The following is a 57,671-nucleotide window of genomic DNA, read 5'->3' as shown; positions in this document are numbered from 1 at the left end:
GCTGGCTGAACGCCGTGCCGCGACCACCTCGGCGAATTAACGTTCGCCTGCCTATGATGGCCGGCCCTTTCCTGCCAACGCTGCCTGCATGCAACGTCGCGACTTCATCCGCAATGCTTCCCTGGCCCTGGCCGCGATCGGCTTCCCGGCGTTGCCGGCGTGTGCCGCGCAAGGCAACCAGCTTGGGCTGCGCCGGCTCGGCCAGCCGCAGCCGTTCGATTTCGCCACCCTCAAGGGCCAGGCGCGCGCACTGTCGCAGGCCGCCTACCAGAGCCACAAGCGCACCCTGCCCGGTCCGCTGGAGGCGCTGGACTGGGATCAGTACCAGTCCATCAGCTACCGCCAGGACCACGCCCTGTGGGCGGACAAGCCCGGCAAGTACCAGGCCAAGTTCTTCCACCTGGGCCTGTACTTCCATTCGCCGGTGCGCATGTACGACGTGGTCGATGGCACCGCGCAGGAACTGGCCTACGACCCGGCCGCGTTCAATTACGGCAAGAGCGGCCTGAAGGGCAGCCACCTGCCGGCCGACCTCGGCTTTGCCGGCTTCCGCCTCAACACCCGCCAGGACACCGACCGCGACTTCGCCGCGTTCCTCGGCGCCAGCTACTTCCGTGCGGTCGGCAAGGAAGGCCAGTACGGACAGTCCGCGCGTGGCCTGGCGATCGACACCGGCATGGGCAAGCCGGAGGAATTCCCGGATTTCATCGCCTACTACCTGGAACAACCGGCGGCCGACTCCAACACGCTGGTGGTCTATGCGCTGCTGGATTCACCGAGCGTGGCCGGCGCGTACCGTTTCGCGATCACCAATGGCGATGTGCTGCTGATGGACATCGACTGCGCCCTGTACCCGCGCAAGGCGATCGAGCGCCTCGGCATCGCCCCGTGCACGAGCATGTACCAGGTCGGCGAGAACGACCGCCGCATGGACTGGGACTGGCGCCCGGAAATCCACGACACCGACGGCCTGTCGATGTGGACCGGCAGCGGCGAGTGGATCTGGCGCCCGCTGTGCAACCCGCACAACCTGCGCTTCAACATGTTCGTGGACAACAACCCGCGCGGCTTCGGCCTGCTGCAGCGCGACCGCAACTTCGACCACTACCAGGACGACGGCGTCTTCTACGAGAAGCGCCCGTGCCTGTGGGTGGAACCGAAGGGACAGTGGGGCAAGGGCTCGGTGCAGCTGGTCGAGATCCCCACCGTCGATGAAACCTTCGACAACATCGTGGCGTTCTGGAACCCCGAGGCCAAGCCGCAGCCCGGCCAGGAGCTGCTGCTCGGCTACCGGCTGTACTGGGGCGCCGAGCCACCGGCGCGCCCGCCGCTGGCGCACTGCGTGGCCAGCCGTACCGGCCTGGGCGGTGTGATCGGCAAGAAGCGCGCGTACTTCTCGTGGCGCTTCGCGGTCGATTTCGAGGGCGGCGAACTGGCCGCGCTGATCGACAAGGGCGAGGTCGAAGCAGTGGTCCAGGCCAGCCGTGGCCGCGTGGAGATCGTCTCCGCGCGTCCGCTGCGCGAGATCAAGGGCTACCGCGCCATGTTCGACCTGGTCCCGCCGGACGATTCCACCGACCAGATCGACATCCGCCTGTACCTGCGCAGCGCCGGCAAGACCCTGACCGAAACCTGGCTGTACCAGTACAGCCCACCGCCAAAGGGCGCGCCGGAACGCACGTTGTACTGACCGGCCCCAGGCAGCGCGCCGATCCCCAGGTAGAGCCGAGCCACGCTCGGCTGCTCTAGGCGCACAGATCACCGCCACCCTGATCAGCCCCAGGCAGCGCGCCGATTCCGGGTAGAGCCGAGCCACGCTCGGCTGCTCCTGGCGCACAGATCACCGCCACCCTGATCAGCCCAAGGCAGCGCACCGATCCCCAGGTAGAGCCGAGCCATGCTCGGCTGCTCTTGGCGCACAGATCACCGCCACCCTGATCAGCCCAAGGCAGCGCGCCGATCCCCGGGTAGAGCCGAGCCACGCTCGGCTGCTCTAGGCGCACAGATCACCGCCACCCTGATCAGCCCCAGGCAGCGCGCGCCGCTCCCCGGGTAGAGCCGAGCCACGCTCGGCTGCTCCTGGCGCACAGATCGCCGCCACCCTGATCAGCCGCAGGCAACGCGCACCGATCCCCAGGTAGAGCCGAGCCACGCTCGGCTGCTCTTGGCGCACAGATCACCGCCACCCTGATCAGCCCAAGGCAGCGCACCGATCCCCAGGTAGAGCCGAGCCACGCTCGGCTGCTCTTGGCGCACAGATCACCGCCACCCTGATCAGCCAAGGCAGCGCACCGATCCCCAGGTAGAGCCGAGCCACGCTCGGCTGCTCTAGGCGCACAGATCGCCGCCACCCTGATCAGCCAAGGCAGCGCACCGATCCCCAGGTAGAGCCGAGCCATGCTCGGCTGCTCCTGCCGCCGCAATCACCGCCACGCGCCACCGCCGGGTGGCAATCACCGTCACGCTGCCTGGCACGCCGAGCATCGCTCGGCGCCACCGCCAGTAGGCGATCAGATCGGCAGCTTGGCCTGCGCCGGGTCGATCTTGGCTTCGCCGCGCGTGATCTTCTTGAACTCCGCCCGGCTCACCGACACATAGCGCTCGTTGCCGCCGATCTCCACCTGTGGGCCGTCCTGCACCGCGTGGCCGTGTTCGTCCACGCGTACGGTCATGGTGGCCTTCTTGCCGCTGTGGCAGATGGTCTTGATCTCCTGCATCTCGTCGGCCCAGGCCAGCAGGTACTGGCTACCCTCGAACAACTCGCCGCGGAAATCGGTGCGCAGCCCGTAGCAGAGCACCGGGATGCGCAGCTGGTCCACCACCTCGCTGAGCTGCCAGACCTGGCTGCGGCTGAGGAACTGGGCCTCATCCACCAGCACGCAGCCGAGCTTGCCGTGGACTTCCAGGTCCTCCGCGATCAGCTGCTGCAGGTCGGTGTCGCGGTCGAAGGCCACGCCGTCGGCCTTCAGCCCGATCCGCGAGGCGACCACGCCGCGCCCGGCCCGGTCGTCCAGGCGGGGGGTCAGGATGGCCACGCGCATGCCGCGCTCGTGGTAGTTGTGCGCCGACTGCAGCAGGGTGGTGGTCTTGCCGGCGTTCATCGCCGAATAATAGAAATAGAGCTTGGCCATCGGCCAATTCTAGACGCCTGGCCGGCCGGCGTCGCCGCCCGCCCACGCCGGCGGACGCTTTCGTCCGCCCGCGGTGACGGTCCCGCCCAGGGCGGGCGGCCCGGTACAATGCCCCTCCCCCGGAGATGGCATGCACGGTCTCAATCCCCCCCAACGCGCGGCAGTCATGCACTGCGAAGGTCCTCTGCTGGTGCTCGCGGGCGCCGGCAGCGGCAAGACGCGCGTCATCGTGGAAAAGATCGCCCAGCTGATCGCCAGCAAGCGCTACCCGGCGCGGCGGATCGCGGCGATCACCTTCACCAACAAGTCGGCCAAGGAAATGCGCGAGCGCGTGGCCAAGCGCCTGCACGGCGGGGATGCCGAGGACGTCACCATCTGCACCTTCCATGCGCTGGGGCTCAAGTTCCTGCAGATCGAGCACGCGGCGGTGGGGCTCAAGCGCGGCTTCTCGATCTTCGATGCGGACGATGCCACCTCGCAGGTCAAGGACCTGATGTACGGGGCCAAGCCGGACGATATCGAGGACGTGAAGAACCTGATCTCGCGCGCCAAGAACGCCGGCCTCTCGCCCGAGCAGGCGATGGCGGCGGCGCGCAGCAACCGCGAGAAGGAAGCTGCCAGCGTCTACGAGCGCTACCAGCTGCGCCTGACCGCGTTCAACGCGGTCGACTTCGACGACCTGATCCGCCTGCCGGTGCAGGTGCTGGAAGAAAACCCGGAGATCGCGCTGGCCTGGCGCGAGCGCATCGGCTACCTGCTGGTGGACGAATGCCAGGACACCAACGATGCGCAGTACCGGCTGCTCAAGCAGCTGGCCGGCAGCAAGGGCAACTTCACCTGCGTGGGCGACGATGACCAGTCGATCTATGCCTGGCGCGGTGCCAACCCGGAAAACCTGCAGCAGATGGCGCGCGATTACCCCGCGCTGGAAATCATCAAGCTGGAGCAGAACTACCGCTGCTCCAACCGCGTGCTGCGCGCGGCCAATGCGCTGATCGCCAACAACCCGCACGAGCACCTGAAGAAGCTGTGGAGCGACCAGGCCGACGGCGAGCGCATCCGCGTGTGGGAGTGCCGCAACAGCGAACACGAGGCGGAGAAGGTCGCGGCGGAGATCGCGTTCCTGGCCACGTCCAAGAAGATCCCGTGGAGCGATTTCTGCATCCTGTTCCGCGGCAACTTCCAGTCGCGACCGCTGGAAAAAGCGTTGCAGCTGGTGCGCGTGCCGTACCACATCACCGGCGGCACCGCGTTCCTTGAACGCCAGGAGGTCAAGGACACGCTGTCCTGGCTGCGCCTGCTGGTGAACCCCGATGACGATACGGCGTTCATGCGCGCGGTGCAGTCGCCCAAGCGCGAAGTCGGTGCCGGCACGCTGGCCAAGCTGGCCGAGCTGGCTTCGGAAAAGGACCTGCCGATGGCGCACGCCGCCGAGGCGATCGGTGCGCTGTCGCAGCTCCCTCCACGCGCGGCCAATGGCCTGAGCCGCTTCACCGACATCCTGCGCGACCTGCGCGCGGAGATGCCCAAGCTCAGTTCCGGCGACCTGGTGCGCAAGCTGGTGAAGGAGTCCGGCCTGGTCTCGGACCTGCGCAGTGCATGCAAGGAAGAATCGGTCTACCAGCGCCGCCTCGGCAACCTGGAGGAGTTGGCGCAGTGGTTCGAGGGCGGCCCGCGCGGTGCCACCACCGCCGACCTGGCCGCGCAGCTGGCGCTGCTCTCGCGCAACGACAAGGACGATGGCGGCAACCAGGTCCGCATGATGACCATGCATGCCTCCAAGGGCCTGGAATTCCCGTATGTGTTCATCATCGGCTGCGAAGACGGCGTGCTGCCGCACCAGGTCAGCCTGGACGAAGGCAACCTGCAGGAAGAGCGCCGCCTGCTGTACGTGGGCATCACCCGCGCCAAGGTGCAGCTGTGGATGAGTTACAGCAAGCTCACCCGCAAGTTCGGCGAGCACGTACGGCTCAAGCCGAGCCGCTTCTTCGATGAGATCCCGGCCGAGGAAATGCAGCGCGACGGCGCCGACCCCGTCGCCGATGCGGCGCGCAAGAAAGAGCGCGCCAGCGCCGGATTGGCGGCGATCCAGGCATTGTTCGACTGACCCAACGCCCGGTAGAGCCGACCGTTGGTCGGCTGCCGTTCCCGAGACACGTCGGCTGCCGTGTGCCCGCTCCAAGAGCAGCCGACCAGCGGTCGGCTCTACCGCGTTCGCGGCGCGCACTGCACAATCGGGGCATCGCCCCTTGCAGTGACCCGCATGTCCGCTGTTATCCAGACCGACCGCCTGCACCTGCGCCTGATCGATCCCGACCACGATGCGGCCGACATGCTGGCCCTGCTCAACGAGCCGGGGTTCATCCGCAACATTGCCGACCGCGGCGTGCGTACGCTGGCGCAGGCCCGCGACTACACCGCCGAGCGCGTGCTTGGCAGCTACACGCTCAACGGCTTTGGCATGTACGCCATCATCCGCCGCAGCGACGGCGCGTGGCTGGGCAATGCCGGGCTGGTGCGCCGCGATGGCCTGCCGGCGCCGGATATCGGCTATGCATTGCTGTCGGAGTACGAAGGCAACGGCTACGCGTTCGAAGCCGCGCGCGGAGTGATGCACTACGCCCGCGATGTGCTCGGTTACACCGACCTGTACGGCATCGTTTCCCCGGACAACCTGCGCTCGGCCGCGTTGCTGCGCAAGCTGGGCATGGAAGACCGCGGCGACCTGCTGCTGCCGCCGCCGCACGGCGGGGATGTCGTGCTGCTGTTCGCCACGCCGGGCGCGCCGGCTCCCTGACGCCGCGCAGCCGAGCATGGCTCGGCTCTACCACGGCGAGCGATGGGTAGAGCCGAGCCATGCTCGGCTGCCTCTCAACCGCCCAACTGCTGCGCAAGCGGGGCACGGAGGATCGTGGCGACCTGCTGTTGCCGCCGCCGCATGGCGAGGATGTCGTGCTGCTGTTCGCTACGCCGGGCGCGCCGGCTTCCTGACGCCGCGTAGCCGAGCATGGCTCGGCTCTACCGCCGGTTGGCCATGGGTAACACCGGGCCGCGTAGCCGAGCATGGCTCGGCTCTACCGCCGGTTGGTCATGGGGAACGCCGGGCCGCGTAGCCGAGCATGGCTCGGCTCTACCGGCGGTTGGTCATGGGTAACGCCGGGCCGCGCAGCCGAGCATGGCTCGGCTCTGCCGGCGGTTGGTCATGGGTAACGCCGGGCCGCGTAGCCGAGCATGGCTCGGCTCTACCGGCGGTTGGTCATGGGTAACACCGGGCCGCGTAGCCGAGCATGGCTCGGCTCTACCGGCGGTTGGTCATGGGTAGAGCCGAGCCATGCTCGGCTGCCTTTCAACCGCCCAACTGCGCGCGCAGCTCGGCCAGTTGTTCCTGCAGCTCGGCCACGGTGGCTTCCAGCTGCTGCACGCGCGCCTCCAGTGCCGGGTTGCCGGCGCCGCTACCGCCACCGCTGGACGATGCCGCCTTGTACTGCTCGGCCAGCGCCTGTCCATCCACCGGGCCACCCAGCAGATGCATGTAACGGTCTTCGCGCTGGCCGCTGGCCCGCGGCAGCTGCACCGCCAGGCCGCGCTGGATCATGCGCTCGATGTGGTGGCGCAGCTCCTCGGCGTCCTGGAACTGGAACAGGCGCTCGCTGCGGGTCAGCAGCTCGTTCACCGTCTGCGGGCCGCGCAGCAGCAGCAGGCCCACGATCGCCAGCTGCTGGCGGGTGAGGTCCAGCGCGCTGCCGGCGCGGTGCTCGTAGCGCTCGGCGCGCGAGGAGAACTGCTGGCGGGCCAGTCCCATCGACTCCAACTGGCGCAGCGCGTGGTGAACATCGCCCGCGGACAGGGCCATCACCGGCTCGCGTGCGGTCTTCTGGTTGGCGGCCACCTGCGCGGCGTTCACCGTGAGCGGGTAGGCGTCCGGGGTGGTCGCCTCCTTCTCGATCAGGCAGCCCAGGGCGCGGGCCTGGGCCGGGCTCAGCACGGGCAGGGCGGGGGTCTGGGTGTCGTCGGTCATGGCGCGCTCCGGGGTGTTTCAGGGGCGTGCAGCATAGCCGAGGCCCGCACCGCACATGATTGCCGCCGGACAAGCCGGTAAACTGGCGCGACTCTGTTGCTGGTGACCCCGATGCGTCGTACTGCTGCTGTTTCCCTGTCCGTGCTTGCCTGCGCCGTGATGGCGCTCAGTGCCTGCAAGCGCACCGAAGCCCCCGCCGAGGCCGCCCCGGCAGCGGTTGCCGCTGCTGCCGCGCCCGCCGCCACCGGTGACGCCGCGGTGTCCGCCAACGACAACCTCAACGCGGTGCTGTGGATGCAGCGCGCGCAGGAGTACAAGGCGATCACCGAGCAGACCTACCGCGCCGCCGCCGACCACCTGGACAAGGCGCTGAAGGAAGCCAACTGGGACGCGCTGGTACCGGAGGAACGCGGCAACGCCGCCAAGGGCCTGAAGCCGGCGGTGGTGCTGGACGTGGACGAGACCGTGCTGGACAACTCGCCCTACCAGGCGCGCCTGGTGCGCGACGGCAAGGAATACGACGAACTCAGCTGGGACCAGTGGGTGGCCGAGAAGAAGGCCAAGGCGATCCCGGGCGTGGTCGATTTCGCCAAGGCCGCCAACGCCAAGGGCGTGACCCTGCTGTACATCTCCAACCGCGCCGTGCACCTCAAGGAGGCCACCCTGGCCAACCTGCGTGCCGAAGGCCTGCCGGTCGCCGATGACAGCGTGTTCCTGGGCCTGGGCACGGTGGTGAAGGACTGCGAACAGGCCGGCAGCGAGAAGAACTGCCGCCGCCGCCTGGCCGGCCAGCAGTACCGCGTGCTGATGCAGTTCGGCGACCAGCTCGGCGACTTCGTGGAAGTCACCGCCAACACCAACGACGGCCGCGACGCGCTGCTGCAGCAGTACCACGACTGGTTCGGCGAGCGCTGGTGGATGCTGCCCAACCCGACTTACGGCGGCTTCGAGCCGGCCCAGTTCAACAATGACTACAGCCAGTCGCGCCAGGCCCGCCATGATGCCAAGCGCGCCGCGCTGGACTACGCGCCGTGAGCCGCGCCGCGCTGCCGCTGCGTGACGATCAGCGCCTGATCTTCGCGCTCGACGTGCCGGGCCGCGACGAGGCGCTGGCGTGGGTGGACCGGCTCGGCGACGCGGTCTCGTTTTACAAGATCGGCATGGAGCTGCTCGCCTCCGGCGAGTACTTCGACGTGCTCGAGGCCCTGGCCGCGCGCGACAAGCGCGTGTTCGTCGATCTCAAGTTCTTCGACATCCCGGCCACCGCCGCGGCGGTGATCAAGCGGCTGTCGCAGTGGCCGGTCAGCTACGCCACCATCCACGGCTGGCACCCGGCCATGATGGAGGCCTGCGCGGCCGCCAACGGCAGCGACATGCGCCTGCTGGCGGTGACCGTGCTGACCTCGATGGGCCGCAGCGACCTGGCCGGGATGGGCATCGACCGCGAACCGGTGGACGTGGTGGTCGAACGCGCGCTGGCCGCCCAGGCTGCCGGCATCGACGGGGTGATCGCCTCGGGCCAGGAAGCCGGCCCGATCCGCGCGGCCACCGGCGCGGGCTTCTCGATCGTGTGCCCGGGCATCCGCCCCGGCGGCCCGGTCGGCGATGACCAGAAGCGCACCGTTGGCGTGGCCCAGGCGTTCGCCGACGGTGCCGATGCGATCGTGGTCGGGCGGCCGATCCGGCTGGCCAACGATCCGCGTGCGGCCGCCGAGGCGATCCAGCAGGAAATCGCCAGCGCCTGGCGCACCCGCCAGGGCTGAGGCAGCCCCGGCCGCATTCCGGATCGGCGTGCGGCCTGCCCCGGCAGCCGCATCGGCCGTCCAGCGATGAACGTCATTGCCTGGTAGGGCGCTCCCCGCCGATGGCCGGCACTGGTCCGGCGCTCGACACGGGCGCGACCTGCACAGGTCAGGCGCGCCCCTCGCAATCGCCGCGCGTCTACCTCGGGAAACCCCGCGTCGCCCGCCAACAGCGCAGCGCGCCGCAGTTCGCCGCGCCCCTCCTGCGATGGAATGAATCCTGCCGGCACGACGTTGCCTGGCGATCCCATCATTGCAATGGAGGTGCTGCATGCATGTGTTTACCCGACTGGCCCTGGCCACCGGCGTCCTCGGTCTTTCCCTCGCCGCACAGGCGGCTCCCGCACCGCCCGAGGGCGCGCCCCTGCGGCCATTGATCATCGGCGGGGTGGATGCGTCGCCTGGCCAGTATCCCTTCATGGTCAGCCTGCAACGGCTGGACTTCGGCGATTCGGACCATACCCGCCACTGGTGCGGCGCCACGCTGATCTCGCCGTCCTGGGTACTCACCGCCGCCCACTGCGTGCAGGGGGCCAAGCCTGCCGGCTACGCGGCGCTGGCAGGGGCCACCGCGTTGGACACCACCGCGCGCAAACGCACGTCCAACATCCGTGCGATCCACGTCCATCCGGCCTTCAACAGCACCACGCTGGCCAATGACGTGGCGTTGATCCAGCTGCGCAAGCCGGTCGAGGGCCTCGCCCCGGCCCTGATGCTGGAGGGCAGCGACAGCGGCTATCTGCGGACCGGCCGCATGTTCGACGTGATCGGTTGGGGCGATACCGGGCTGGAGGGCGCGGCCGGCTCGCCCACGGTGCTGCAGACAGTGAAGACCCCGTTCGTGCCTTTCAAGACGTGCCAGCAGGCGTACCCGAGCCTGCAGGCCGGCACGTCGATCTGCGCCGGCACCGAGGGCATCGACAGTTGCCAGGGCGATTCCGGTGGCCCGCTGCTGGTGCAGCGGCGCGGCGCCTGGACGGTGCTGGGCGTGGTCAGCTGGGGCCAGGGCTGCGCCCAGGCGGGCTATCCGGGCGTGTATGCCCGGCTGGCCGATGGCTACGTGCGCGACTTCATCACGGCCACCTGGACCGGTGACTGACGGCCGGTAAAGCCCGCCCGTTGGACGCGGCGGACGACCCTGCGGGTGCACCGCCGCTGGCGGCGCAGGGACGTTCGCCGTCACGCGCACGCCGGGCGTCGTGCGCAGACTTCACCGGCTCGGGCCAGGCTGGGGGCGCCCTGCCAGCGACGGCGTCCCCCCACGCCCGGCCACGTTGCCCACACGAGAATGAAATAACGATAGGGTTCAATAACTTGGAACCGCCGGCCCGCATCCCGGCGGGGTCCGGCTTGCCGCTGCGGGGGCGCAGGCCGCAAGATGCGGACCGGTCCGGGGAGTCCGAATTCATGTCCATGTCGTGGAAGTCGTGGCAGTACCGGGGGCATGCGTTGGCGCTGGCCCTGTGCGGGGTGGTGCTGCTCAGTGCCTGCAAGGGCGATCGGATCGATCCGGACACACCCGCGGCCGAGCCGGTCGCGGCCCTGCAACAGCTGGCCCGGCAGGTGGCCGACAACGACCTGCTCGGCTACGCGCGCGCCTCGGTGCCGCCCGCCGACTACGCCCGCCTGCAGGTGGCCTGGGCACAGGGGCACAGCCGTTGGCCACTGACCGAACTGCCGCTGGATGGGCAACTGCTGCCGATGCTGGCCGCGCTGTCGGCGCCGGACGCCCCGCAGCGCCTGCAGCGCTCGTTCGACGCACAGATTGCCGGCCAGGCCACCGGGGTGCGCCAGGCGGCGCATTCCATGGGCCTGTTCGGGGTGGAGTACCTGCGCAACCAGACCGACTACACCGATGCCCAGCGCGCCCACTACAGCCAGGTGGTGAACGCGTTGAGCAAATGGGCCGCCGCTGCGCCGCTGACCGACAAGCAGCGCGCCAAAACCACCATCACGCTGTTGACTGCCACCGCGCGGACCACCGGGCTGTCCACCGACGAACAGTTGCAGGCCGCCGGCATGGAGGGATCGCTGCGCCGCCTGGGCCCGTTCTTCAAAGCCTTCAAGACCGCGCTGGCCAGCTATGGGTTGTCGCTGGACGGGGCGCTTACCGGCCTGCGCGGCGAGGTGGTGTCGGAGCTGGGCGATGATGCGGTGGTCCGCGTGCAGTACCCGCTGGCCGGCGAACAGATCGAAGCGCAGGTGCGGATGACCCGCCGCGATGGCCACTGGTATGTGAGCCGCACCCTGGAGGACGCGCAGGCGCTGCTGCAGGCCGCACAGGCCGCACAGGCCGCACAGGCCGCACAGGCCCAACAAGCTGAACATGATGACCCGCAGGCGGCCGAAGCAGAGGCCGCCGCGCAGGTCAAGGACGGTGCTTCTGCACCGGCTAAGCCATAATGAAGCCGATGCCGAACCAGAATCCCCTGCCTTTCCCCGGCGAAGAGCCGCCCAAGACGCCGGACGCTTCGTCCGCGTCGCCCGACAGCGTGGCCGCCACCGGCGCCCCGGCCGACCCCGGCCAGACGAGCGCCGCTGCCGCCGCCGTGCCTGCCGAGGCCGAGCCCGGCGCGGTCGCGCTGGCCGCCATCGTGCCCGGTACCCGTGCCCCGGTGGGCCGCCGCCCGTGGTGGGCACGCCTGCTCGGCCGGCTGGTCGAGCCGTGGCTGTCGCTGAAGATCGAACCGGAACAGCCCGGCCAGTACAACGACGGCCGCCCGGTGGTCTACGTGCTGGAAGACTACGGCCTGTCCAATGCGCTGATCCTGGACAAGGCCTGCCGTGAGGCCGGCCTGCCCTCGCCGCTGGTGCCCATCGCCGGTGATCCGACCGGGCGCAAGCGCGCCTACGTGGCGTTGTCGCGCCGGAGCAGCAGCAACTCGCTGATCCCCGAGCAGCGCGGCGCCAAGACCCACTCCGATTCGCTGGCCAAGGTGCTCCAGGCCCATCGCGCACGCGATGAGCTGGACGTGCACCTGGTCCCGGTATCCATCTTCGTCGGCCGCGCGCCGGACAAGCAGAGCGGCTGGTTCGCCGTGCTGTTCTCGGAAAACTGGGCGTTGGTGGGCCGTTTCCGTCGCCTGCTGGCGGTGCTGCTCAATGGCCGCAGCACCATCGTGCGGTTTGCCCCGCCGATCTCGCTGCGCAGCACGATCAACGAGGGGCTGGACCCCGAGCGCACCGTGCGCAAGCTCCAGCGCGTGCTGCGCACCCACTTCCGCCGCATCCGTGAGTCGGTGATCGGGCCGGACCTGTCCACCCGCCGCCTGCTGGTGGACAAGGTGCTGGACGCGGACACCGTGCGCGAGGCGATCGCCTCGCAGGCCAAGCGCGACAACTCCAAGCCGGCCGATGCCTGGAAGAAGGCCCACGCCTACGCCTGGGAGATCGCCGCGGACTACTCCAGCCCGGCGGTGCGGTCGGCCAGCTTCATGCTCAGCCATGTCTGGAACCGCATCTACGCCGGCGTACTGGTCCACCACCTGGACAAGTTCAAGGCGGCCGCGCCCGGGCACGAAGTGGTTTACGTGCCCAGCCACCGCAGCCACATGGACTACCTGCTGCTGTCCTACCTGCTGTACGACCGGGGCATCGTGCCGCCGCACATCGTGGCCGGCATCAACCTCAACCTGCCGGTGGTCGGCACCCTGCTGCGCAAGGGCGGGGCGTTCTTCATCCGGCGCTCCATCCGCGGCAACGCGCTGTACTCGGCGGTGCTCAGCGAATACGTGGCGCAGCTGGTGGCCGGTGGTTACTCGATCGAGTACTTCGTCGAAGGCGGCCGCTCGCGTACCGGGCGCCTGCTGCAGCCCAAGGGCGGCATGATCTCGATGACGCTGCGCGCGTTCCTGCGCCAGCCGCGCAAGCCGGTGCTGTTCCAGCCGGTCTACATCGGCTATGAAAAGCTGATGGAAGGCGGCAGCTACCTGGACGAACTGTCCGGTCGGCCCAAGGAAAAGGAATCGATCTGGTCGCTGCTGTGGTCCATCCCCAAGGTGCTCAAGCAGAACTACGGGCAGGTGGTGGTGAACTTCGGCGAGCCGATCGCGCTCAACGACGTGCTGGCCCGGCAGGCGCCGGAGTGGAACGGGCAGCCGGTGGGCGAGGACGAGAAGCCGTCCTGGCTGTCGGGCACGGTCGACCACCTGGCCGAGCGCATCCAGGTGCACATCAACGGCGCCGCCGACGTCAACCCGATCAACCTGCTGGCGCTGGCGCTGCTGTCCACGCCCAAGCACGCGATGGGCGAGGCCGACCTGATCGCGCAGATCGAACTGTGCAAGACGCTGCTGGTGGAGATGCCGTATTCGGACCGGGTGACGGTGACCCCGCACTCGCCGGAGCGGATCATCGCCCACGCCGAAGAAATCAACGTGCTCACCCGCATCAAGCACCCGCTCGGCGACGTGCTCAGTGTCAGTGGCGACACCGCGGTGCTGCTCAGCTACTTCCGCAACAACGTCATCCACCTGTTCACGGCGTCGTCGTGGGTGGCCTGCTGCTTCCAGAACAACCGCCGCATGAGCCGCACCGGCCTGGTCCAGTTGGGCCGCACGGTGTATCCGTTCCTGCAGGCCGAGCTGTTCCTGCCGTGGACCGAGGACGAGTTTGCCCAGCGTATCGAGCAGACCATCAACGTGTTCGTGCGCGAAGGGCTGCTGCAGAACATCAACGACGACGACGGCGGCATCCTGGCCCGCAACACCGGGCAGACCGACGAGGTGTTCCGCCTGCGCGCGATCGGCCACTCGTTGCAGCAGGCCTTCGAGCGGTATTACATCGCCATTTCGGTGCTGGTGAAGAACGGCCCTGGCACGCTGGGCGCGGCGGAACTGGAAAGCCTGTGCCAGCAGGCCGCGCAGCGCCTGAGCCTGCTCTACGCACCGGCCGCGCCGGAATTCTTCGACCGCACCCTGTTCCGCGGCTTCATCCAGAAGCTGCGTGAGCTGCGCCTGGTGTGGCCGGACGAGAACAGCAAGCTGCTGTTCGACGCGCGCCTGGATGCCTGGGCCAAGGATGCCAAGTTCATCCTGGGCCGCGAACTGCGCCACACCATCGAACGGGTGAGCCCGGAAGCGGCCAAGCCGGAAGAACCGGTCAGCACGGATTGACGGACGCGGATGCGCCGAAGCGTATCCGGACGTATCCGGATCTTGAGGTATGCGGATCTCGACGTATCCGGATCTCGACGTATCCGGGTCTTATTGCGTTCGCCAGCAATTCGTAGGTACCGACCGTTGGTCGGTACCCGCGCGCAAGCGCGGCACACGCGCCCGGAGACCAGGCAACGCGGCGTGCACCGTCTGACCGACGCTGACCACCGTCCGAAGCTGCATGCCAAGGTTCATGCCGCCGGGGCTGACGGCAGCCGACCAACGGTCGGCTCTACGCTTCGGAACATCGGTGGGGATCGGGGCTGACGGCAGCCGACCAACGGTCGGCTCTACGCTTCGGAACATCGGTGGGGAGCGGGGCTGACGGCAGCCGACCAACGGTCGGCTCTACGCTTCGGAACATCGGCGGGGATCGGGGCTGACGGCAGCCGACCAACGGTCGGCTCTACGCGGGTTCGTCGGGGATCAACATGTCCGCCAGCCGGGCGATGCAGTCCTTCAACTGCAGTTTGCGCCGTTTCAGGCGCTTCGCCTCCAGCTCGTCATCGCCGTTGGCGGCCATGCGCTGGATCTGTTCGTCCAGCATGCGGTGCTCCTGCCGGAGCTCGGCAAGGCGGGCGCTGATCTGCTCGGGTGTCAGGGTATCCACGGTCTCGAGCATACACATCCGCGATGATGCCCGGGAGTGAACGCAGTCACTTCCTGGCGGCCGTGGCGGTCGGCGCGAGCCGGTAGAATGAAGGCCATGAGTGTCGTCCTTGCCCTGCCCGATCCCGTCCCGCGCGCCCGCGATCCGCGCGCGGCCGACGCCATGCAGGACAAACTGGCGCGGCGCCTGCGCCGCCAGGTCGGCCAGGCCATCGCCGATTTCGGCATGATCGAGGACGGCGACAAGGTGATGGTGTGCCTGTCCGGCGGCAAGGACAGTTACACCCTGCTGGACGTGCTGCTGCAGCTGCAGAAAAAGGCGCCCGTGCGCTTCGAGCTGGTCGCGGTGAACCTGGACCAGAAGCAGCCGGACTTCCCCGCGCACGTGCTGCCCGCGTACCTGGCGTCGATCGGTGTGGCGTACCAGATCATCGAGCAGGACACCTATTCGGTGGTCAGCCGGGTGATCCCCGAAGGCCGCACGATGTGTTCGCTGTGCTCGCGCCTGCGCCGCGGCGCGCTGTACCGCCATGCGGCGGAAAACGGCTTCAGCAAGATCGCCCTCGGCCACCACCGCGATGACAGCGTGGCCACGTTCTTCCTCAACCTGTTCCACCACGCCAAGCTGTCGGCGATGCCGCCCAAGCTGCGCAGCGACGACGGCCGCCACGTGGTGATCCGCCCGCTGGCCTACGTGGCCGAAGACGATATCCGCGCGTATGCGCAGGCGCGCGCGTTCCCGATCATCCCGTGCAATCTGTGTGGCAGCCAGGACACGCTGCAACGCCGCCAGGTCGGGCAGATGCTGCAGCAGTGGGAGCAGCAGCACCCCGGCCGCATCGACCAGATCGCCCGCGCGCTGGGCACCGTGGAGCCTTCGCAGCTGGCCGATCCCACGCTGTTCGATTTCATGGCGCTGGGGCGTGTCGACGCCGCAACGCCGCCTGTGCCGTCGGCCTGGACCGACGGTGCGCCCGCCGACAACGGCGGCGCGTCCGGGCTGTCCTGAGCCGGCCAACACCCCGCCTTCCCTTCACCTCTATTCCGGACTTCCATGTTCTTTCGCAACCTGACGCTGTTCCGCTTCCCGACCGCCACCGATTTCTCCGAGGTAGATACGCTGCTGCCGCAGGTGCTGCTCAAGCCGGTCGGCCCGCTCGAAATGAACTCCCGTGGTTTCATCTCCCCGTTCGGCCGCGAGGAAAAGACCGTTTTCTCGCACCGCATCGGCGATGCGCTGTGGCTGACCGTGGGCGGTGAGGACAAGATCCTGCCGGGCGCGGTGGTCAACGACCTGCTGGCGCGCAAGCTCGAGGAAATCGAGGAGAAGGAAGGGCGCAAGCCCGGCGGTCGCGAGCGCAAGCGGCTCAAGGACGACCTGCTGCACGAACTGATGCCGCGTGCGTTCGTGAAGAGCTCGCGCACCGACGCGCTGATCGACCTGACCCACGGCTACGTGGCGGTGGACAGTTCCAGCCGCAAGACCGGCGAGAACGTCATGTCCGACATCCGCGGCCTGCTCGGCAGCTTCCCGGCGATGCCGCTCAACGCCGAAGTGGCGCCGCGCTCGATCCTGACCGGCTGGATCGCCGGTGAAGCGCTGCCGACCGGGCTGAGCCTGGGCGAAGAGTGCGAGATGAAGGACCCGGCCGAGGGCGGGGCGGTGGTCAAGTGCCAGCACCAGGAACTGCGCTGCGACGAGATCGACAAGCACCTGGACGCCGGCAAGCAGGTGACCAAGCTGGCGCTGGTGTTCGAGGACAACCTGTCCTTCGTGCTGGGCGATGACCTGATCGTGCGCAAGCTGAAGTTCCTGGACGGTGCGCTGGACCAGCTCGAACACGCCGACGACGATGGCCGCCGCGCCGAACTGGACGCCCGTTTCGCCCTGCAGAGCGGCGAAGTGCGGCGCCTGTTCCTGTTGCTGGAAGAGGCCTTCAAGCTGAGCAAGGCCGACTGACGCACGGGCGCCGCCCCCCGGGCGGCGCCTGAACAGCGCGCAGTCATGCGCCGGCCACCACCGGCGCTATGCTGTACCCATGTCCGGATTCCTCCGCCGCCTTATTTCGCCGGCTGCCCCCACCCTGCAGCGCGACACGGTACGACTGCGCCTGGAAGACGCCGAGATCGATGTGCTGCGCGTGCGCGACCCGCGTGCGCGCCGGATCAAGCTCAGCGTGGACGAGCGCGGCGTGCGCCTGACCTTGCCGCCACGGGCGAGCCTGGTGATGGGCGAGCGGTTCCTGGAACAACACCGCGACTGGCTCTCAACCCAGCTGCGCAGCTACCAGGCGCAGAACCTGCCGGCACCGCTGGTGATCGGTGAACCCGGGCAGCTGCCGTTGCGCGGCGAGCTGCTGCCCCTGCGCTGGGAAAGCGGCCGCTACGCGCACCTGCAGGTGGACGCCGATGGCGCGTGCCTGCACTGGCCGGCACGTGGCACCGATGCCACGCTGCGCCGCACCCTGCGCGAATTCTATGAGGCACAGACCCGCGCCGACGTGGGCCGGTGGCTGCCGCGCTACCTGCCCGGCCTGCCGCGCGCACCGGCGCGCCTGCGGCTGAAGGTGATGTCCTCGCAGTGGGGCTCGCTGGCCCCGGACGGCAGCATGGCGCTGGACCTGGCGCTGGTGCTGGGGCGGCCGTCGGCGTTCGAGTACGTGCTGGTGCATGAGCTCTGCCACCTGATCCAGGCCAACCACTCGCCGGCGTTCTGGGCCGAGGTGAGCCAGCGCTTTCCGGACTGGCATGCCGAGCGGGATTACTTCCAGCTCGAAGGCCGGCGCCTGAAAGCGATGCTGCGGCAGCTGCTGACCCCGGCAGCGTAGCGCCACGCCATGCGTGGCGCCTGTTGGCGGCGGTGCATGCGCCCCCGCGGTCGGCGTAGGTGGGTGTTTGCGGTGATGCATGCACATCCGCGGCCGCCGTCGGCGGCCGTCATCGTGGGTGCGTCGGCAGGTCACGCGATACGGTGGCTTCGGATGCGCGGCCGCGCTGGCGCGCGGTCTCCACGCATGGCGTGGAGCTACGGGGTGGCGATCGGCTTCGGTGGGGCTGGGGGAGTTGGCGAGGGCGGGCGTGGCGGCTTTTTGCGGTGATGCATGCACATCCGAGGTCGGCGTTCGCGGGTGTCATTGCGGGTGCGTCGGCGGGCGACGGGATAGGGTGGCTGCGGATGCGCGGCGCGCGCTGGCGCGCGGTCTCCACGCATGGCGTGGAGCTACGGGTGGCGATCGGCTTCGGTGGAGCTGGGCGGCGTTGGCGAGGGCCGGCGTGGCGGCTCTTTGCGGTGATGCATGCACAACCGCGGTCGGCGTCCGCGGGTGTCATTGCGGGTGCGTCGGCGGGCGACGGGATGGGGTGGCTGCGGATGCGCGGCCGCGCTGGCGCGCGGTCTCCACGCATGGCGTGGAGCTACGGGGGCGATCGGCTTCGGTGGGGCTGTGCGGCGTTGGCCAGGGCCGGCGCCGTTTCTTGCGCTCCCTAGCGCTGTGCGCGGGTGGTGGCCGCCTGCGCCCAGCGCTCGGCCACGCGGGGGGCGGTGATGCACACGGCCTGGTCGGTGACGGTGGTGACCGCGCGCTCCAGCAGCTGGATGTCGGCTTCGTGCTGGCGCGCCACGTGCGGGTCCTCGAAGAAGATCGCGCGCTGGCAGTCGCCTTCCAGCACCCGGTCGGCGATCTGCGCATCACCGCCCATCGGGCCGCTCTGGTAACGCTGCACCCACGCCTGGTCCTGGGGCCAGCCGCGGCTCCAGGCCAGTTCGTTGAGGCGTTGGCCGGTGGTGCCGGTGCCCACCCGGTGGCGGAACCGCGACAGCAGGTCGAAGTGCGTGTCGGCGAAGGCCAGGATCGCCGGCTTCATCGCATCGTGCGCGATCAGGGCCAAGGTCTGGTGCTCGAACGCGTGCAGATCGTCCGCGCCGGGATCGGCCGCCAGCCCGGCATGCACGCGCTCCACCTCCACCCAGTCGCGGGCGGTGGCCACGGTGGAAATGAAGGGCTTGCCGTGGATCACGCACTGGCGCTTGAGTGCGGTGGCTTCGGGGAAGATCGAGGATGGGTCGACTGGGTCCATCAGGTAGATCGCCCCGTCCAGGGTGCGTTCCGGGGAGCCCATCCCGACCACTTCGGCGACCAGCTTCATCAGGCCGCCCTGGCGGCCGTTGGGGTAGCGCTGCAGCGGGGCGAACTCCGGCAGGAAGCCCAGGCGCTGGATCGCATCGAAGGTGCGTCCGACGGCGTGCAGTTCCACGCCCAGTTCGCGCAGTCCGCCGTCGCAGGCGCGCAACCAGCGGAACAGGGCGGCGTGCTTGTCGTGGTGGTGCAGGCGGTTGGCGGCCAGGCCGATGCGCATGGGACGGGATCCGGTACGGGGAAACGGCATTCTATGTCGCTTCCAGTCGGCCGAAAGGGGGATGACCATCACGGGCCTTCACGCGTTTTCGTATTAGTTGCATGGTTCGAAGGCGGGCCATAACCGACAGTGACGGTCGTCAGTCAATCAGAAAGTCCTGTCATGACCCCCGTCAAAGCCAACTACTCCGTATCGGTCAATCCCTCGGTCACCGACCGCAGCGCCCGCATCCGCGCCTTGGGCCGCTTGCTGCGGCACGCATCCAGCGGCGACGCGGACGTGCTGCTGGCCGGCTTGGCGCGCATGCTGGACGCCCATATCGGCAATGAACGCGCCGATGGTGCCAGCAACGAACGCATCCGCGACCAGCTCGATGAGATCGAGCTGCTGCTGGCGCTGGAGATCGAGCGTGCCGGCGTGCGCGCGGCCGCGCCGCTGTCGAAGGCGGCCTGAGGAGCAGCCGGGCATGGCCCGGCTCTACCCCCGCGCCGGTAGTGCCGGGCCATGCCCGGCAACCACGACCCACCGCAACGAGGCCCGTAGTGCCGGGCCATGCCCGGCAACCGCGCACAGCGCGCCCCGGTCACACCCGCCGCGCTATACCGACAGCAGCTGCGCGATGCTGGCTGCCGCGTCACGGCCCTCGGCCACGGCGGTCACCACCAGGTCGGCACCGCGCACCGCGTCGCCACCGGCGAACAGGCGCGGGTGGGCGGTCTGGAACGGCAACCGGTCGCGGCCGCCGGCGATGATGCGGCCGTTGTTGCCGGCCTCCACGCCCAAGGCGGTCAGCCAGCCCGGTGCGGTCGGCGAAAAACCGAACGCGATGATCACCACGTCCGCTTCGAGCAGCGATTCGCTGCCTTCGATCGGCACTGCGTTGCGGCGACCCTGTGCATCGGGTTCACCGAGCTGGGTCTCCACCACCATCACCCCGATCACCTCGTCATCGGCGCCGGCTTCGATCGACAGCGGCTGGCGGTTGAACAGGAAGCGCACGCCTTCCTCGCGGGCGTTGGCTACTTCGCGCGCCGAGCCGGGCATGTTGGCCTCGTCGCGGCGGTATGCGCAGGTGACCTTGGCCGCGCCCAGGCGGATCGCGCTGCGCACGCAGTCCATGCCGGTGTCGCCACCGCCCAGCACCACCACGCGCTTGCCCTCCAGGTCCGGCAGCGCGATCTGGTCTTCCCAGCCGGCGATCGGCCGGCCGTGGGCGTCGCTACCACTGACGATGCGGCTGTTCTGGACCAGGAACGGCAGGGCCGGCAGCACGCCCTTGAGGTCCTGGCCGAGCAGGCCGCCATCGGTGTAGCGGTAGGCGCCGGTGCCGACGAACACGGCGTCGTACTCGGCCAGCAGCTCGTCCATGCCGACGTCGCGCCCGATCTCCACCCCGAGCCGGAACTGCACGCCCATGCCTTCGAGCACGTTGCGGCGGCGGCTGATCACCGCCTTGTCCAGCTTGAAGCTGGGGATGCCGAACTGCAGCAGCCCGCCGATCTGTTCATAGCGGTCGTACACCACCGCCTGGATGCCGGCGTGGGCCAGCTTGTCGGCGCAGGCCAGCCCGGCCGGACCGGCACCGATCACCGCCACGCGCTTGCCGGTGGGCTCCACGGCGGTCATGTCCGGGCGCCAGCCGGTGGCCAGCGCGGTGTCCACGATGTACTTCTCGACCGCCCCGATGGTGACCGCGCCGAATTCCTCCAGCGTGCAGCTGCCCTCGCACAGGCGGTCCTGCGGGCACACCCGGCCGCACACTTCCGGCAGCGGGTTGGTCGAATGGCACAGCGTGGCCGCTTCATGGATGCGGTTTTCCTGCACCAGCTGCAGCCACTGCGGGATCGCGTTGTGCACCGGGCACTTCCAGCTGCAGTACGGGTTGCCGCAATCCAGGCAGCGCCCGGCCTGGAACTGCGCGTCTTCCTTGCCGAACTTGCCGTACAGCTCGCCCCAGTCGCCGGAGGTGCGCAGTTCGACCGGGATGCGCTGCGGCATCGTCCGGGGCAGATCGAGGAACTGGAAAGCTTGCTTGCGGCTCATGGCTTGCTCTGTGTTGGGTGGCGTCGCCGGCCAGCGGCCGGCATTGCAGCGGTGGGATGTGCGGCGCCGGCGTGGTGGCCGGCGCCTCGACCCCGGTCAGGCAGCGCGGCGCAGCGAGTCGGTGAGCGACTCGATGCTGGCGGCCTTGGGTTTGACCAGCCAGAACTTGCCGACGTAATCGCGGAATTCATCGAGGATCTGCTGCGCCCAGATGCTGCCGGTCAGTTCGCGGTGGCGGCTGATCAGCGTATGCAGGTGCTGGCGATGGTTCTCGAAGCCCTCGGCCGAGATGCGGTGGATGTCGATCAGTTCGTGGTTGTAGCGGTCCACGAAGTCACGGTCGATATCCAGCACGTAGGCCAGGCCGCCGGTGAAGCCGGCGCCGAAGTTCAGCCCGACCTTGCCCAGCACCAGCACGATGCCGTCGGTCATGTACTCGCAGCAGTGGTCGCCGGCGCCTTCGATCACCGCCAGCGCGCCCGAGTTGCGCACGCCGAAGCGCTCGCCGGCCCGGCCCGCGGCGAACAGCTCGCCACCGGTGGCGCCGTACAGGCAGGTGTTGCCGATGATCGCGGTGTTGCGCGCCTCGAAGCGTGCGCCGCGCGGCGGGCGTACCACCAGGCGGCCGCCGGCCATGCCCTTGCCGACGTAATCGTTGGCTTCGCCTTCGACCTCCAGCTGCAGGCCGCCGACGTTGAACGCGCCGAAGCTCTGCCCGGCGGTACCGCGGAAGCGCAGCGTGAGCGGGGCATCGCTCATGCCCTGGTTGCCGTGCGTGCGCGCGATCTCGCCGGACAGACGGGTGCCGATCGAGCGGTCGGTGTTGTGGATCAGGAAGCGGTGTTCGCCGCCTAGCTTGCCGGCGATGGCCGGCGCGAGCAGGCCGTCCATCTGCGTGGCCAGGCTGTCCGGCGATTCGTACAGGCGCTGCGCGGCGCAGTGGCTGCCGGCGTATTCGGCCGGGTTGAGCAGGCGCGACAGGTCCACCTTGACCCCCGGGCGCGGCGAGACCTCCAGCTGCTGCAGCAGGTCGGTGCGGCCGACGATCTCGTCCAGCGAGCGCACGCCCAGGTAGGACAGCCAGCCACGCACTTCCTCGGCCAGCAGGCGGAAGAAGTTCTCCACGCGCTCGGGCAGGCCGGTGAAGTACTGCGCGCGCAGGCGCTCGTCCTGGGTGGCCACGCCGGTGGCGCAGTTGTTGAGGTGGCAGATGCGCAGGTACTTGCAGCCCAGCACGATCATCGGCGCGGTGCCGAAGCCGAAGCTGTCCGCGCCCAGCAGCGCGGCCTTGATCACGTCCAGCCCGGTCTTCAGGCCGCCGTCGGTCTGCAGCAGGGTGCGCCCGCGCAGGTCGTTGGCCACCAGCGCCTGGTGCGACTCGGCCACGCCCAGTTCCCACGGCACGCCCGCATAGCGGATCGAGCTGACCGGGCTGGCGCCGGTGCCGCCGTCATGGCCGGACACGGTGATCAGGTCGGCGCCGGCCTTGACCACGCCGGCGGCGATCGTGCCCACGCCGGCATGGCTGACCAGCTTCACCGAGACCAGCGCGGTCGGGTTGACCTGCTTGAGGTCGTAGATGAGCTGGGCCAGGTCCTCGATGGAGTAGATGTCGTGGTGCGGCGGCGGCGAGATCAGGCCGATACCCGGCTTGGCATAGCGCAGCCGTGCGATCAGTTCATTGACCTTGTGCCCGGGCAACTGGCCGCCTTCGCCGGGCTTGGCACCCTGGGCGACCTTGATCTGCAGCACTTCGGCGTTGACCAGGTACTCGGCGGTGACGCCGAAGCGGCCCGATGCCACCTGCTTGATCTTGCTGCGCTTCTCGGTGCCGTAGCGCACCGGGTCTTCGCCGCCTTCGCCGGAGTTGCTGCGCCCGCCAAGGCGATTCATCGCGATGGCCAGCGCTTCATGCGCCTCGGGCGACAGCGCGCCCAGGCTGATGGCGGCGGTGTCGAAGCGGCGGAAAAGGTCTTCGGCCGGGGCCACCTCGTCCAGCGGGGTGGGCGTGGGCGCGGCCTTGAGCTGCAGCAGGTCGCGCAGCGCCGACACCGGCCGGCCATGCACGGCCTCGCAGTAACGCTGCCAGTCCGCGGCCTCGCCGCTGCGCGCGGCGCGCTGCAGGGTCATGACCACGTCCGGGTTGTACATGTGGTATTCGCCGCCGTGCACGTACTTGAGCACGCCGCCCACGTCGGGGCGCAGCAGGTCGTTCCAGGCACGCACGGTGAGTTCGCGGGCTTCGTCGTCCAGGCGGGCGAAGCCGACGCCGGCCACGCGCGAGGCGGTGTCCGGGAAGCACAGGTCGACGACCTCGTCATCCAGCCCGACGATCTCGAACAGCTGCGCCCCGCGGTAACTGGCCACGGTACAGATGCCCATCTTGGAGATGATCTTGGACAGGCCCTTGTAGATGCCCTTGCGGTAGCGGCGACCGATCTGCGACTGCTCGCCGCCCTTGCTCAGCTGCAGGATGCCGCGCCGGCCCAGGTCGAACAGGGTCTGGTAGGCCAGGTACGGGTACACCGCGGTGGCACCGAAGCCGAGCAGGCAGGCCATGTGGTGCGCATCGCGGGCGGTGCCGGTTTCCAGGATCAGGTTGACGTCGCAGCGCAGCCCGGCGTTGGACAGGTGGTGGTGCACCGCGCTGGTGGCCAGCAGGGCATGCACCATCGGGCGGTCGGCGACCGGGTAGCGGTCGCTCAGCAGCAGCATCACGATGCCCTCGCGCGCGGCCGCCTCGGCCTCGGCGCAGATCCGCTCGATGCCGGCCTTGAGGCCTTCCTCCAGGCTGTAGGACAGGTCGATCAGCCGGTTCTTCTCGACGTACTGCTCCATCTTGATCAGCTGGCGCAGCTTGCGCTGGCTGAGCACGGGCGAATTGAGGATGACGTGGTTCACCGTCTCCGCGCCGGCGTGGAAGATGTTGGTCTCCTTGCCGAGCTGGGTGGACAGCGACATGACGCAGTCTTCGCGCAGCGGATCGATCGGCGGGTTGGTGACCTGCGCGAACGCCTGGCGGAAGTAGTCATACAGCGGGCGGCTGTGCTGGCTGAGCACCGCCATGGGCGTGTCATCGCCCATCGAGCCGGTGGCCTCCTGCTCGGTCTCGGCCAGCGGGCGCAGGATCTGCTCCACTTCCTCGCTGCTGAGCTGGAACAGCTTGTGGTAGCTGCGCAGGGTGCGCTCGTCGAAGGGTTCCTCGACCAGCGACGGATCGATCAGCTCGGTCTGCAGGTAGGTCACGCCCTGCTGCAGCCACTGCTTGTAAGGGGCGCGGCCGCGGTTGATGCGGTCGATGGCGTCCGAGTCGAGCAGGTCGCCGCGCTTGAGGTCGATGGCCATCATCTCGCCCGGGCCCAGCTTGCCCTTGCGCACCACGCGCTCGGCCGGCACTTCCCACACGCCCGCCTCGGAGGCGACCAGGAAGTGGCGGTCGGAGGTCAGCATCCAACGCGCCGGGCGCAGCCCGTTGCGGTCCAGCGTGCAGGCGGCATAGCGGCCGTCGCAGGCGACGATGCCGGCCGGGCCGTCCCACGGCTCGCTGTTGAGGCCGTAGAACTCGTAGAACGCGGCCAGGTCGGGGTCCTTGAACTCCAGCGACTGGGTGGCCGGCGGCACCAGGATGCGCAGCGCCTGGATCAGCTCCATGCCGGCGCTGACCATCAGCTCGAGCATGTTGTCCAGGCTCTGCGAATCCGAGCCGTGCATGGAGATGACCGGGTTGAACTCGCCGATGTCGAAGCGCGGCGTCTGCCACACCTTGCTGCGCGCCTGCGCCCAGCGGCGGTTGCCTTCGATGGTGTTGATCTCGCCGTTGTGGGCGAGCATCCGGAACGGGTGCGCCAGCGGCCAGCGCGGCAGGGTATTGGTGGAGAAGCGCTGGTGGAACACGATGGCGCTGGAGGCCAGGTCGTTGCGCTGCAGGTCCACGTAGAAGCGGCTCAGCTTGTCCGGCAGCACCATGCCCTTGTAGCTGATCGCATTGGGGCTGAGCGTGGTGACGTAGTAGTCGGCGTGGTCGCGCAGCTGTTGCTCGCTGCGGCGGCGGGCCAGGAACAGGGCCAGGGTGAAGGCGGCCTCGTCCTGCGCGGCACCGGCATCGACGAAGACCTGCTCGATCCGCGGCAGGGTGTCACGCGCCAGTTGGCCGCAGACGCTGGGGTCGGTCGGCACCAGGCGCCAGCCGACGGGCTGGCAGCCGGCAGCGCGCAGCTGCTGTTCCAGGGTGTCGCGACAGGCCTGTGCGGCGGCGTCGTCGTGCGGCAGGAACACCACGCCGGCGGCGAATCGCACCCCCAGGCTGAGCCCGGCCTCGGCGGCGAGCGCCTTGAGGAACACGTCCGGGCGGCGCAGCAGCAGGCCGCAGCCGTCGCCGGTGACACCATCGGCGGCCACACCGCCGCGGTGGGTCATGCGCGACAGCGCGGCAATGGCGGTATCCACCAGCAGTCGGGACGGCTGGTCATCGAGCTGGGCGACCATGCCGAAACCACAGGCATCGCGCTCATCTTGCGGGTCGTAAAGCCCTTGGCGGTTGCGGGGGGCCATCTCTGCCTCAAAGTCGGGTGAGCGGCGACACTCGTCCCCGCTCACTCCGTTGAGCGCATCTGGAGGCACCGGATGACTCGACTAGATCACAGTTGCTGCAACGCCGCAATACACGGTTGCAGGCGCAACCAAACCCCTTTAATTACCGCCTGGAATCACCTTCCAGGCGGCCCTGTTCAGCCACAGCGCAGGCCGCTGATCGCGCCCTTCTCATCGACTTCGATGTTCAGCCGCTCACCGACGAATTCCATCGTGGTGGCATCGGTGGGCTTGAGCACGCGCAGCTGCTTGGCGCTGGCGTCCTGCTGGGCCTGGTTGCCCACGGCGTCGGAATAGGCCTGGCCGACCAGGCTCTGCACCTGGGTGGCGTCGCACTCGCCGACCGGGGGCGCTTCCAGCGCCTTGCCTGCTTCATCGGTGGGCGCGGCGGCGGCTTCGGCAGCCTTCTGCGCATGGGTGGCGACGGCTTCCTGCTCGTCCATGGGCGGTGCCTGGCAGGCGGCCAGGGCCAGCAGGGTGGGGAACACGGCGACAAGGCCGATGGAACGCCGCAGGCGGCGGAACGACAAGGACGGCATCGAGACTCCGGACATCGAACCAGGGAAACCTTGGAGGATATCGCCAAGCGGGGCGTGAGGTGTTCGTGTTGCGTTATTGACGCCGCCTCGCACCGATAACCGGTATCACTGCCTGCCCTGTCCGTTGCCGCCGCCGATGAGCCCGAGCCGTTCCCCTGCCACCCCCGAAGCCGCCGCCGCCCGCGAGGCCGGCCTGCGTTACGTCAGCGACGAGATGCCGGGCCTGCAGCGCCGCCGCGCCGGCAAGGGCTTCAGCTACCGCGATGCCGACGGCGCGGCGGTGCGGGACGCGACCACGCTGGCGCGGATCCGCGCGCTGGCGATCCCGCCGGCCTACACCGACGTGTGGATCTGCGCGCTGCCCAACGGCCACCTGCAGGCCACCGGTCGCGACGCGCGTGGGCGCAAGCAGTACCGCTACCACGCCGACTGGGCGCGGGTACGCGGCGATGGCAAGTTCGACCGGATCATCGCCTTCGGCACGGCACTGCCCGCGCTGCGCCGGCGGCTGCGCCGCGACCTCAAGCTGCCCGGCTTCCCGCGCGACAAGGTCCTGGCCATCGTGGTCGCCCTGCTGGCGCAGACGCTGGTGCGCGTGGGCAATGAGGTATACGCCCGCGACAACCGGTCCTACGGGTTGACCACGCTGCGCAACCGGCACCTGGCGCTGGTCAAGGGCGGGCGTGCGCAGATGCGCTTCCGCGGCAAGTCCGGCCAGGTGCATGAGGTGGACGTGGATGATCGCCGCCTGGTGGCGCTGATCCGCGGTTGCCAGCAGCTGCCCGGGCAGGCGCTGTTCCAGTATCGCGATGATGAGGGTACGGTGCAGCCGGTGGATTCGAGCATGGTCAACGACTACCTGCACGACGCGATGGGCGAGGATTTCAGTGCCAAGGACTTCCGCACCTGGGGCGGGACGCTGGAAGCCATCCGCCAGCTGGCCGTCACCGAGCTGCCCGAACCCTCCAGCGAACGTGCGCTGGCGGCGTTGCAGAAGCAGGTGGTGTGCGAGGTGGCGACCCTGCTGGGCAATACGCCGTCGGTGTGCAGGAAGTCCTACATCGACCCGTGCGTGTTCGATGGCTGGCGCGCCGGCTCGCTGAAGGCGCTGGCAGGGCTGCGCGGCGAGCGCCAATGGGAGCAGGCGACCTTGAAGGTGCTCAAGGCCGCACGGCGCACGGTCAAGCGCGCGCGGGCGGCCTGAACGGGGCGATCAGCCGCAGTAGAGCGCGGTGATGTTGTTGGTGCCGCCGGTTTCGATGGTGAGGCGCTCCCCGCCCGTCTCCGCGCCCGGGGTGGCGTTGGCCGCGCCGCTGGCGGTGGGGCCGCTCTCGCCGCGCTGGCCGCGCACCACGTTGACCTGCAGGCTGTCGCTGTCCACGCGGGCGCGTTCGACGGTGGCCGCCGAGGCCGCCAGGCCGACGGCACCGCGCACCTTGTCGACATGGCACTGGCCGGAAATGACGCCGTCGATCGGCTGCACCTGCGCGATCGGGGTACTGCTGCAGGCGGACAGGGTGGCGAGGGCGGCGAAGGCGATCAGGGTGCGGTACATGGGGGACTCCAGCAGGTTTTCAGGTCTGCAGCGTGCCGCTGCACGCGTATGCGGCGGATGAAGCCTGCACGGCATGCCCACATCGCGCTCACTTTGCGTGATCGCCGGGGTGGCCACACTGCCTGTGCACTTGAATGCTTTCGCAAAGGAGCCCCCGATGGCCACCCGCACGACCCGCAAACGCCCCGTCCCCGCCGCCGCCGAACAGGCCGCAACGCCGCAGGCCGAACGCACGCCGGTAGTGAAGACAGCCACCCGCAAGGCCGCCGCGAAGGATCCACGCGCCGCCCGCGTGGCCGCGCGCCAGCGTCGCCTGCAGGATCAGGAGAAGGCCAAGGACGCCCGCGTGGCCAAGCAGGCGGCGAAGAAGGTCGCGGCTAAAAAGGCCACGAAAAAGGCCACCCAGGCCGGCGCCCGCAAGCAGCCGGAGAGCATGCCGGCGCAGCAGTTGCCCAAGCCCGGCAACGAGCACGAACTGCAGCTGGCGCCGCGCTTCCTCGCCCCGGACTATCGCGGCAGTGGCAAGCTGAAAGGCAAGCGCGCGATCATCACCGGTGCCGATTCCGGCATCGGCCGCGCGGTGGCGGTGCTGTTTGCCCGCGAAGGCGCCGACGTGGCCGTGCTGCACCTGGACGAGGCGGCCGATGCGAAGGTGACCCGCCAGCATGTGGAGGCCGAAGGCGGCCGCTGCGTGGTGATCGCCGGCGACGTGCGCGACCCGGCGTTCTGCAACAAGGCGGTCAAGCAGGTCGCCAAGGCATTCGGCGGGATCGACATCCTGGTCAACAACGCCGCGTTCCAGCTGCATTGCGAGCGCCTGGAAGACCTGGAGGACGCGCACCTGCAGGAAACCCTGCAGACCAACATCGGCGGCTACATCCAGATGGCGCGTGCGGTGTTGCCGCACCTGCAGGAAGGCGACTGCATCATCAACAGCGGGTCGGAAACCGGCCTGTTCGGCAGCAAGGCGCTGATCGATTACTCGGCTACCAAGGGTGCCATCCATGCCTTCACCAAGGCGCTGGCCAGCCAGCTGCTGCCACGCGGCATCCGCGTCAACGCGGTGGCGCCGGGGCCGGTCTGGACGCCGTTGAACCCGGCCGACAAGCAGGCCGCCGACGTGGCCGAGTTTGGCAAGGACAGCGACATGGGCCGCCCGGCGCAGCCGGAAGAACTGTCCCCGGCGTACGTCTTCCTGGCCTCGCCGATTACCGCCAGCTACATCAGCGGGGTGATCCTGCCGGTGATGGGCGGGCCGCGCGGTTGAGCATTGCCGGCGCGGTGTAGAACGCGGCGATCGGGGCGATGAAGTCCTGCGGGTTGGCGCCGACCAGATTGGTCAGCACGATCACCGCCAGCTTGCGGTCGGGATACACGATGAAGGCCGCGCGCGCACCGCCCATGCCGCCGACCTGCAGGTCCGGCGTGGTGCCCATGACCGGCCAGCCGGCCGACCAGGCGCCGGGGGTCCCGTCGTTCAGGACCTCCGGTGCCCACATGCGGCGCACGCCGTCATGGCTGAGCAGCTGGCCCTTGGACAACGCGATCATCCAACGACCCACTTCGTCGGCGGTGGTGAGCATGCCGGCGCCGGCCCACAGCTCCGGTGAGAGGTCGTAGAACCAGTGCGACAGCCGCGCCGGCGCATCGGGTGCGTCGGTCTTGCGCGGGAACCAGCTGTAGATGGTGGCGGCAGTGGCGACCAGATCGTAGCTGTCGCCGAAGGTGGTGCGCGGCATGCCCACCACGTCGAACTGATGGGTGGCCATGTACTGCGCGTACGGCATGCCCGATTGTCTGGCGATGATCCGCGCCAGCAGCACATAGTTGGTCTGGTTGTAGCGGTGCCGCTCGCCGGGCGCGGCCTCCACCGGCAGGGCGGTCACTTGTTTCCACGCCTCCTGTTCGGTGCCGCCGCCGAGCAGGCCCTGCGCGTCGAGGATGTCCGGCAGGCCGGAGGTATGGGCGAGCAGCTGGCGTACCCGCACCTTGCCCCACGCTGGCGGCAGGTCATCGAGGTAGCGCGACACGGGGGCCTGCAGGTCCAGGCGCCCGGCCTGGGCGAGCTGGGCCATCGCCACGCCGGTGAAGGACTTGGTGGCCGAGTTGAGGGGAAAGCGCGTGTCGCGGGTGGCGGCGACGGCATTCTCGACGTTGGCCATGCCGTAGGCCTCCGACAGCACCAGCTGGTCGTCCTTGACCACCGCGATCTGCAGGCCGGGGATGCGCCTGGCCTGCATCGTGTCCTGCACGAACTGGCGGGTCTGCGCGTTGGCCTGGTCCCAGGCGGTGGACGGGGCGGCGAAGCACGCCAGGGGCACGACGAGTGCGGCAAGGACGATGGCGCGGAGGGTGCGGGAACGCATGCAGCTTTCCTTGGGCGGGTACGCCGGACGTCGGGCGCCGGTGGAGCGGGGACAGTCCGGCTCGCAGGCTTGGATGCGGTCGAGGACCAGAAGGTTTAAGCGCCCCGCCCGCGACCGTTCGTCGGCGCACGCCCTCCGGCACTTGACGACAGGTGTAGTCACTGGCACGTTAGCGACACGTGTAGTCATCGGAGTGTGCCATGCGCGGCAAGACCATCGGGGACCAGGAGCTGGCCCTGTTGCAGTACGTTTCGGAACAGGGGGGCGCGACCGTGGGCGAGGTCGCGGCCGGGTTTGGCGAGGAGCGCGGGTTGGCGCGTTCGACGGTGCTGACCATGATGGAGCGCCTGCGCGGCAAGGCCTACCTGCAGCGCAAACAGGTGCAGGGGGTGTACCGCTACGCCGCCACCAGTGGCCAGGACAGCGTGGTGCAGGGCGCGGTGGCCAGCTTCGTGGAGAAGACGCTGCAGGGCTCGGTGTCGCCGTTCGTGGCCTTCATGTCGCACAAGGCCGAGGTCAGCGACCAGGAACTGGCCGAGCTGGAAGCGCTGGTCGCGCAGTTGCAATCACGCAAGCGGGAGAGCTGAGCCATGGACACCCTGATGACCGACCTCCTGATGCGACTCGGCTGGACCAGCGTGCAGAGCGTGGTGCTGGCAACCCTGGTCTGGGGCGCGTGCCGGCTGCTGCCGACGCTGCCGGCGGCCACGCGCTGCCGGTTGTGGTGGCTGGTCGCCGCACAGGCCGTGCTGGGCCTGGTGTGGAACAGCCCGCTTGAGCTGGCCGTGTTGCCGGCGCCGGCCGCCGCGCCGGTGCTGCCCGCGCTGGCCGCACCCGTTGCGGAATCCACGATGCGCCTGCTGCCGGCCGCGCTGGACACGGCGGCGATGGCAGCGCCGCAGGCGGCGACGTGGTCGTGGTCGATGTTGCTGCTGGCGGCCTGGGCCGCAGGCGTCGCGGTGATGCTGCTGCACAGCCTGCGCGGGTATCGCGCCAGCCGCGCCCTGGTCGATGCGGCGATGGACTGCACCGATGCCTCGCTGCAGCAGGCGCTGCAGCTGGCCGCCGATGCGCACGGCCTGCGCCGCGCGCCGCGGCTGAAGCTCTCCGCGCAGATCCGCTCGCCGCAGCTGATCGGACCGTGGCGCCCGGTGCTGCTGCTGCCGGCGCGCGAACTGCCGCGCATGGCTGCCGATGACCTGGACATGGCGCTCACCCATGAGCTGATCCACCTGCAGCGCCGCGACCTGTGGTGGGGCTTGCTGCCGGCCCTGGCGCAACACCTGTTCTTCTTCCATCCGCTGGTCCACCTGGCCGCGCGCGAATATGCGCTGGCCCGCGAGGAAGCCTGCGATGGTGCGGTGGTGGCCGGGCACGGCCATTGCCGCCACGACTATGGCCGCCTGCTGGTGCAACTGGGCGTGGCACCGCGACCGGCGGTGGGCGTGGCCAGCGCATCGCCGAATTTCCGCAGCCTCAAGCGGCGGCTGTTGAGCCTGCAGCAGACCCGGCGCTGCCCGCGCGTGGCTGCCGTGGCCATCACCGCGATCTTCGTCCTGGTGGGCGTTGCGCCGCTGCGGTTGGTGGCCGCCGCGGCCCCACCGCCGCCGCCGTCGCCACCGGTGGCACCCAGCGAACCGCCGCCGCCACCACCGCCGCCGGCCCCCGCGCCGTCGCCGACGCGGTCACCACGGCCGGCCCTGGCACCGACCGCGCCGATTGCCCCGGCGGCGCCTGCCGCCCCGGTCGCCCCGGTCGCTCCGCGCGCGCCGGAACCGCTGCAGCCCCTGCGGGAGGATCTGTCGTTCGTTACCCACGGCCAGATCAACCTGTCGCGGCAACGGCCGGCCGAGGCCTTCGTGTTGATGGACGGGAACGACAACCTCGTCGACGCCTCGGTCGCCGATCTGAAACAGGCGCGCCGCGATGCCGGCAACGGCGAACGGGCCCTGTGGGTACGGCGCGGGCAGGCCCGGTATCTGATCCGCGACCCAGCCGTGATCGGCGCATTGGCGCGCTCCCAGGCCGAGGTGGCCGCGCTCGGCAATGCCCAGGCAGAATTGGGGGACCGCCAATCGGCGTTCGGCGAACAGATGGCCAAGCTGAGCATGCAGGTCACCGCAGACGTCATGGCCGATGTGGATGTGGCCGGCATCGCCCAGGCGGCCGGACGACAGGCCACCATGGATGCTGCCGCCGAAGCCAACCAGGCCGCGCGCCAGGCGCGGACGGCAACGGCGCGGGCAGTGGACGCGCAGCAGATGGCCCGGATGGCCCGTGAGCAGGCCGAACTCGGTCGCGAGCAGGCGCGCCTGGCACAGCAGCAGAGCGTGGCCTCGGCCCGCGCCGCACGCCAGGTGCGGGCGGCGATCGATCAGGCATTGTCCAGCGGCAAGGCCGAGCGCCTGCGCGACTGAGCGGGCGGCAACGGCGGCCTGCGCAACGCAGGCCGTCGACGTCTACAGGGCAGGCCGATCAGCCGCAGTTGGCGCGCACGATCCTGTTCTGCTCATCCACCTCGAGGCTGATGCGGTCTTCGCGGAAATCCATGGTCATGGCCATGCCCGGTTTGAGCACGCGCGCATGCTTGGCGCCGCTGTCTTTCACTGCCTTGGCAACCACCGCCTCGCTGGCGGTCTGCCCGACCAGGCCGTTCAGGGCGTCGGTAGTGCAACGGGCCGCGCTGTCGGCGCCGGCGGCCATCGGCTCGGAGGTCGGGGCGTTGCTCTTCGGTGGCTGGCTGCAGGCAGCCAGCGGCAACGCACAACCAAGGACAAGCAGAAGATTCAGGCGCATGCGGTGGTCCTCCCGGGATCAGTGGCACCAGTGTGGCGACCGCAGGCGTTACGCAGCGTCAACGCCCGGGCGCCGGGTCAATCACCCGCCAGCGCCAGCGTCTCCCGTTCACGCCGCTCCTCTTCCACCAGCCGCAGCATCAGCAGCGACAACGTCACCACGTCCTGGTGGTTGTGCTCGGCCACGCGGCGCAGGTTCACCGCGCTGCCGCCACGCAGGTAGTTCAGCCACGCCCCGGGTGCTTCGGCGCCGGGCAGGTCGTCCTCGCGCACGATCTGCAGCAGCTGGCGTTCGATGGTGGCCAGGCGGCAGTTCTCCCAGGTGCCGCGGTAACGGCGGCGGGTGGGGAACAGCAGGTCCACGTGGTCCAGCGGGGTGATCGGGCAGCGCTGCCGGGCCAGCCGATAGCGCGTCTTGAGCAGCGGGGCGTCATAGCAGCGGCCGTTGTAGCTGGAGAACACCGTGCCTGGCTGCAGCCACCCGGCGAACTCGCGCAGCATCGCGGCCTCGGCCGCCATGGTGGTCATCAGCAGTTGGCGGATGCGCAGGCCGTCGCCCTGTTCGGGATGGGCGTGCCAGTCGGCCGCGCCGATCATGAAGGCGCGGGTGCCGGTGCCACCGGCCAGGCCGGTGGTTTCGGTGTCGAAGAACAGCAGGTCGCGCGGGTGCACCTGTTCGCCTTCGCGCCTGGCGAAGGCCAGCGACAGCGCCTGGGTAGGCACCGGCTGCGGCAGGAAGGACTCGATCATGAACAGCCCCGGGGCGATTTCCTCGCCGGGGACGTGGCGGTCATGCGCGTTGGCGCGCGGCTTGGCCGGCGCGGCCGCGGCGCCGCGCTCGCGCAGGCCGAGCAGCCGATGCAGGCCGCCCACGTCGGGTCTGCGCAGGGCCGGTGCGGGCGCCGTCGCTGCGGCAACCGGGGCGGCCCCACCGGTGGGTTTGTGGCGGATTTCCTGCTCGACCCAGGCGAACACCGAGGACGGCGCGGGCGTGCGGGCGCGGGCGTCGTTGGCGGCGGGGGGAAGCGACCCGGTGGATGGGCCGGGGCCTGCCGACCCACGCTCGGCGACGGCCGTGGCCGCCACCGGCCCAGCGGTCGCCGCTGCCGGGTCACGGGCAGGCGCGGGCGTGGCATCGCCCGCCTGCCGGCGCAGCAGGCGCAGCTTGTCCAGGCTCAGGCTCACTGCGGCACCACCTCGGCCTGCGTGCGCGCAGGCGTGCCCGCCGCCGGCAAGGCGTGTGCGTCGAACAGGTCCAGCACCTTCAGGGCCAGCGCGCGGGGCGTGGTGGCATCGTCTTCCTGGCCGGCGAGCACCGGGCCCACGCAGGCCGGGCAGCCGGCCTTGCAGTCGCAGCGCTGCACCAGTTCGCGCGCGCGCAGCAGCAGTTCGGCCTGGCGCAGCCACAGCGGTTCGCTCAGGCCCACGCCGCCGGGGAAGTTGTCGTACAGGTACACGGTGGGCACGAACTGCTGCTGCAGTTCGATCGCGCTGGCGTCGAATTCGGCGCCGCGCAGCTGGCCGCGGCCGCTCTGGTCGGCCACCGCGAACCACGCGCCATCGCCATTGCCCACGGCCTTCTGCAGGTCACGCGCGTCGGCCATCACCGCCACGGTGGCGACGATATGCAGCGCGTAGGCCGCGCCGAGGAAGCCATCCAGCGCTTCCTGCTTGCTGTCGAACGCGGTCAACAGCAGCGCCTGCGGCAATTGCCACCACACTGCGGTGGTGTGCAGTTCCTGGTCCGGCAGGTTGACCGGGCCGTAGCCGATGTTCTCGTGGGTGTAATAGCGGATCTTCTTGTAGCCGGCCACGCGCCGCACCACGTGCACTTCGCCGTGGTGGGAATCGCCCCGACCGGCGATGCAGCCGTCGAAGCGATCAAGCACCTTGAGCTTGGTGAAGTCGATGCTGTCGGTGTAGTAGTCCACGTGGGTGCGGGTGACGTAGGCCTTGCGGCCGTCCCAGTCCAGCCGCTCCACCTGGTAAGGGGTGGACTGCACCATGTGGATGGCCCCTTCGTACAGGGTGAGCGCGGCAGCGGAGTAGTCCACCTCGGCGATGATCTGCTGCTTGCCGTCGCTGCGGTCGACCACCACGAAGTTGCCGTCGGCCACCGAGCGCAGGCTGACCGCATTGGCCGGGTAGCTGTCGGCGATCCACTCCCAGCGGTCGCCTTCGCGGTGGATCACCTCGGTTTCGGCCAGTGCTTCCAGGAACACCAGCGGATCGATCGGGCCGAACGGGTCGCCGGCCAGGAACGGCAGCTCGAAGGCCGCGCAGCGGATGTGGTCGAACAGGATCAGCGGCTGGTCCGGGGCGGTGCGGGCATGTTCGGGCGAGGCCTCGGCGAAGAAGTCCGGATGGCGCACCACGTACTGGTCCAGCGGCTGCGAACTGGCCACCATCACCCCCAGCGCCGGCTGCTGGCGGCGCCCGGCACGACCGAAGCGCTGCCAGGTGGCGGCCACGCTGCCGGGATAGCCGTTCAAGACGACCACGTCGAGGCTGCCGATATCCACGCCCAACTCCAGCGCCGACGTGCTGACGATGCCGTCGATCAGCCCGGCACGCATGGCGCGCTCGGTCTCGCGGCGCTCGGTGGGCAGGTAGCCGCCGCGGTAGGCGCGGATCCGCGCGGGCTTGCGCGGGTCGTGGTCGAAGATGTCCTTGAGGTACTTGGTGAGCACTTCGACCATCAGCCGGCTCTGCGCGAAGATCAGCGTCTTCAGGCCGGACTTGATCGCGATGCGGGCGATGCGGTTGCTCTGCGAGCGGGCAGACGCGCGCAGGCCGAGATCGGCGTTGACCACCGGCGGGTTCCACAGCAGCACGTGCTTGGGCCCGCTGGGCGCACCGGATTCGGTGATCGCGGTGACCGGGGCTTCGATCAGTGCCTCGGCATGCGCCTGCGGATTGCCGATGGTCGCCGAGCACAGGATGAACTGCGGCTCCACCCCGTAGAACGCGCAGATCCGCTTGAGCCGGCGCAGCACGTTGGTGACGTGGCTGCCGAACACGCCGCGGTAGGTGTGCACCTCATCGATCACCACATAGCGCAGGTTCTCGAAGAACTGCGCCCACTTGGTGTGATGCGGCAGGATCGCCTGGTGCAGCATGTCCGGGTTGGAGACCACGATGTCGCCGTGCAGGCGGATCGCCTGGCGCGCATCGCCCGGCGTGTCGCCGTCGAAGGTGAAGGCCTTGACCCCGAGGTCGCCGGCGCGGTTGAGCTCGAGCAGTTCGGCCACCTGGTCCTGGGCCAGCGCCTTGGTCGGGAACAGGTACAGCGCCTTGGCCTTGCCCTGCATCGCCGCGCTGACCACGGGCAGGGTGTAGCACAGCGACTTGCCGCTGGCGGTGGGGGTGACGATGGCCACGTGCTCGCCGCGCTGGGTGGCCTCCCAGGCCTCGGCCTGGTGGCTGTACAACTGCTCGATCCCGCGCGCCTGCAGCGCCGCGGTCAACGCGGCCGGTACATCGGCGGGAATCGGTGCATAACGGCCCTCGCGAGCGGGAATCGTGAAGCTGCCGGTGATGCGGTCGGCATAGCGCTGCTGCAGGCGCGCGGTGAGCAGCGCGCCGTTGCGCGAGGGCAGGCCGTCGGTGGTGGACAGGCGGCGCTCGGCGTCTTCGGTGCGCTTGGCGAGTTCGTAGGCCATGGGGACGACGGTCTGCAAAGGACGCTATGGAATCACAGACGGGTCTCAACGTTTGAGACACGCCGCGGCGGCGGCATGAATGATTCAGCGCCGCCGTGGCCGGATCAGGAGCGCTTGGCGCCCTTCACCGCGGCATCGATGGATTCCCGGATGCGCTTGATGTCGTTCTGCCCGGCGTCGACGTATTTTTCCACGCACCGGAAGTGTTCCTTGACCTCGCGCTGGTAGCGGCTCTGGTCCGACGGCGTGTTGCTGGAACTTTTGCGCGGCGGCGCGCAGCGTGGCGCCGGGTAGCGACTGCTGCTGAGGTTGCTGGGGCCGGACACCGCCCACGCGGCACTGCTGTGCACCATTGACGCGCTGGACACCAGCGCCATGGCTACCACCATTACGACACGCGACATGGGCGATCCTCCTGGAAAGTCGCAGTATAGGCACCGGCAGCCCGCGCTCGAACGGGAACGCGCGGCTTGCCCCCCCCTTCCATCGGAGCCTGCCCGCGCATGACGCGTCTGCTTTTTCTCATTGCCCTGTCCACCCTGCCCGGCACCGCGCTGGCGCTCGACTCCACCGATGGCGGCAGCTGCCGCAATGGCGCCTTCCCCGCCGAACAGAGCGACTTCGCCCTGGCCACGGTGAGCGGCGACACACGCCTGTATCTGCTCGGCGACCTCGACGGCTGCCCGGCCAAGGGCGAACCCGCCTGCCGCCAGCGCAGCTACGTGGTCCGCGGCGACACGCTGATCACCGGGCGCACGCTGGGCGGTTACCGCTGTGGGTTCTTCCCCAACAACGTCGGCGGCAGCGCCGGCTGGGTCGATGTGCGGCGCCTGCAGCCGCTGCCGGCCCGCGCCGCACCGACGCTGCGTGACTGGGCCGGGCAATGGCACGATGGCGACAACACCCTGGAGATGGTGGTGCAGGACGGTCAACTGGTGATCACCGGTGCAGCCTTCTGGCCGTCGGCCAAGCCGACCGCGCAGCGGCCCTACGGGCCCAACCTGGGCCAGATCGACGCCGTGGCACGCCCGGTCGGCGCGGTGCTGGACGCCATCGACAAGGACGACGCGTCCTGCACCCTGCAGGCGCGCTGGCTGGGCGACTACCTGATCGTGACCGACAACAGCGAGTGCGGCGGCATGAACGTGCGCTTCAACGGGGTCTACCGCCGTGACACGGGCCGACGTTGAGCGCAGCTGAACCGCAGCAGCAGGTCCTCTACGATTTCTGACACCTGCCTCCGTATGCTTGGCCGCAGCACGCAACGGGCAGGGACATGGCGGTGGCACTGAGTGGATATCAATCTATAGCCCTGGCCGGCCTGCTGGTCGCCGGCGGCGCGCACGCACAGCAGGCGGAACCGCCGCTGGAGCCGACCGTGCCGCCGCCGACGCAGGCGCCGGCGCAGGTCACCACGCTGGGCGAAGTGCGCGCGCTCAAGCCCGAGGACGATCAGCCGCTGGACCTGTACCGCTACAAGAGCCCGGTGAAGGTGGAATCGAACCGCTTCAGCCGCTCGTGGAGCGAACCGCCCAGCCCCGAGCAGGTGAGCATGAGCGGTGGCTACCTGATGATGGGCATCAATTACGGGCTGGGCAAAGCCGCGCAGGGCCTGCACAAGCTCACTGGCGGGCCGGACCAGATCCAGTCCGCCGTGGCGCGCCCGCCACCGGAGTTGAGTGCCGAGCAGCAGCGCCGCGCGCAGGAATTCTGTGCGCAGCAGGAGGACTGCGTGGTGCCGGCGGGGCGATAGCCGGTTCGCCCACCGCGCACGTCAGGGGGCAGGCGAGGGCGTCCGCGGCCGCCAGCGCTCCAGCCACCACAGCAGCCCGGCCACCAGCACGAACGCCAGCAGCCAGGGCCAGCGCGGGCCGGGGGCGTTCACGGTGCCCGATACTGCACTGCCCGTCGCATCGCGCACCAGCAGGGCATTCGCCTCGCGTTGCTGCTGGCGGTACAGCGCCGATGCACCGGCCGGATCGAATACGTAGAACGCCTGCGTGATGTCGCCCTGCTGCACCTGGTGCCAGCCGGCCTGCTGCGGCCAGTAGCCGGCGCAGCGGTCGGTGCCGGTGGCGGGATCGATATGCAGCGGCACCGCGATGCCGGTCGGACCACGCACCTGTGCAGCGGCCGGGACATTGCACAGTGCCACGCGCTCCCCCGCCCACGGTATGGGTGCATCGATACGCACCTGGGCGGCGTTGGGCAGCGGTCGTGCCACGCTGGCCAGCACACCGCTCCACAGTTCGGCATGGCGGTCATCGCGGCCGGACAGCACCAGCCGGTAGCTGTCGGTGACCGGCAGCAGCGCCAGCCGACCCTTGCCTGCGCCGCGCCAGCTCCCGACCGGTTGGCCCTTGCCATCGTGCAGCAGCGCGGAGGCATCGGTGGCGCGCAGTGGGAACTGCTCCAGCACCGGCACGGCGGCGCTGTGCGAGGCAGCATCGGCCTCATCGATGTACGTCGTGGTCTGCGTCGCCGGACGCTGCGGTCCCCGGCGCGCCTGCAGCAGCGCCGCATCGGCATCGGCTGCCAGGTGCAGCGGTGCGCGTTGGCTGTTACCGACGACGGTCAGCCACCAGCCGCGCAGCGCCTGGCGTGCACCGTCGCCGAGCGGCCCGCCGGTGCGTACCAGCACACCCAGGCCATCGCGCAGCGCGTGCTGCACCGCGCTGCGCTGGGCGGCACCGAGGGCGGGCAGGCTGCGTTCGTCGAGGATCAGCACATCGGTGGCCGCCAGCCGCGCGGCGGTGAGTGCCACGGGCGCGTCGCCGAGCGCGACGCCGCCGCCAACGCTGGCCTGGGCCTGCACGTCCAGCCCGGTATCCACCGCCCAGCGGCGCAGGTACTTCAGCTCCGGGCCGGGGGCGCCGGCGAGGATCAGCACGCGCGGGGCGGGTTGGTCGAGCGTCTGCAGCGGCACCGGCACGCTGTCCACCGCGTGCCGGCTGGCATCGAGCAGGCGCAGGCTGAAGGTGCTGCGGCCGCTGGCACGCGCCACACCTTCCAGGGCGATGCTGCCGTCGCTGCCGAGCGCACCGCGATCGACCACGACCCCGGCCGGATCGAGCAGCTCGGCGCTGGCGCCGGCAACGCCCTGCGCGCGGGCATGCACGTGGAATACGCTGCCCGGCGCGGTGAGGGGCGGCGCCTGCAACGCACGCCAGCCGCGCGGTGGCGCCGGCTGCAGCAGCTGCACCTGCCCGGGCAAGGCGGTGTCGCGGTCGCGCGCCGGCAGGCCATCGCCAATGATGCGCAGCGACTGCGTGCCCGGATGCAGGCGCAGCGCGGTGGCGAGGTCGGGGACGACCGTCGCGGTGGGCGGCGCGGCCTCCGGCAGGGCGACGAGGGTGTCGCCGCGGGCAGGCGACCACTGCACCTTGTCCGCCGCAGGGGTCAGCACGGTCAGCCGGGTGGCGCGCGCCTGCGTGAGCGGCGGCGCCAGGGTCACGTACAGCAGCACGCTGGCGGCGCACTGCAGCACCAGCAGTGCGGCCAGGTGCAGGCCCTTGCGGCGCGGCCCACGCCGTTGCTGCCAGAGCAGGCGCGCGCTGCCGATCACCGTGATGGCCAGCAGCGCCAGCGCGATCCAGCGTGGCTCGATCATCGCGCCCCCTCCAGTGCATCCAGATACGACTGCCCCATCCGATCCGGCGCGGTACGCCGGAGCACCTGCGGGGAGGGACGCAGCAATGCGCGCCACAGCTGCGCACGCAAGGTCTGTCGACACGCGCCGCAGTCCGGGGCGATGCGCAGTTCCTCGATCGCCGCGGCCAGGCTCAGCGGGTCGGGCAGGCGCGTTTGATTGCGGCCCAGCCATTGGGTCAGCGCATCCAGATCGGGCACCGCGTCGGTTGCGCCCAGTTGCTGCCATACCGCCACGATGGCGGTATCCGGTGCGTCCATGGCACGGATCGGCAGCGTGCGGCTGGCCAGGTCGCCGCGGTCGCCGCGCATGCGTCGGCCTTCGTCGATCGGAGGCAACTCCGGGCCGACGCGCGCCAGGTAGATGCGCTCGGCCTGCTGCACCTGCTTGATGAAGGCCAGCGCCTTGTTGGCATAGGGCAGCGCGGCCTCGGGGCGGCCCTGGCGCAGCTCGCCCTCGGAAGACCACATCTGGTCCAGCGCGGCCTTCAGCGTGGCGCGGGTCTGCGGGTCGAGCAGCGTGGCGGCTTCGGCGTGGTCATGGGTATGGCCATACTCGGACAGCACGTCGGTGGCGCTGCCGAACACCGCGGGGCCCTCGGCCGGCGTGCTGCCGTGGTCATGCGCGTCGTGGCCGGCCTGCGCGTGATCGGCCGCGCCGGTAGAGGCGTGGTCGTGGTGATCGTCGGCCGGCGTGTCGCTGGTGGGCAGCGCATCACTGGTCGGCGGTGGCTTCGCACCGCCCTCGCTTTCCTCGCCGAGGAACTGGCCGTAGCGCAGGCGCAGGATGCGCTGGTCCACGCCGATCGCGTCGGCGCGCTTGATGAAGTCTTCCGGCGGCAACTGCCGGCGCAGTTTGATCAGCGCTTCGGCGTCGATGATGATCTGGCGCTGGCTGCGGAAGTACGCCGGCAGGGTTTTCTTGACCATGCCCTCCAGTTCGGCCCCCTGCACCTGCTCGGCGCTGGGCAGGCGCAGGATCAGGCTGCTGCTCTGCGCGGTCTGCGGGGCGGGGGCGTGGTTGTCGCGCACCTGCAACTGCGCGATCACATCGTTGCCGGGCTCGGCACCGAGCGCGGCCAGGTCCAGCGTGCGCGCGAAGCGGCGCAGGGTGGCCGTGCCGTTGCCGGCCAGGGTCACGGACTGTTCGCGGAAGGTGACGTTCTCGCCGCTGCCCTGGGCCAAGGTGATCTTCAGCGTTGCCTCGGTGGCGACGCCGTAGTCGTCACTGGCCTCGAACTGCAGGGCCCACTGGCGCTGGCCCGGCGCGCCCGGCACCAGCGTGCGGTCCGGCACAATCACGCGCACGTTGGGTGGCTGGTCGGGCAGTACATCCAGACGGTACAGGCGTTGTCCGCGCAGCGCCGGTTCGGTGACCACGCGGTACAGCGCGGCACGGTCGGCGTTCCCGGTGCCGGTCCATTCCTCGCCATTGCGCACCAGCGCCAGGCGCCGGCCATCGTGGAACTGCAGGGCGACCTGCGTGGGCTGCGCGGAAAAGCGCAGCGACCACTGCAGCCGGCTGCCCTGTGCGACCTTGGCATCCAGCGTGCCCTGCACGCGGGACGGCTGGCCGGTGTAGGCCGGGGCGGTGATCGTCAGGCGCGCCGAGTGCAGGTGCGGCGGCAGCGTGGCCGTAGCGGGGGCGCGCGATGCCAAGGCGGGCATCACGCTGCCACCGCCGTTGCGCGGCCAGCCCAGCGCCAGTGCGATCACCGCCAGTCCCAGCAGCCACGCCAGCGCCATCCAGCGACGTGGCCAGCGTGGCCGCAGGTCGGGCATGCGTGCCTGCAGTGCGGCAGTGACCCGCGCCTGCTGGCGCTGCTGCAACGGATTGAGCGTGGCCGTATCGGCGAAAAGCAGGTCCGCGCTGTCCTGGACGACGCGATGGGTATCGAGCTGGTGCACCAGCCACTGCCGGTCCAGCCGGCGTCCGCGCCGGGTGGCGAGCGCCACGCTGGCCAGCAGGGTGAGCAGCAGCGTCACCGTGGCGATATCGACGCCGCCCAGTCGCAAGGCCAGCGCGGTGGCGGCCAGGGCCAGCGGCAGCACGACCAGCAGCGTGGCCCACCACTGGCGCCGTCGCGCGCGCTGCCAGCTACGCTGCAGCACGGGGTTCATGCCTGCGCCCCGCGGCGTGCCGACGTCGCCAGCCAGCGTTCCAGCGCGAACAGCAGCACGATCAGGCCGAGCAGCCACGGCACGAGGTCCAGCGGCTGCGGCGGGGGTGCATCAGCGCCGGTCAACGGTGCATGGGTCGCGGCGGCCACCCACTGCGGCGCGGCGGGGGGGCGTGCAAGGGTGAGCAGCTGCCGTGGGAAGGCGGGGTCCTCCAGGAGCGGCACCGCAGAAGGGGTCAGCGCGCCATGGACGCGCAGGAGGCGACCCTGGCCGACGCGGCGCTCGCTGATGGCCGCCTGTCCCTGCGCATCGCGCAGCACCACCGTTTCGGCAGGCGCGCGCGTTCCGGCCTGCGTGACCAGCACCGTACCGCCCCCTTCCAGCCATGCCTGCCACGTTGGCGGCAGCGGCGCGGCGGACACCCACACGCCGATCTCGCCCTGCACCGGCGCTGCGTCCGTGGCGGCAACCAGGGGTTGGCCGGACCACGCGCGCTGCACCGCATCGAGGACGCGCCGGGCCGGTGCATCGGGCGCTCCGCCCAGGCGCAGTCGCGGCGCGCTGCTGGATGCGTCCGGCGCGGCTGGCGTGGTGCGTGCGATGGGGCGCCACTGCACCGGGCGCGACAGGCGCGGGCGCTGCGCATCGGCGCCTGTCAGCGGATCAGGCACGTAGACGGTCAGCGGCGCGCCAGCCGGCAGGGTCTGGTCGAGTTCCCGCAGCAGGCTGGTCAGCGGCTGCGCGGCCGGGGGTGCCGGCGTATCTGTCGAGGCAAACCCGGGGGCCAGCCAGCGCCAGTCCGCTTCCGGTTGCTGCGCGCGCAATGCGGCGGCATCCAGACCGGGCGCCACGGCGATCACCGCGCGGGTATCCGGCGCACTGCCCTGCAGTATCGGTCGCGCCAGCAGCAGGGCCAGCGCAGCCAGCAACAGCAGACGTAGCAGCAGGAGCGGCCATTCGTCGAAACGGACGCGCTGGCGCGGCCGTACCTTGGCGCGCAGCCAGCGCAGCGCGGCGAACTCCAGCGGCGCGTACTGCTGGCGGCGCGCCAGGTGCACCAGCAGCGGCACCAGCCACGCGGCCAACGCCAGCAGACCCAGCGGGAACAGCAGCGCCAGGTTCATGCGCCGCTGCCCGGGCCGAACAGCAGCCGCAGCGGTGCATCCAGCGGCTGGTCCATGTAGCCGACCGCATGCGCAATGCCGCTGGCGTGCAGCCGCGCCTGCAGCGCGTGCTGTGCCTGGCCGAAGCGCGCCAGGTAGTCGGCGCGGAGCGCGCGGCCATCGCCGAGCAGCTCCACACCGGTTTCCGGATCGCGGAAGCGATGGCCGTCGGTGAACGGAAAATCGCGTTCGTCGGCACTCAGCAGTTGCAGCTGCAGCACCTCGCGGCGGCCGGCGGCCAGGCGTTCCAGCAGCACGGTGCCGGCCTCGTCGAAGCCATCGCCGAGTGCCACCAGCAGGTCACCGGCCTGCACGCGCTCCCAGACCGGGCGCAGCACGTCGACCGCCGGCCAGCTGCCCTGCGCCTGCAGCTGGCGCAACAGCAGGTGGACGCGGTCGCGCTGGCGTGGGCCGCTGCCGGCCGGCACCAGTTGCACGCCGTCGCCGTTGACCGCGATCACGCCAAAGCGGTCCCCCTGCTGCAGCGCCAGTTCGACCAGGCACGCGGTGGTGGCGCAGGCCTGGTCCAGGCGCGACCACTGCGGCCGCGCGCGATCATGCTGCGCGGCCGATGCGGTGGCATCGATCAGCACCCAGGTGGTGATCGGGCTTTCGCGCTCGGACTCGCGCACGAAGAAGCGGTCCGACCGTGCATACAGCTTCCAGTCGATCTGGCGCAGCTCGTCCCCCGGCTCGTAGGCGCGGTACTGCGCGAACTCCAGGCCGGCGCCGCGGCTGCGGCTGGCGTGCTGGCCGATGCCGTGCGCGCCGCGCGCACGCCGCGGCAGCAGCCGCAGCGCCTTCAGGCGGCTGCGCACATCGGCGGGGATGGCGATCGGGGCGTGCGGGGGCATGCGCAGGCTCAGGCCGGGAACGGCACGGCCTGCAACAAGGCGGCGATCACATCGTCAGCGCCTTTCTGCTCGGCTTCGGCGGCGAAGGACAGCAGCAGGCGGTGACGCAACACCGGGGCGAGCAGCGCCTGCACATCCTCGCGGGTGGCGGCGAAGCGGCCCTGCAGCAGGGCGCGGGCCTTGGCGGCCAGCACCAGCGACTGCCCGGCACGCGGGCCGGCGCCCCATTTGATCCAGTGGTTGATCGCCTGCGGCGCGGTGGGCCCCGGGCGACTTGCGCGCACCAGCCGGGTGATCCAGGTGAGCACGTCGTCGCTCACATGCACCTGGCGTACCGCCGCCTGCAGGGCCAGCACGTCCTCGGCATCCATCACCTTGGGGACCGTGCCGCTGGCGCTGCCGGTGGTCTGCAGCAGGATGTCGCGCTCTTCCTGCTCGCTCGGGTAATCCACCCGCACGTGCAGCAGGAAGCGGTCCAGCTGGGCTTCGGGCAGCGGATAGGTGCCGGCCTGTTCGATCGGGTTCTGCGTGGCCAGCACGAAGAACGGCGCCGGCAGCGTGTAGGTGGTGCCGGCATAGCTCACCGTGCGCTCCTGCATCGCTTCCAGCAGGGCGGCCTGGGTCTTGGGCGGGGTGCGGTTGAGCTCGTCGGCCAACAGCAGGTGGGTGAAGATCGGGCCCTGTTGGAAGCGGAAATGGCGATGCCCGGTGCCGTGGTCTTCCTCCAGCAGTTCGGTGCCGAGGATGTCGCTGGGCATCAGGTCCGGGGTGAACTGCACGCGCCGGAACTGCAGCTCCAGCGCCTGCCCCAACGAGCGCACCAGCAGGGTCTTGCCCAGCCCCGGCGCGCCTTCCAGCAGGCAGTGGCCACCGGCGAGCAGGCCGATCAGCAGCTGCTCCACCACCGCATGCTGGCCGACCACGGCCTGGCCGAGCGCGGTGCGCAGCTGCTGCAGCTTGGGAAGAAGGGCATCAAGGCGGTCGTTGGTCATAAGGCACTCGCAGAAAAACGGTGTAGAGCCACGCCATGCGTGGCTGAAAATGCAGCAAGGCAGCTAGCTGCTCAACGCGTACATCACGATGTTGACCGCGAAACGGGTGTTGTCCTCGGCCAGGAAACGCTTGTTGCGCCAGTCATAGTCCCACTCGCAGCCATAGTCCTTGTTGCTGTAGAGCACGCCCAGGCGGCCATCCACCTCGATGCCCTTGAGGTAGTCATGGACCAGGTCGTCGCCCCAGCCATTGAGTTCGAACCCGGTGGCCGGTGGGCCCTCGGGGAAGCGGAAGAAACTGCGGTACAGCGCATGGTTGTTGGGCAGTTTGTTCAGCGCCTTGGGGCCGAACAGCCTGGCCATCTGCGCTTCGAACGATTTCGCAAACAGCCCGTCGATGTCATGGTTGCAGTCATCCACGAACACGAAGCCGCCATTGCGCACGTAACGCACGAAGTTCTGCCGTTCGGCCGCGTTGAACTCCACCAGCTTGTGCCCGGCCAGGTAGCAGAACGGGGCGTCCAGCATGCGCGGGTCGGACAGGGCGATGACATGCTCGGTCGGGTCCACGCGCAGGGAGGTGTAATCGATCAGCGAGGTGATCACGTTGGACGGCATGCGCGCATCCACGTCCCAGTCGCCGGAGTCGTACTTGAGGCGGGTGAACCAGAAGTCGTAGCGACCGGCCTGGGCGCGCGCCAGTGAGGGCAACGCCGCGAACGCGGCGCTGCCCAGCATCAGGCGCAGGAACTGCGCGCGGTTCATCCGTGCATCAGACCGCGTCGGAGAGCGAGGTGAAGGTGAAATCGCGCAGCTTCATCGGCGGAATCATCATCACAAAGTTCGACTCGTCACCGGCCACGCGCACCGGCTTGCCCAGTTCTTCGATGTTGTTGAGCATGATCACCGGCGACTCGTTGAAGCGGAAGTTCTTGACCGGGTACTTGATCTGGCCGTTCTCGATGTAGAAGGTGCCGTCGCGGGTGAGGCCGGTGAGCAGCACGGTCTGCGGATCGACCATGCGGATGTACCAGGTGCGGGTGACCAGGATGCCCTTCTGGGTGCCGCGGACCAACTCGGCGGTGCTCTTGTCGCCTCCGCTCATCAGCAGGTTGCCCGGGCTGGCATTGGCGGTCTTGCCCTGTTTCTGCGCCCAGAACCGCGAGTACTCCAGGTTGGCGACCTTGCCGTTCTCGATGATCGGCAGCTTGGTGCGTGGCATGCCTTCGCCGTCCCACGGCAGCACCGGCGCATCCGGGTGCCACGGATCGGCGTGCATGTTCACGCGCGGGTCGTAGACCTGCTCGCCGAGCTTGTTGCCGCCGCCCTTCCTGGACAGGAAGCTGCGCCCTTCGTCAGCCGAGCGTGCGCTGAAGAAGTTCATCATGAAGCTGATCAGGCCGGCGGCCGCGGCCGGCTCCAGGATCACCGTGTACTTGCCCGGTTCCAGCGCCTTGGCTTCCTGGGACTCGGTAGCCTTGCGCATGGCGATCTGGATGTCCTGGTCGGCCTTGAAGTCGGCGGCATCCTTGAGGTTGCGGCCGACCCAGCCCGAGCCGCGGCCGTCTTCGGTGCGCACGGTGCAGGTGTAATCGAAGTTGGTGCTGCGCTGGTAGCCGAAGTTGCCGTTGCTGTTGGCGGTGGCGTAGAAGCCCTGGCCGTCTTCCAGGAAACCAGCGGCGATCAGGCCGTGACCACGGCACGGCGCGATCGAATCGGCGGCGACCTTGGCACGGAAGGCCGGATCGATGGCGGCGGTGGAGGCGCTGAAGGTCGGGCTGGGGGTGTAGGTCTGCTTGCCGATGGCCGGCATGAACTCCGGGTTCTCCGGGGCCAGGCGGGCCAGGTCTTCGGCGCGGCGCACCACGCGCTCCAGCGCGGCATCGTCGAACTCGTTGATCGAGGCGGTGCCCACGCGCTTGCCGAAGGCTACGGTGACGGCCAGCTCGGTGTTGTCCACGATGCCGCTGGTGGAGACGTTGTTGAGCGCGAAACGGATGTTGCCGTTGATCGAGCCGGCCAGCACGGCGGTGCACTCATCGGCCTTGGACAGCCCGATGACCTTGTCGAGGATGGCCTTGGCCTGGGCTTCGGTGAAGATACTCATGATTCGTAGGCTCCTGACCGGTCAGCCGAGGCTGCGCGCGGTGTTGATGACGTTGATGCCGTTGAAGCGCGCGGTGGACGAGCCGTGCGAGACCGCCGAGACCTGGCCCGGCTGGCCCTTGCCGTCGAAGAACGAGCCGCCCAGGCGGTAGTCGCGCTCATCGGCCACGGCGCTGCAGGCGTTCCAGAACTCCGGCGTGCGGATCTGGTAGGCCACGTCCTCGAGCATGCGGGTGATCTTGCCGTTCTTGATCTCGTAGAAGAGCTGGCCGCCGAACTGGGCGTTGTAGCGCTGCTGGTCGATCGAGAACGAGCCGTCGCCGATGATGTAGATGCCGTTTTCCACGTCCTTGACCATGTCCGCCACGCTCAGCGGGGTCTTGCCCGGCGCCATCGAGACGTTGGCCATGCGCTGGAACTGCACGCTGGACCAGGAGTCGGCGTAGCAGCAGCCGTCGGAGGCGGTCTTGCCGAGGATGTGGGCCTGGTCGCGGATGGTCTGGTAATCCACCAGCTTGCCCTCGCTGATCAGGTCCCAGCGCTTGGTCTTGACGCCCTCGTCGTCGTAGGCGACCGCGCCGAGGCTGCCCGGCTGGGTCTTGTCGGCGAAGATGTTGACCTTGTCGCTGCCGTACTGGAAGTGCTGCTCGCGCTTGTCCAGGGTGGCGAAGCTGGTGCCGGCGTAGTTGGCTTCGTAGCCGAGCACGCGATCCAGTTCCAGCGGATGGCCGATCGACTCATGGATGGTCAGCCAGGTGTGCGACGGGTCCAGGACCAGGTCGTACTTGCCCGGCTTCACCGACGGTGCCTTCAACTTTTCCTGCGCCTGCTTGGCTGCGGCGATGGCGTCTTCCTTCATGTCGTAGGACGCGCTGTAGTTGACCACCCCGTTCGGGGTGAGCACCTTGCCGGCGGCGGCGCCGTCCAGGTACTCGTAGCCCATGCCCATCGGCGAGGACAGGCCTTCGCGGGTGCGGAACTTGCCGCTGGCCTTGTCGATGGCGGTGATCGTCATCGGGGCCCAGATGCGGTGCACGTCCTGGTCGATGTAGGAGCCATCGGTGGAGGCGAAGTACTTCTGCTCGTTGACCAGGAACAGCATCGAGTTGACGAAGCTGGCGCCGGCGGCCAACGCGGCGGCGTTGACGTCCAGCAGCAGGTCCACCTTCTCCTTGATCGGCACGTCCATGGCGTTCTTGCGGATCGGCGTCTTCCAGCTCACCTCGCCCACGCCCGGCGCGGCCGCCAGCTGCACCGGCGCGGTCTGCACGCCGGCATTGGCCTTGGCGATCGCGGCGGCCTGCTGCGCGGCACGCGCCACGTCGGCGGTGCCGAGCTGATTGGTGGCGGCAAAGCCCCAGGCGCCGTTGACGATCACGCGGATGCCCACACCGGTCGATTCGGTGTTGACCACGTTCTGCACCTTGTCCTCGCGGGTGATCACGAACTGGCGCAGGTAGCGCCCGATGCGCACGTCGCAGTAGGTGGCGCCGGCCTGGCGCGCAGCCGCCAGCGCCGCATCGGCCAGGCGCTTCTTCAGCCCCAGGTCGAGGGTGCTGTGCAGCTGTTCGGCGGCGATCACCTTGCCGAAGAACGACGGCACGATCAGGCCGCCTGCGGTAAGCCCGGTCAGGGCAAGGAAGTCACGTCTTTGCAAGGCAGCTCTCCACGTTGGTGTGGGGGGGCGGGGAAACGGCGACGGCCCGGGACAGGTTCATCCCAGGCTGCGCGCGGTGTTGATGATGTTGATGCCGTTGAAGCGGGTGGTGGACGAACCGTGCGAGACCGCCGAGACCTGGCCCGGCTGGCCCTTGCCGTCGAAGAACGAACCGCCGAAGCGGAAATCGCGTTCGTCGCAGATCGCGCTGCAGGCATTCCAGAACTCCGGCGTGCGGATCTGGTAGGCCGCATCTTCGACCATGCCGGTGATTTCGCCGTTGCGGATCTGGTAGTACAGCTGGCCGCCGAACTGGGCGTTGAAGCGCTGCTGGTCGATCGAGTACGAGCCGCGGCCGTGGATGTAGATCCCGTTTTCCACGTCCTTGATCATCTCCGCCACGCTCAGCGGCGCCTTGCCCGGCGCCAGCGACACATTGGCCATGCGCTGGAACTGCACGCTGGACCACGAGTCGGCGTAGCTGCAGCCATGCGATTCGGTTTCGCCGAGCAGGTGCACCTCATCGCGGGTGGCCTGGTAATTCACCAGGATGCCGTCCTTGACCAGGTCCCAGCGCCGGGTCTTGACCCCTTCATCGTCGTAGCCCACCGCGCCCAGGCTGCCGGGGGCGGTCTTGTCGGCGAAGAAGTTGACCCGCTCGCTGCCCCAGCGGTAGCCGGCGGCGCGCTTGTCCAGGGTGGCGAAGCTGGTACCGGCGTAGTTGGCCTCGTAGCCCAGCACGCGATCCAGCTCCAGCGGATGGCCGACGTTCTCGTGGATGGTCAGGAACAGGTTGGAGGGGTCCAGCACCAGATCGTACTTGCCCGGTTTGACCGACGGCGCCTTGAGCTTCTCGCGCGCATGCCGGGCGGCGGCGATGGCATCTTCGACCGGGTCGTAGGAGTCGCGGTAGGCGGTGATGCCGCCGGGCAGGGCGATCTTGCCGCTGGCCTCGCCATCCAGGAATTCGTAGCCCATCCCCATCGGCGAGGACAGCCCGGCGCGGGTGCGGAACTTGCCGGTGGCCTTGTCGATGGCGGTCGCGGTGAACGGCAGCCAGATCCGGTGCACGTCCTGGTCGATGAACGAGCCGTCGCTGGAGGCGAAGTACTTCTGCTCGTTGACCAGGAACAGGGTGGAGTTGATGAAGTTGGCGCCGGCATTGAGCGCGGCGGCATTCAGGCTCAGCAGCAGGTCCACCTTGTCCTGGATCGGCACGGCCATCGCGTTCTTGCGGATGGGGGTCTTCCAGCTCACGTCGCCCACCCCGCGTACCGGCGCCAGCTGCACCGGCCTGCTCTGGACGGTGGCATTGGCACGGGCGATGGCGGCGGCCTGCTCGACCGTGGCCAGCACCGCGGCCGGGGTCTTCTGGTGGGTGGCGGCAAAGCCCCAGGCACCGTTGACGATCACCCGGATGCCGATGCCCGAGGACTCGCTGTTGGTGATGTTCTGCACCTGCGCCTCGCGGGTGATCACCGCCTGGTTGAGGTAGCGGCCGATGCGCACGTCGCAGTAGCTGGCGCCAGCGCGCCTGGCCGCGGCCAGCGCGGCCTCGGCCAGGGCCTTGTTGCGGCCCGCGTCACCGGGCTCGAGCAGCTGCTCGGCGGCGATCAGGCGGGAATGCGGCAGCATCAGGCCCGCCAGGCCCATGCCAGACAGCGTCAGAAACTCACGGCGTTGCACAGCTTGCGATTCCCCGGGTACGGTCGGCGGCAGGTCGCCGGCGACAGTGGACAAGTCCTCGACTTTCGGTGGCCGCCGGCAGTGGCACAAGTGACTGCGGTCATGGTTGGATGGATGCTGTCGAATTCATCTTGAGCCGTCCATGAGCCAGCAGCGGTGGTCAGAAGCCTGCGAACGCAACCGCGACCCGATCCTGGCGGTGCTGCGCCGTCACCTGCATGACCGCCATGCGGCGCTTGAGATCGGCAGTGGCACCGGCCAGCACGCCGAATATTTCGCTGCGGCGCTGCCGCACCTGCACTGGCAGGCCAGCGACCATCCGGACCATCTGCCTGGCATCGCCGAGCGCCTTGCCGCCGCCGCGCTGCCCAACGCACCGGCACCGTGGCCGTTGCAGGCGGTGCTGTCGCCGCAGCCGGGCCTGGCACCGCTACCCGATGCCGTGCCTGCCTTCGATGCGGTGTTCAGCGCCAACACCCTGCACATCATGAGCTGGGCGCACGTGCAGGCATTGTTCGCCGGGTTGCCCGCGGTGATGGCGGACGACGCGCTGCTGTGCATCTACGGGCCGTTCAATGACCACGGCGATTTCAGCAGCGACAGCAACCGCCAGTTCGATGCGTGGCTGAAGGCGCGCGATCCTGCTGCGGGCATCCGCGACGTGGAGGCGGTGGATGCGCTGGCGGCCGCGCAGGGGATGCGGCTGATCGACGACGTGGCGATGCCGGCCAACAACCGGTTGCGGGTGTGGCGGCGTGGAGGGCGGTGATGAGTTGCGCGGTGGGGAGCCGGCCGGTGGTGGGGTTCGGCTGGGGTGTTTGGGGTGGGGGGCGAGTGACGGGTCGGGTTTGCCGGTAGCCGACCAACGGTCGGCTCTACGGTGGGGCCTGCGGTTGGGTTTGCGCGTAGCCGACCAACGGTCGGCTCTACGGTGGGGCCTGCGGTTGGGTTTACGGGTAGCCGACCAACGGTCGGCTCTACGGTGGGGCCTGCGGTTGGGTTTGCGCGTAGCCGACCAACGGTCGGCTCTACGGTGGGGGCCTGCGGTCGGGTTTACGGGTAGCCGACCAACGGTCGGCTCTACCGGCTGCTGGCGTCGCTGTTATGCCACCTGCACGATATGCAGCGCGCGCGGGTTCTTCCATTGCGCCAGCAACGTCGCCTCGCGCGCCTTGGCTTTGTGCAGGTGCGCTTCCTTGACGTGGCCGTAGCCGCGGATGTGTTCGGGGATGCTGGCGATCTCCACCGCCAGGGCCACGCGGTCATCGCTCAGCCCGTCCAGCAGCAGGGCCACGGTCTGTTCGTAGTCGGCGATCAGCTGGCGTTCGCCACGGCGTTCGGCGGTGCGGCCGAAGACATCGAAGCGGCCACCGCGCAGGAACTTCAGCTTCGCCAGCAGGCCGAACGCCTTGAGCATCCACGGGCCGTATTCCTGCTTGATCAGGCGGCCCTGGTCGTCCTTCTTCGCGAACAGCGGCGGGGCCAGGTGGAAGCGCACCTGGAAATCGCCTTCGAACTGCTGCTGCAGGCGACGCTGGAACTCGCCGCTGGTGTACAGCCGCGCCACTTCGTACTCGTCCTTGTAGGCCAGCAGCTTGAAGTAATAGCGGGCGACGGTTTCGGTGAGCGCGGTGCTGCCCACGGCGTCCCACTCGGCCGCCCGCACCTTGTCCACCAGCGCGCGGTAACGCGCGGCGTAGGCGCTGTCCTGGTAATCGGTGAGGAAACGCACGCGGCGCTCGATCAGCTCGTCCAGCGAGCGCGACAGGCGCTCGTCATCCAGCGGCAGGAACGCCACGTCCTCGCCCACGCCATGGCCGGGCAGGCCGCGCAGTTCGCGCTCGTCGCCGGTATCGCGCGGTGCCGCGTTGGCGCCCCATTCGTTGCCTTCCCACTCGCCCGGGGGCAGGTCGTGCAGCGGGCCGGGCGTGCGTTCGGCATCGGTGTGGCTGTTGCGGACCAGGCCGGCGGCCTGCTGCACCGCCTGCGGGTCGACCGCCGCCAGGCGGCCCCAGGCGAAGGCCTGCTGGTTCATCGCCACCGCCGCGCCGTTGAGCTCGATCGCGCGCATCAGCGCTTCGAAGGAGATCGGCACCAGCCCCTGCTGCCAGGCGTAGCCGAGGATGAACAGGTTGGCGGCGATCGCATCGCCCAGCAGCGCGGTGGCCAGCTGGGTGGCGTCCAGCAGCATCGGCTCGCGGCCGCCCAGCGCCACGCGGATGCCGGCGATGATGTCCGCCGCCGGGAACTGCATGTCCGGGCGGGTGGTGAACGTACCGGGCATCGCTTCATAGGTGTTGAGCACCACCTGCGAGCGCTCGGCGCGCACCTTGGACAGCGCCCAGTAGTCATTGACCACCACCATGTCGCAGCCCACCACCAGGTCGGCTTCGCCCGCGGCGATGCGCACGGCGTGGATGTCCTCGGGCGTACGCGCGATGCGGATGTGGGTGGTGACCGCGCCGCCCTTCTGGGCCAGGCCGGTCTGGTCGAGCACGCTGGCGCCCTTGCCCTCCAGGTGGCCGGCCATGCCCAGCAATGCGCCGATGGTGACCACGCCGGTACCGCCGACGCCAGTGATCAGGATGTTCCAGGGCTGCTCGAGCGTGCTGCGGAAGGTCGGCGCCGGCAGGTTGTCCAGCAGCGCAGTCTTCGCACTGCGCTCGCCCTTGCGCGGCTTGCCGCCGTGCACGGTCACAAAGCTGGGGCAGAAGCCGGTGGTGCAGCTGAAATCCTTGTTGCAGTTGGACTGGTCGATGTCGCGCTTGCGCCCGAACTCGGTTTCCTTCGGCAGCACCGACACGCAGAAGCTCTTCTGCCCGCAGTCGCCGCAGCCTTCGCAGACCAGCGAGTTGACCACCACCCGCTTGGGCGGATCGACCAGCTTGCCGCGCTTGCGGCGGCGCCGCTTCTCGGTGGCGCAGGTCTGTTCGTAGATCAGGATGCTGGTGCCCTTCACCTCGCGCAGTTGTTTCTGCACCGCGTCCAGCTCGGCACGGTCATGGAACTCCACGCCCTCCGGGAACAGCTCGCGCTTGTTCCACTTGCCGATCTCATCGCTCACCAGCACGATCGTCTGCACGCCCTCGGCGCGCATCTGGTGGGCGATCTGCGGCACGCTCAGGGTGCCGTCCACCGGCTGCCCGCCGGTCATCGCCACCGCGTCGTTGTAGAGGATCTTGTAGGTGATGTTGACCCCGGCGGCGATCGCCTGGCGGATCGCCAGCGAGCCACTGTGGAAGTAGGTGCCATCGCCGAGGTTCTGGAATACGTGCTCGGTCTCGGTGAAGGCGGCCTGCCCGGCCCAGGTGACACCTTCGCCCCCCATGTGGGTGAAGGTGTCGGTACTGCGGTCCATCCAGGTGACCATGTAATGGCACCCGATCCCGCCCAGCGCGCGCGAGCCTTCCGGCACGCGGGTGGAGGTGTTGTGCGGGCAGCCGGAGCAGTAATGCGGCACGCGCGGGAAACTGGCGCGCGGCAGGGCCAGCTCGGCTTCCTTCTCATCCATCCAGCGCAGGCGCTGTTCGATGGATTCATTGCTGACGCCGCTGGCGTGAAGCAGGCGCTGGATGCGACGGCCGATCACCCCGGCGATGGTGGCCGGGGTGAGTTCGTTGGTGGAGGGCAGGATCCACGTGCCCGCCTCGTCGTACTTGCCGACGATCGACGGACGCGGGCCGGCACTGGCTGGCCAGTTGTAGAACTGCTCCTTCATCTGGCGCTCGATGAAGGCGCGCTTCTCCTCGACCACCACGATGTCTTCCAGGCCCTGGGCGAAGCGCGCGATGCCCACCGGCTCCAGCGGCCAGGTCATGCCGACCTTGTACACGCGGATGCCGATGTCGGCGCAGGCCTGCTCGTCCAGGCCCAGGTATTCCAGCGCCTGCAGCACGTCCAGGTAGCTCTTGCCGGTGGTGACGATGCCCAGCCGCGCGCGCGGCGAATCCATCACCACCCGGTCGATGCCGTTGGCGCGCGCGAATGCCTGCGCGGCCTTGACCGCGTAGCGGTGCAGGCGCATCTCCTGGTCCAGCGGCGGGTCCGGCCAGCGGATGTTGAGGCCGCCGGCCGGCATCTCGAAGTCCTCCGGCAGCACGATCTTCCGCGCGAACGGGTCGACCTGCACCGAGGCCGAGGACTCCACGGTCTCGGCAATGGTCTTGAAGCCGATCCAGCGCCCGGTGTACCGGCTCATCGCCCAGCCGAGCAGGCCCATGTCCAGGATGTCCTGCACGCCGGCCGGGTTCAGCACCGGCATCATCGCGCTGACGAACTCGTCTTCGCTGCCGTGTGGCAGGGTCGAGCTGCGGCAGGCGTGGTCGTCGGCGGCCAGCGCCAGCACGCCGCCGTGCACCGAGGTGCCCGCGGCATTGGCATGCTTGAACACGTCGCCGCAGCGGTCCACGCCGGGGCCCTTGCCGTACCACATGCCGTACACGCCCTGGACCTTCGCGCCCGGGAACAGGTTGGTCTGCTGGGTGCCCCAGACCATGGTCGCGCCCAGGTCCTCGTTGAGGCCGGGGGTGAACTTCACCCGCGCCGCCTCCAGGTGCTGGCGCGCCCGCCACAGCTCCAGGTCGAAGCCGCCCAGCGGGCTGCCACGGTAGCCACTGATGAAGCCGGCGGTGTCCAGCCCGGCGGCCTCGTCGCGCAGCCGCTGCATCAACGGCAGCCGCACCAGCGCCTGCACCCCGCTCAGGTAGATGCGGCCATCGGTACGGGTGTACTTGTGGTCCAGCGTGTAGCTGGCGTCCAGGCCGCCGGCATCGGGCCGGTTGGCGGAGGAGGGCGAGGTGAGTTCGGCGGTACTGGTCATGGCTGGCCCGGGAAGTCGGCTGGCACGGCCGCAGCGAACACGACCGGAAAGGCGCGGATTGTAACAGTGGTGCTGAAATGGCCCTGGGCACTCGCGCCCGGGCGCACGCTGGGGTTAGGATCGGACCGGGAGGTTGTTGTGACAACCCGGGGGAGTTTGCATGGCAGTGGCAAGACACAGGCTGGCCGGCGTGATGCTGGCGGCTGGATTGATGGTGGGGCAGGTGGACATGGGGATGGCGGCGCAACCGCTGCCGGCACTGCAGGAGTTCTACTTCGACCAGGACGCGGCCGCCGTGCCGGTGGTGGTGGTGCCCGGCAACGGCGCCGACTTGGTGGAACAACTGATGAAGCAACGCGAGCGCGGCCGCAAGGCGCTCGATGCCACCGTGCAGCTGGCCGGCGTGGCGATCGCCCAGGGCCGCCCGGAGCTGGGCCGCAGCCTGTACGAGGAAGCCCTCGGCAGTGCCGCCGCCACCACGGCCACCGGGCGTACGGTGCGCTGGAATTACGGCTGGGACCTGTTCCGGCTGGGTGAGGTCGAGCCGGCGCTGGCGCAATGGAACAGCGCCCAGGCCGGGATGCGCGGCAATGCCGCCTGGGTGCCGCCCACCTACGCACTGGCGCTGTGGACGCTCGGCCGCAAGGACGAGGCGGTGCGCTGGTATGCCGCCGCGGTACGCACCGAGCCGCAGCAGTGGAGCGACAGCAGCCACTACGCCGCGCTGCTGCCGAGCTGGCGCGACAGCGAGCGCGCCACCCTGGCCGAGGTGCAGCAGGCCTGGGCGGCGCAGCCGCCGGCCTGGCCCTGATCCGCGGGCGGGCCGTCCAGTGCGGCGCCCACGTGGCGGGTCGCCTCGCGCGGTGAGCACCGGCGTCGACCCAGGTCGCCGCCGGCGCCGCATGCGCCTGGGTTAGGCCGGTCCGATGGCGGTGGATGCCTTCGCGCTGATCCTGGCCATGCTCGGCCTGGGCATGCTGTTCGCGCGCCTGCGCGCGCTGCCCGACAACAGTGCCGAGGTCCTCAACCGCGTGGTCCTGTACGTGTGCCTGCCTGCGGCAGTGCTCACCTACGTGCCGCGCCTGCAGCTGGACCTGGGCCTGGTCGGGCTGATGGCCACGCCCTGGCTGTTGATGCTGGCCAGTTGGGCGCTGGTAACGCTGGCCACGCGCAGTCTCGGTTTCGCCCGTGACGTGCACGCGGTCCTGTTGATCTGCGTCGCCCTGGCCAACTCCAGCTTCATCGGCTACCCGATGGTGCGCGCGCTGCTCGGCGACGCGGCCCTGCCGTACGCGGTGGTCTACGACCAGTTCGGCACGTTCGTGCTGCTGTCCACCTTCGGCCTGTACGTGATCGCGCGGTACAGCGGTGATCGGCCCCCGTCCGCGCGCCAGGTGCTGGCCCGCATCGCGCGCTTCCCGCCGCTCTGGGCGCTGCTGTTCGCGCTGGTGCTGATGCCGGCCCAGCCGCCGCAGTGGATCGGCACGGCGCTCAGGCAACTGGCCGATGCCATGCTGCCGCTGGTGATGCTGGCGGTGGGCCTGTCGATCCGGCTGCGGCTGTCGCGCGCCGAACTGACCCCGCTGGGCGTCGGCCTGCTGCTCAAGCTGCTGGTCATGCCGGCGCTGGCGTTGCCACTGGCCTGGCTGTTCGGGCTGCAGGGCACGCTGCTGCAGGTCAATGTGCTCGAATCGGCGATGCCGACCATGATCACCGCCGCCGCGCTGGCGATCTCGCACCAGTTGGCGCCGCGGCTGGCCGCGGCGATGGTGGGCTATGGCATCGTGCTTTCGCTGGTGACGCTGCCAGCGTGGGCGTGGGTGCTGCAGCACCTTGGATAGGCACCGGTAGAGCCGACCGTTGGTCGGCTGCTCTACCCAGGGCCACCGACAGCGCACAAGAACCGGCAGAGCCGACCGTTGGTCGGCTGCTCTATCCAGGGCCACCGACACCGCACAAGAACCGGTAGAGCCGACCGTTGGTCGGCTGCTCTATCCAGGGCC

Annotated in this window: 45 protein-coding genes; 22 read left to right on the top strand and 23 right to left on the bottom strand. The window is 69.5% G+C overall.

All coding sequences use genetic code 11. The features are described from left to right. Positions 1–88: 88 nt before the first annotated feature. Entirely contained in the window at positions 89–1,690 is a 1,602-nt protein-coding gene (locus M2421_RS14465; protein ID WP_259207907.1) for a glucan biosynthesis protein D, read from the top strand. A gap of 820 nt (positions 1,691–2,510) precedes the next feature. Here M2421_RS14465 and M2421_RS14460 read toward each other — a convergent pair. Then, entirely contained in the window at positions 2,511–3,131 is a 621-nt protein-coding gene (locus M2421_RS14460; RefSeq protein ID WP_259207906.1) for a thymidine kinase, read from the bottom strand. 130 nt (positions 3,132–3,261) lie between these two features. Between M2421_RS14460 and M2421_RS14455 the strand changes: the two genes are divergently transcribed. The 3 genes from M2421_RS14455 (at position 3,262) to M2421_RS14445 (ending at position 6,122) form a co-directional block, all read left to right on the top strand. Continuing rightward, entirely contained in the window at positions 3,262–5,238 is a 1,977-nt protein-coding gene (locus M2421_RS14455) for a UvrD-helicase domain-containing protein (RefSeq protein ID WP_259207905.1), read from the top strand. A 156-nt stretch (positions 5,239–5,394) separates the two neighbouring features. Next, a complete protein-coding gene (locus M2421_RS14450; RefSeq protein WP_259207904.1) occupies positions 5,395–5,928 on the top strand; it encodes a GNAT family N-acetyltransferase in 534 nt (177 codons plus the stop codon). Positions 5,929–5,987: 59 nt separating this feature from the next. Further along, positions 5,988–6,122: a hypothetical protein gene (locus tag M2421_RS14445; protein ID WP_259207903.1), complete on the top strand. Its 135-nt coding sequence runs from the start codon at positions 5,988–5,990 to the stop codon at positions 6,120–6,122. 355 nt (positions 6,123–6,477) lie between these two features. Here the strand turns inward: M2421_RS14445 and M2421_RS14440 are convergent, their stop codons facing one another. Beyond that, entirely contained in the window at positions 6,478–7,149 is a 672-nt protein-coding gene (locus M2421_RS14440) for a DUF480 domain-containing protein (RefSeq protein WP_259207902.1), read from the bottom strand. 111 nt (positions 7,150–7,260) lie between these two features. Between M2421_RS14440 and M2421_RS14435 the strand changes: the two genes are divergently transcribed. The 5 genes from M2421_RS14435 (at position 7,261) to plsB (ending at position 14,065) form a co-directional block, all read left to right on the top strand. Then, complete coding sequence (locus M2421_RS14435; protein ID WP_259207900.1) at positions 7,261–8,184, top strand: 5'-nucleotidase, lipoprotein e(P4) family; 924 nt, start codon at positions 7,261–7,263, stop codon at positions 8,182–8,184. Next, positions 8,181–8,912, top strand: a complete 732-nt coding sequence (gene pyrF / locus M2421_RS14430; protein WP_259207897.1) for an orotidine-5'-phosphate decarboxylase — start codon at positions 8,181–8,183, stop codon at positions 8,910–8,912. The genes M2421_RS14435 and pyrF overlap by 4 nt, the downstream gene beginning before the upstream one ends. 310 nt (positions 8,913–9,222) lie before the next feature. Further along, positions 9,223–10,050: a serine protease gene (locus M2421_RS14425; protein ID WP_259207895.1), complete on the top strand. Its 828-nt coding sequence runs from the start codon at positions 9,223–9,225 to the stop codon at positions 10,048–10,050. Positions 10,051–10,364: 314 nt separating this feature from the next. Then, on the top strand, positions 10,365–11,354 hold the full coding sequence (locus M2421_RS14420) for a hypothetical protein (RefSeq protein ID WP_259207892.1): 990 nt from the start codon (positions 10,365–10,367) through the stop codon (positions 11,352–11,354). Next, the gene (plsB, locus tag M2421_RS14415) at positions 11,354–14,065 is read left to right on the top strand and encodes a glycerol-3-phosphate 1-O-acyltransferase PlsB (RefSeq protein WP_259207891.1); all 2,712 of its coding nucleotides are present in this window, start codon (positions 11,354–11,356) and stop codon (positions 14,063–14,065) included. The genes M2421_RS14420 and plsB overlap by 1 nt, the downstream gene beginning before the upstream one ends. Positions 14,066–14,513: 448 nt before the next feature. On the opposite strand, the gene M2421_RS14410 is transcribed toward plsB, so the two are convergent. After that, a complete protein-coding gene (locus M2421_RS14410) occupies positions 14,514–14,717 on the bottom strand; it encodes a YdcH family protein (RefSeq protein ID WP_259208226.1) in 204 nt (67 codons plus the stop codon). An 87-nt stretch (positions 14,718–14,804) separates the two neighbouring features. Between M2421_RS14410 and ttcA the strand changes: the two genes are divergently transcribed. The 3 genes from ttcA to M2421_RS14395 all read left to right on the top strand — a co-directional run bounded on the left by ttcA (position 14,805) and on the right by M2421_RS14395 (position 17,544). Further along, a complete protein-coding gene (gene ttcA / locus M2421_RS14405; protein ID WP_259207889.1) occupies positions 14,805–15,725 on the top strand; it encodes a tRNA 2-thiocytidine(32) synthetase TtcA in 921 nt (306 codons plus the stop codon). A gap of 45 nt (positions 15,726–15,770) precedes the next feature. Next, complete coding sequence (locus M2421_RS14400; protein ID WP_259207887.1) at positions 15,771–16,676, top strand: recombination-associated protein RdgC; 906 nt, start codon at positions 15,771–15,773, stop codon at positions 16,674–16,676. A 79-nt stretch (positions 16,677–16,755) separates the two neighbouring features. Then, positions 16,756–17,544 (top strand): SprT family zinc-dependent metalloprotease, encoded by a 789-nt coding sequence (locus M2421_RS14395; RefSeq protein WP_259207886.1) that lies wholly within the window; start codon positions 16,756–16,758, stop codon positions 17,542–17,544. 655 nt (positions 17,545–18,199) lie between these two features. On the opposite strand, the gene M2421_RS14390 is transcribed toward M2421_RS14395, so the two are convergent. Then, positions 18,200–19,072 carry a methylglyoxal synthase gene (locus M2421_RS14390; protein WP_259207884.1) on the bottom strand — a complete coding sequence of 291 codons (873 nt, stop codon included), beginning with the start codon at positions 19,070–19,072 and terminating at the stop codon, positions 18,200–18,202. Positions 19,073–19,234: 162 nt separating this feature from the next. Here M2421_RS14390 and M2421_RS14385 point away from each other — a divergent pair, with 162 nt between their 5' ends. Further along, positions 19,235–19,525: a hypothetical protein gene (locus M2421_RS14385; protein ID WP_259207883.1), complete on the top strand. Its 291-nt coding sequence runs from the start codon at positions 19,235–19,237 to the stop codon at positions 19,523–19,525. 144 nt (positions 19,526–19,669) lie between these two features. Here M2421_RS14385 and M2421_RS14380 read toward each other — a convergent pair whose 3' ends face one another. The 3 genes from M2421_RS14380 to M2421_RS14370 all read right to left on the bottom strand — a co-directional run bounded on the left by M2421_RS14380 (position 19,670) and on the right by M2421_RS14370 (position 26,244). Continuing rightward, positions 19,670–21,115 carry an FAD-dependent oxidoreductase gene (locus tag M2421_RS14380; protein ID WP_259207881.1) on the bottom strand — a complete coding sequence of 482 codons (1,446 nt, stop codon included), beginning with the start codon at positions 21,113–21,115 and terminating at the stop codon, positions 19,670–19,672. A gap of 96 nt (positions 21,116–21,211) precedes the next feature. Then, positions 21,212–25,666 (bottom strand): glutamate synthase large subunit, encoded by a 4,455-nt coding sequence (gene gltB / locus M2421_RS14375; RefSeq protein ID WP_259207879.1) that lies wholly within the window; start codon positions 25,664–25,666, stop codon positions 21,212–21,214. Positions 25,667–25,842: 176 nt separating this feature from the next. Next, positions 25,843–26,244, bottom strand: coding sequence for an I78 family peptidase inhibitor (locus M2421_RS14370; RefSeq protein WP_259207878.1), 402 nt, complete (start codon positions 26,242–26,244; stop codon positions 25,843–25,845). A gap of 136 nt (positions 26,245–26,380) precedes the next feature. On the opposite strand from M2421_RS14370, the gene M2421_RS14365 reads away from it, so the two are divergent. Next, the gene (locus M2421_RS14365; RefSeq protein ID WP_259207876.1) at positions 26,381–27,448 is read left to right on the top strand and encodes a DNA topoisomerase IB; all 1,068 of its coding nucleotides are present in this window, start codon (positions 26,381–26,383) and stop codon (positions 27,446–27,448) included. 9 nt (positions 27,449–27,457) lie between these two features. Here the strand turns inward: M2421_RS14365 and M2421_RS14360 are convergent, their stop codons facing one another. Then, on the bottom strand, positions 27,458–27,799 hold the full coding sequence (locus M2421_RS14360; protein ID WP_259207874.1) for a hypothetical protein: 342 nt from the start codon (positions 27,797–27,799) through the stop codon (positions 27,458–27,460). Positions 27,800–27,956: 157 nt separating this feature from the next. On the opposite strand from M2421_RS14360, the gene M2421_RS14355 reads away from it, so the two are divergent. Further along, entirely contained in the window at positions 27,957–29,066 is a 1,110-nt protein-coding gene (locus M2421_RS14355) for an SDR family oxidoreductase (protein WP_259207872.1), read from the top strand. Here M2421_RS14355 and M2421_RS14350 read toward each other — a convergent pair. Beyond that, complete coding sequence (locus M2421_RS14350; protein ID WP_259207870.1) at positions 29,023–30,165, bottom strand: serine hydrolase domain-containing protein; 1,143 nt, start codon at positions 30,163–30,165, stop codon at positions 29,023–29,025. The two genes, M2421_RS14355 and M2421_RS14350, sit on opposite strands and share 44 nt — an antisense overlap. A gap of 200 nt (positions 30,166–30,365) precedes the next feature. Between M2421_RS14350 and M2421_RS14345 the strand changes: the two genes are divergently transcribed. Then, the gene (locus M2421_RS14345) at positions 30,366–30,752 is read left to right on the top strand and encodes a BlaI/MecI/CopY family transcriptional regulator (RefSeq protein ID WP_259207868.1); all 387 of its coding nucleotides are present in this window, start codon (positions 30,366–30,368) and stop codon (positions 30,750–30,752) included. 15 nt (positions 30,753–30,767) lie between these two features. Further along, entirely contained in the window at positions 30,768–32,582 is a 1,815-nt protein-coding gene (locus tag M2421_RS14340; RefSeq protein WP_259207866.1) for a M56 family metallopeptidase, read from the top strand. Between the two features lie 58 nt (positions 32,583–32,640). On the opposite strand, the gene M2421_RS14335 is transcribed toward M2421_RS14340, so the two are convergent. The 4 genes from M2421_RS14335 to M2421_RS14320 all read right to left on the bottom strand — a co-directional run bounded on the left by M2421_RS14335 (position 32,641) and on the right by M2421_RS14320 (position 37,026). Continuing rightward, entirely contained in the window at positions 32,641–32,961 is a 321-nt protein-coding gene (locus M2421_RS14335; RefSeq protein WP_259207864.1) for an I78 family peptidase inhibitor, read from the bottom strand. A gap of 77 nt (positions 32,962–33,038) precedes the next feature. Further along, on the bottom strand, positions 33,039–34,145 hold the full coding sequence (locus tag M2421_RS14330) for a ribonuclease H-like domain-containing protein (RefSeq protein ID WP_259207861.1): 1,107 nt from the start codon (positions 34,143–34,145) through the stop codon (positions 33,039–33,041). Then, positions 34,142–36,622, bottom strand: coding sequence for a DEAD/DEAH box helicase (locus M2421_RS14325; RefSeq protein WP_259207857.1), 2,481 nt, complete (start codon positions 36,620–36,622; stop codon positions 34,142–34,144). The genes M2421_RS14330 and M2421_RS14325 overlap by 4 nt, the downstream gene beginning before the upstream one ends. A gap of 104 nt (positions 36,623–36,726) precedes the next feature. Continuing rightward, the gene (locus tag M2421_RS14320; protein WP_259207854.1) at positions 36,727–37,026 is read right to left on the bottom strand and encodes a hypothetical protein; all 300 of its coding nucleotides are present in this window, start codon (positions 37,024–37,026) and stop codon (positions 36,727–36,729) included. A 99-nt stretch (positions 37,027–37,125) separates the two neighbouring features. Here M2421_RS14320 and M2421_RS14315 point away from each other — a divergent pair, with 99 nt between their 5' ends. Together M2421_RS14315 and M2421_RS14310 are read left to right on the top strand one after the other, a co-directional pair. Beyond that, entirely contained in the window at positions 37,126–37,812 is a 687-nt protein-coding gene (locus tag M2421_RS14315; protein WP_259207852.1) for a hypothetical protein, read from the top strand. 86 nt (positions 37,813–37,898) lie between these two features. Further along, entirely contained in the window at positions 37,899–38,375 is a 477-nt protein-coding gene (locus M2421_RS14310; protein ID WP_259207849.1) for a hypothetical protein, read from the top strand. A gap of 21 nt (positions 38,376–38,396) precedes the next feature. On the opposite strand, the gene M2421_RS14305 is transcribed toward M2421_RS14310, so the two are convergent. The 9 genes from M2421_RS14305 to M2421_RS14265 all read right to left on the bottom strand — a co-directional run bounded on the left by M2421_RS14305 (position 38,397) and on the right by M2421_RS14265 (position 50,849). Then, entirely contained in the window at positions 38,397–40,232 is a 1,836-nt protein-coding gene (locus M2421_RS14305) for a hypothetical protein (RefSeq protein WP_259207846.1), read from the bottom strand. Then, on the bottom strand, positions 40,229–42,391 hold the full coding sequence (locus M2421_RS14300; RefSeq protein WP_259207845.1) for a DUF4175 domain-containing protein: 2,163 nt from the start codon (positions 42,389–42,391) through the stop codon (positions 40,229–40,231). Before M2421_RS14300 ends, M2421_RS14305 begins: the two co-directional genes overlap by 4 nt. Beyond that, on the bottom strand, positions 42,388–43,509 hold the full coding sequence (locus tag M2421_RS14295; protein WP_259208223.1) for a BatA domain-containing protein: 1,122 nt from the start codon (positions 43,507–43,509) through the stop codon (positions 42,388–42,390). The genes M2421_RS14300 and M2421_RS14295 overlap by 4 nt, the downstream gene beginning before the upstream one ends. A gap of 2 nt (positions 43,510–43,511) precedes the next feature. After that, the gene (locus tag M2421_RS14290; RefSeq protein WP_259207843.1) at positions 43,512–44,408 is read right to left on the bottom strand and encodes a DUF58 domain-containing protein; all 897 of its coding nucleotides are present in this window, start codon (positions 44,406–44,408) and stop codon (positions 43,512–43,514) included. 8 nt (positions 44,409–44,416) lie between these two features. After that, positions 44,417–45,400 carry a MoxR family ATPase gene (locus M2421_RS14285; protein WP_259207842.1) on the bottom strand — a complete coding sequence of 328 codons (984 nt, stop codon included), beginning with the start codon at positions 45,398–45,400 and terminating at the stop codon, positions 44,417–44,419. A 63-nt stretch (positions 45,401–45,463) separates the two neighbouring features. Continuing rightward, positions 45,464–46,165, bottom strand: a complete 702-nt coding sequence (locus tag M2421_RS14280) for a DUF4159 domain-containing protein (protein ID WP_259207839.1) — start codon at positions 46,163–46,165, stop codon at positions 45,464–45,466. Positions 46,166–46,172: 7 nt separating this feature from the next. Beyond that, positions 46,173–47,507 carry a TldD/PmbA family protein gene (locus M2421_RS14275; RefSeq protein WP_259207836.1) on the bottom strand — a complete coding sequence of 445 codons (1,335 nt, stop codon included), beginning with the start codon at positions 47,505–47,507 and terminating at the stop codon, positions 46,173–46,175. Between the two features lie 21 nt (positions 47,508–47,528). Next, positions 47,529–49,163: a TldD/PmbA family protein gene (locus M2421_RS14270; RefSeq protein ID WP_259207834.1), complete on the bottom strand. Its 1,635-nt coding sequence runs from the start codon at positions 49,161–49,163 to the stop codon at positions 47,529–47,531. Positions 49,164–49,220: 57 nt separating this feature from the next. Continuing rightward, entirely contained in the window at positions 49,221–50,849 is a 1,629-nt protein-coding gene (locus tag M2421_RS14265; RefSeq protein WP_259208221.1) for a TldD/PmbA family protein, read from the bottom strand. A gap of 142 nt (positions 50,850–50,991) precedes the next feature. Between M2421_RS14265 and M2421_RS14260 the strand changes: the two genes are divergently transcribed. Continuing rightward, positions 50,992–51,618: a class I SAM-dependent methyltransferase gene (locus tag M2421_RS14260; RefSeq protein WP_259207833.1), complete on the top strand. Its 627-nt coding sequence runs from the start codon at positions 50,992–50,994 to the stop codon at positions 51,616–51,618. A gap of 333 nt (positions 51,619–51,951) precedes the next feature. On the opposite strand, the gene M2421_RS14255 is transcribed toward M2421_RS14260, so the two are convergent. Next, positions 51,952–55,668 carry an indolepyruvate ferredoxin oxidoreductase family protein gene (locus M2421_RS14255; protein WP_259207831.1) on the bottom strand — a complete coding sequence of 1,239 codons (3,717 nt, stop codon included), beginning with the start codon at positions 55,666–55,668 and terminating at the stop codon, positions 51,952–51,954. Between the two features lie 160 nt (positions 55,669–55,828). Here M2421_RS14255 and M2421_RS14250 point away from each other — a divergent pair, with 160 nt between their 5' ends. Both M2421_RS14250 and M2421_RS14245 read left to right on the top strand, forming a co-directional pair. Beyond that, complete coding sequence (locus M2421_RS14250; protein ID WP_259207829.1) at positions 55,829–56,479, top strand: tetratricopeptide repeat protein; 651 nt, start codon at positions 55,829–55,831, stop codon at positions 56,477–56,479. A gap of 115 nt (positions 56,480–56,594) precedes the next feature. After that, the gene (locus tag M2421_RS14245) at positions 56,595–57,509 is read left to right on the top strand and encodes an AEC family transporter (RefSeq protein WP_259207828.1); all 915 of its coding nucleotides are present in this window, start codon (positions 56,595–56,597) and stop codon (positions 57,507–57,509) included. The last annotated feature ends 162 nt before the right edge of the window (positions 57,510–57,671 follow it).

This window comes from Stenotrophomonas sp. BIGb0135, assembly GCF_024810105.1.
Classification (GTDB): domain Bacteria; phylum Pseudomonadota; class Gammaproteobacteria; order Xanthomonadales; family Xanthomonadaceae; genus Stenotrophomonas; species Stenotrophomonas maltophilia_AB.
The sequence above is the reverse complement of the archived record's forward strand: the minus strand, read 5'-3'. Positions and strand labels throughout refer to the sequence as shown.

Excerpts from the sequence above, each read along its gene's own strand:
- M2421_RS14285 (WP_259207842.1), bottom strand. The coding sequence starts at position 45,400 with ATGACCAACGACCGCCTTGATGCCCTTCTTCCCAAGCTGCAGCAGCTG.
- M2421_RS14400 (WP_259207887.1), top strand. The coding sequence starts at position 15,771 with ATGTTCTTTCGCAACCTGACGCTGTTCCGCTTCCCGACCGCCACCGAT.
- M2421_RS14300 (WP_259207845.1), bottom strand. The coding sequence starts at position 42,391 with ATGAACCCCGTGCTGCAGCGTAGCTGGCAGCGCGCGCGACGGCGCCAG.
- ttcA (WP_259207889.1), top strand. The coding sequence starts at position 14,805 with ATGAAGGCCATGAGTGTCGTCCTTGCCCTGCCCGATCCCGTCCCGCGC.
- M2421_RS14320 (WP_259207854.1), bottom strand. The coding sequence starts at position 37,026 with ATGTCGCGTGTCGTAATGGTGGTAGCCATGGCGCTGGTGTCCAGCGCG.
- M2421_RS14380 (WP_259207881.1), bottom strand. The coding sequence starts at position 21,115 with ATGAGCCGCAAGCAAGCTTTCCAGTTCCTCGATCTGCCCCGGACGATG.
- M2421_RS14280 (WP_259207839.1), bottom strand. The coding sequence starts at position 46,165 with ATGAACCGCGCGCAGTTCCTGCGCCTGATGCTGGGCAGCGCCGCGTTC.
- M2421_RS14455 (WP_259207905.1), top strand. The coding sequence starts at position 3,262 with ATGCACGGTCTCAATCCCCCCCAACGCGCGGCAGTCATGCACTGCGAA.
- M2421_RS14305 (WP_259207846.1), bottom strand. The coding sequence starts at position 40,232 with ATGATCGAGCCACGCTGGATCGCGCTGGCGCTGCTGGCCATCACGGTG.
- M2421_RS14445 (WP_259207903.1), top strand. The coding sequence starts at position 5,988 with ATGCTCGGCTGCCTCTCAACCGCCCAACTGCTGCGCAAGCGGGGCACG.
- M2421_RS14245 (WP_259207828.1), top strand. The coding sequence starts at position 56,595 with ATGGCGGTGGATGCCTTCGCGCTGATCCTGGCCATGCTCGGCCTGGGC.
- plsB (WP_259207891.1), top strand. The coding sequence starts at position 11,354 with ATGAAGCCGATGCCGAACCAGAATCCCCTGCCTTTCCCCGGCGAAGAG.
- M2421_RS14340 (WP_259207866.1), top strand. The coding sequence starts at position 30,768 with ATGACCGACCTCCTGATGCGACTCGGCTGGACCAGCGTGCAGAGCGTG.
- M2421_RS14290 (WP_259207843.1), bottom strand. The coding sequence starts at position 44,408 with ATGCCCCCGCACGCCCCGATCGCCATCCCCGCCGATGTGCGCAGCCGC.
- M2421_RS14345 (WP_259207868.1), top strand. The coding sequence starts at position 30,366 with ATGCGCGGCAAGACCATCGGGGACCAGGAGCTGGCCCTGTTGCAGTAC.
- M2421_RS14255 (WP_259207831.1), bottom strand. The coding sequence starts at position 55,668 with ATGACCAGTACCGCCGAACTCACCTCGCCCTCCTCCGCCAACCGGCCC.
- M2421_RS14420 (WP_259207892.1), top strand. The coding sequence starts at position 10,365 with ATGTCGTGGAAGTCGTGGCAGTACCGGGGGCATGCGTTGGCGCTGGCC.
- M2421_RS14460 (WP_259207906.1), bottom strand. The coding sequence starts at position 3,131 with ATGGCCAAGCTCTATTTCTATTATTCGGCGATGAACGCCGGCAAGACC.
- M2421_RS14425 (WP_259207895.1), top strand. The coding sequence starts at position 9,223 with ATGCATGTGTTTACCCGACTGGCCCTGGCCACCGGCGTCCTCGGTCTT.
- M2421_RS14440 (WP_259207902.1), bottom strand. The coding sequence starts at position 7,149 with ATGACCGACGACACCCAGACCCCCGCCCTGCCCGTGCTGAGCCCGGCC.
- M2421_RS14310 (WP_259207849.1), top strand. The coding sequence starts at position 37,899 with ATGGCGGTGGCACTGAGTGGATATCAATCTATAGCCCTGGCCGGCCTG.
- M2421_RS14260 (WP_259207833.1), top strand. The coding sequence starts at position 50,992 with ATGAGCCAGCAGCGGTGGTCAGAAGCCTGCGAACGCAACCGCGACCCG.
- M2421_RS14465 (WP_259207907.1), top strand. The coding sequence starts at position 89 with ATGCAACGTCGCGACTTCATCCGCAATGCTTCCCTGGCCCTGGCCGCG.
- M2421_RS14275 (WP_259207836.1), bottom strand. The coding sequence starts at position 47,507 with ATGAGTATCTTCACCGAAGCCCAGGCCAAGGCCATCCTCGACAAGGTC.
- M2421_RS14325 (WP_259207857.1), bottom strand. The coding sequence starts at position 36,622 with ATGGCCTACGAACTCGCCAAGCGCACCGAAGACGCCGAGCGCCGCCTG.
- M2421_RS14395 (WP_259207886.1), top strand. The coding sequence starts at position 16,756 with ATGTCCGGATTCCTCCGCCGCCTTATTTCGCCGGCTGCCCCCACCCTG.
- M2421_RS14365 (WP_259207876.1), top strand. The coding sequence starts at position 26,381 with ATGAGCCCGAGCCGTTCCCCTGCCACCCCCGAAGCCGCCGCCGCCCGC.
- M2421_RS14355 (WP_259207872.1), top strand. The coding sequence starts at position 27,957 with ATGGCCACCCGCACGACCCGCAAACGCCCCGTCCCCGCCGCCGCCGAA.
- M2421_RS14435 (WP_259207900.1), top strand. The coding sequence starts at position 7,261 with ATGCGTCGTACTGCTGCTGTTTCCCTGTCCGTGCTTGCCTGCGCCGTG.
- M2421_RS14350 (WP_259207870.1), bottom strand. The coding sequence starts at position 30,165 with ATGCGTTCCCGCACCCTCCGCGCCATCGTCCTTGCCGCACTCGTCGTG.
- gltB (WP_259207879.1), bottom strand. The coding sequence starts at position 25,666 with ATGGCCCCCCGCAACCGCCAAGGGCTTTACGACCCGCAAGATGAGCGC.
- M2421_RS14390 (WP_259207884.1), bottom strand. The coding sequence starts at position 19,072 with ATGCGCATCGGCCTGGCCGCCAACCGCCTGCACCACCACGACAAGCAC.
- M2421_RS14370 (WP_259207878.1), bottom strand. The coding sequence starts at position 26,244 with ATGCCGTCCTTGTCGTTCCGCCGCCTGCGGCGTTCCATCGGCCTTGTC.
- M2421_RS14385 (WP_259207883.1), top strand. The coding sequence starts at position 19,235 with ATGACCCCCGTCAAAGCCAACTACTCCGTATCGGTCAATCCCTCGGTC.
- M2421_RS14360 (WP_259207874.1), bottom strand. The coding sequence starts at position 27,799 with ATGTACCGCACCCTGATCGCCTTCGCCGCCCTCGCCACCCTGTCCGCC.
- M2421_RS14450 (WP_259207904.1), top strand. The coding sequence starts at position 5,395 with ATGTCCGCTGTTATCCAGACCGACCGCCTGCACCTGCGCCTGATCGAT.
- M2421_RS14250 (WP_259207829.1), top strand. The coding sequence starts at position 55,829 with ATGGCAGTGGCAAGACACAGGCTGGCCGGCGTGATGCTGGCGGCTGGA.
- M2421_RS14335 (WP_259207864.1), bottom strand. The coding sequence starts at position 32,961 with ATGCGCCTGAATCTTCTGCTTGTCCTTGGTTGTGCGTTGCCGCTGGCT.
- M2421_RS14315 (WP_259207852.1), top strand. The coding sequence starts at position 37,126 with ATGACGCGTCTGCTTTTTCTCATTGCCCTGTCCACCCTGCCCGGCACC.